Raw genomic sequence first — 57671 nt, forward strand, 5'->3', positions numbered from 1 at the left:
TCAGGAGATCGAAAATCGCCAGGCTTTCTTCATCCAGTCCCTCCCGCATGGCTCGTTTTTCCTCCGTATCAAGGTCCTGAACGAATTTGAGAAGGGACTCAAAGGTCTTTTCGATGGTCGGACGGTCCTTTTCGAGGTTGTATTCAGCCACAATATCTTCGTAGTGCTTTTGAAAGTCGGTGCGCAGCGGGTTCTGAGCAAGCAACCGCTGCAGCCTTTGCTCAATAATTTGCTTTAAGTTCTGAACCGTGGTTTTCTTGGCCGGGCTCCGTGCAAACTCTTTGTGAAGAAGTTCAAAATCGATGCCGGCAATATTATAAGGACCAGTTTTGTCTACAATGCGGTCCGCTGTTGTCAATATGGCTTGATCCACCACTCCATGGAGACGCATAATAATATCGCTGACATCCACCTCCTCCCGATCCTTCTGCAGGCTTCGATAGACGATGTTGACCGCATCATATGCTTTCCTGTGCGCGTTAACCCCTTTAATGTTGAGGCAGGCCTTGAATTTCTTGAAAACCTCGCGGCACATCACCTCAAAGCGCTTGCGTGTCTCATCATTTTCGTTAGCCGCCTCCTTTGCGGCGAGGATCGCGGCATTGCGGCCAAAGCCGGTTCTGGTGATAATGTCGTCCAGTGAAGCGTTCCGGCCTTTTAAAAATGCACGTACAAACGAGATAGCCTCAGCCAGATCGTCAAGTAATTCATGCGCGGGTTTGGCCGGAGTAGTTTTTCCCCCGCCACCAATGCGCCCGCCGTCCCCCTGGCCAGCGAAGGTCGCCAGGGCCTTACGAAGGTTCTTCAGGATACCGCAGTAATCGACAATCAGACCGTTGTTCTTGCCTTCATTAACCCGGTTGGCACGGGCAATGGCCTGCATCAGGGTGTGCGCCTTCAGCGGTTTGTCCAGGTAGAGCGTGGAGAGGCTGGGCACGTCAAAGCCGGTGAGCCACATGGCGCACACAATAGCAATACGGAAGGGATGCTCCTCCTTCTTGAATGCCGACTCGACATCAAGCCGCTTACCGTCGACGGTTGCGAAACCGTTTTTAATCAGCTTGCGGTGTGGGGTGATGTCCAAACCCCAATTCCGGAATTTATCAACCTCTCCCTGCTCCTCACTGACCACCACGGCCATTTGCGTCTCCTTCATCCAGGCGACCTGCCGACGGCGATATACTTCCTCCTGCTCATCGCCTGCTTCAGTTATTTTTGACTCCAGTTTAGCGATGCGAGCTTGCCAGTATTTTTCGATCAGGTTAAACATACGTACACAAGTTATCTTGTCGATACACACCAGCATCGCTTTGCCTGTCTCCCAGGCAGTTGAGTAATGTTCCACCAGATCACGGGCTACTTGATCCAGCCTTTTCCCTGCCGTGATAATGTGATAATCCCGCTTTAGCTCCTTTTCCAAACGTTGCTGGACGTCAATGCCACCAGTCTCCAATTCCTCCAGTTTCTCGGCAATACGTTCGTTGATTTCTTTGGTGGCAATGCCCAGTTTGTCCCCCCGGGCATCATAATAGAGCGGTACGGTGGCCTTGTCCTCCACGGCTCGCTGAAAATCATAGGTTGAAATATAGCCGCCGAATATCCGTCGGGTGATCTCGTCGTCCTTGAACAGCGGCGTACCGGTAAAACCGATATAGCTTGCGTTGGGCAGGGCGTTACGCATGTTGAGCGCCAGGCGTCCGTACTGCGTGCGGTGCGCCTCATCTGTGATTACAATAATATCGTCCCGCTGCGAGTAGCCCTCCTCCGGGTCCACATCTTGGTTAAATTTCTGAATCAGTGAAAAAACGTAGGCCTTGTGCTGGCCGAGCAGTTCTTTCAAATTCCCGCCGCCGGAAGCCCGGCAGGGATCACGGTCGTTGTCCGCCAGCCCGCACCCGGCAAAAGTCTTGTATATCTGCGTATCGAGGTCATCACGATCAGTGAGGATCAGGAAGGTGAAGTTACCGCCCAGCTTGCGGTGCGCCTTGCGGGTGAAAAAGACCATGGAATAACTCTTACCGGCCCCCTGGGTATGCCAGAACACCCCCAGCTTGCCCTGTCGCGCCTCCCTGTCCGCCACCGCTTCCATAGCTCGGTTAACACCGAGAAACTGGTGGTTCTGCGCCAGGATCTTGACCGGCGCCCCCGTGGATTCATCAAACACGATGAAGTTCTCAAACAGGTCCATAAAATTGCGCTTGTCGCAGACACCTTTCAACACAGTTTCCATATCCACCACGCCGACCTGCTCTTCCTCCAGTCGTTTCCATTCGTGAAAGTGCTCATAACGGCTGGAGAACGACCCGATTTTCGCCTCCACCCCGTTGGCCAGTATGATCAGGGCATTGTGGTGGAACAGGTGCGGAACAGTGTCCTTATAGTCGGCCAGGTTCTTCTCGTAAGCGGCGCGGATGTCTTTGTTTACGTTTTTCAGCTCCATGAACAACAGCGGAATGCCGTTGACGAAACCGACGATGTCCGCCCGGCGGCGGTAGAGATCGCCCCGCACCCACAGCTCGCGCACGCAGAGGAAGTGGTTCTTCTCGGGTTCATCAAAGTTAAAGACCCGCAGCCGTTCTTTTTTCAACTCGCCCTTTTTATTGCGGTAGGCAACCTGCACACCGTCTTTAAGCAGGGCATATTTCTCCCGGTTGGTGGCCAGCGTGGTCTGGATGGCGCTGTATTCCACTATCTGCCGTACCGCGTCACGATAGGCGTCCTCCGGTAAGCCGGGGTTTAACTCCTCCAGGGCTGCCCGCAGGTAGCGCGTCAGCGCCACCTCTCGGTCCGACGCCCGGCCCAGCAAGCCATCAGGCCCGTAGGTCTCGGTGTTGTAGGCATAGACCGACTCCCAGCCAAGCTCGTCGTGCAGATAATCGGCGGTTGTCTGCTGGACCAGAGTGTCCTCGTTTAAGTAACTCATACGGCAATCTCTCCGTTCATTAGACGTGGGAGCAGGAGGTCGCGAGACTTCTTCAAATTTTGGTTTACTAAATTCAAGTTACAAATGATATTGAATGTGGCTTCAACATAGGATTCAAATAAATCCAAAATTCTACTTTGTGGCAAAATAAAATCTAGCTCGCCGACTTTTACTGGGCTAAGATTCTGCTGTGCAACACCATAGGCTAGGTTTTCTAAATTTCTCTGCATGCCCTCATTGTTAAATGTCCAATAAACATAACACTTGGGAATATTTTTCCTGGGGCTTATTTTCGCTACTCGTTGGTTAAGTAGGAAGTTCTCACCGAAAATAATACACACTCTACCTATGTTGCCAGTAAGGGACAGTAGAATATCACCCGTACAGAGATGACAATGTTCTTTCATACTCTCAGGTATTTCATCTATGTACGCGCTACAATCTGGGATAAATTGGGCATTGTGAACATTTTTAATCGTTACTATTCCGTATTTGCCACTTTCCTGGTAAATCTGACTTTTGAATGCAAAACCACCGAGTAAATCAAAATAATCTTTTATCTTAGCCTTCTCCCACCCATCAGGAACACCATTATTAATCTTGACATGCTCATGGCCAGGGAAGCGAAAGTGGACAAACCACTCCTTATAAAGCAGCCGTACTGCATGTTCCAGAAGATCAATACGTCGCCGGTTTTTCTCGATCAGTTCATCGTAGGCAGAGAGAACATCTGCTATCTCTATTTGGCGTCTAATATTAATATCCGGTATCTGGATACCCCCAATGATTGAGGTATTCAGATTAAGCATGGTAGTACCAATGGCATTACGCTCCAACCATTCAACCACGTGGCGCAGTCCCAAATAGTAAAAAAAGAACCGTGGTGATAGCACTTCCCTGGGTAACTCAATTTTTATACAGCCCGTACCACACAAAAAACCTTCCTGGTCTGCTTCAATGTAAGCGCATTTGCTGATTTCTCCCCTTCGAGGAAAAACAATGGATCCCTGCTTCAAACAGTGTCTAGATAGCTCTTGTGCTTTACGCTCCGGAATCCTAGCCACTGTATTTTCATCAATCCGGCCATTTTTGATGTCCTTAGGCATTACAACCGGAATACCTTCTTGCGAATAATCATATTGATGAAGTTGGGAGCCAAACGGACCAGTTTGAATTAGCCCACCATATTTATTTATAATTGAGCCTAAACTGTATGTTTTCATCTATAACCCCAACTCTCATGAAAGTATTTTTCCGGCTGACGTTGCTGGAGGAAGAATATTTATGGCCAACCTCTTTAAGTTGCATATCAATGTTCATTCTTTACCAGGTTTCCTTTTCCCTGACTCAAGCTTTTTCATCTCTTCTATAGCCTTTTTGAAGTGGCTCTCAACTGGCGAAGGCTTATTCGCCTGTAGTGCTCGATAATTTTCATATTCTGCACGGGCCTTGGCCACGGCTGCTTTGTGACTGATTTGCCCAGCATGAGTCAGGATATCTCGTTCGCTAATACGTAAAAAGTCGTCCAGCTTGGCGATCCAGTCCCTCATATGCATGGGTTTGCGGTTAAGTGCCTGGAACTCGGCAAAGTCAAGGTATATTGTGACAATACGGTTCAAGGCATCAATCTCATCGTGATTAAGGTAGTTTTTAGCAAACTCAATATCGGCAGCCGATGGTTTGGAACCGGTCCATGTAGTCAACCCCATATTGGGTTTGGTTGCATCTGCACGAGAGGCAACTATCTCAGCAGCCGTATGCCCATGTGCCGCCCAGTGCATCTTGTTTTGCACCACGGCGAAGAATTCCCGTGATAGGTCGGTGTTAGGATCGTAATCGATACTTGTAGCATAGATGTCGAGCACCTTCCGCCAGAAAACCTTCTCTGATGAACGGATGTCCCGGATACGTGATAACAGTTCATCAAAATAATTGCCGCCACCGGCCTGTTTTAGCCGCTGATCGTCCATCGTAAAACCTTTTATGATGTATTCCCGCAGGAGGTTCGTGGCCCACATGCGAAACTGGGTGCCCCGGTGAGACCTGACGCGATAGCCAACAGAAATAATTACGTCAAGATTGTAATAATCCACCTGGTAGGTTTTTCTGTCAGCCGCAGTTGTTGCATATTTTGCAACAACTGCTCCGGGCTCCAATTCCCCTTCTTCGAAAACATTGCGTATATGTCTGGAAATGACCGACTTGTCCCGTTGAAACAGCTCCGCCATCTGTTTAAGAGAGAGCCAAACACTTTCATTCGATAGACGCACCTCGACACGTGTTTGCCCGTCTTCAGTCTGGTAAAAAAGTATTTCCGAATTAAATTGCGCCGGGTATTCACTCATATCCCCAACTCCTTAAAATTCCTGGCTATCTTCGAGGCCAGTTCCACCGCCTCGGTGTTGAGTCCTTCCAACTCCATGTGGATTTCACGGAGGGCTTCCTCGAAGTCGAAGCCCTCATCCTCTTCCTCGGGAGAGACCCCGACATAGCGGCCAGGTGTCAGGCTCCAGTCATTAGCTTCCAAATCAGCCTTGTCCACCAGCTTTACCAGACCTTCGACATCCCTCAATACGCCATCGGGGAAGCGTACGGTGAGCCAGACAGCCTGTTTGTGAAAATAACGTACAGCTTTTAGCTGATCTATCGCGGTCTGCCGGGCAGTGTCAGCCGCCTTGCGGGCTTTGGTAATATCACGGCTCACCCAGAGGTCACTATCCTTTGCAGCAAGCTCGTTCTCGCATACGTCAACCAGGCGGACAGCAAGCTTGTAGAGCAGGTCAGCCTGCCTGACCAGGTCACGGCTGGCTTCCGAAAGCGGGGCGAGGAGCCCGGTAGCTTCATTTAATGCCTCGTTGGAGTGCTGCTGTTTCTCCCATTTTGCCGCTTCCTCATCCGCCTTCTGGCAAAAGGCCTCCACATCCAAGGTGAAGGTTTGGCTTGCAGCCTCCAACTGCCCCAGCGTTTCCGCGTGAGCCTCATCACCGGTCAAAGTATCAAGGAAAGGCTGCATGGCCTTTTTCAGCAAGCCAAGCGCGGTTATATAGCCAGCCAGCAGGTTTACCTCCTGGTCAGCTTCACCCTTTTGTCTGAAACAGGCGCGTGCTTCCGCAAGTGCCTGTCCCAGGTAGCGTGCTATCAGTTCAATGAAACGTTCTCCTTGGCCGCGATAGAGCCAGACGATTGCAAGAATGTTCTGGAGCTGTTCGGGGCTGAAGTCATAAATTTTTCGCGTCACCTTGCGATAGATATTGCGCGCGTCGAGCATGAGCACCTTGTCGCGATAATCCTCCGGCTTGGCCCGGTTGAGGAACCACAGTTCACAGGGAACGGTACGGGTGTAAAAAAAATTAGAGCGAATGGCGATCATGAGGTCCACCGCCCCGGTCTCGATCAGCTTGCGGCGCACCTTGGCCTCGTCCCGGCCAGCGCTGGAAGCCTGAGAGGACATAACGAAACCGGCACGGCCTGACTTATTCAGGTAACTGTAGAAATAGCTGATCCAAAGGTAATTGCCGTTGGAAACCTTACCGCCCTTGTTGACACCAGGCAAGCCTAAGGGCAAGCGCGGGTCGCGTTTTATTTTATCGGCGTCCACCTCGTCCACGTTGAAGGGCGGATTGGCCATGACAAAGTCTGCCTTGCCTACCAGTTCATGCGGGTCTTCATAGTAAGTGATGGCTTTTTGAATGTCACCCTCCAGTCCGTGCACAGACAGGTTCATCTTGGCCAAGCGGATTGTGGTGGGATTTTTCTCCATGCCATAGAAAGTGAGGCGTTCTGTGGGATTGGCCTGAAGGCGCTCCACAAAATGGGCGCTCTGTACGAACATACCGCCGGAACCGCAGGCAGGGTCAAGGATGACACCCCGTTCCGGCTCCAGCACATTGGCAATAAGCGAGACCAGTGACACCGGCGTGAAGAACTCTCCGCCGTCGTGAGCCTTCAGGTCGGCAAACTGGGTGAGGAAATATTCGTAGATGCGTCCGAAGATGTCGCCGGAGGCTTGCTTTAATTCTTCCGGGTTCAGAGTACGCAGGAGCTGCCCGAGCACAGCATTGTCCAGTTCCTGGTATTCCGTCTTGGGAAGGGCACCACGCAATGTTTCATAATCAGCCTCAATCGACTCCATCGCGTCAATAATAGCCTTGGCCCGGTCATCGCTGTCCTTAAGCGCCACCAGGTAGTCAAACTGTGCTTTTTCCCGCAGGAAAATCGCGCTCTTCTGCGAGAAATCCTCTTTAGTCAGTTCACGTGTCTTACCGCCGCGCTGCGGTAAGGAAGCGACGATATCATCCCGGACGTTAAGGTAACGGCTGTACGCGTGCCGTAAAAAGATCAAACCCATGACGGGCATGAAATACTCGTTGCTGGCATAGTTGGAGTTTGCCCGCAGCGTATCCGCCGCGTTCCAGAGTCGCTTTTCAATTGCTTCGATGTTTTCCAGTTGTGACATTAAGAGTCTCCTCTAAGATATGTAAGTATTTAATTCTATTTCGTTGCAGCATTATACTATTAACTTAAAATATTGAATTAGGCAGAGTGTTCCCAATAACTATCCAAAAGCGGTTAAATTCCTTCAACTTTCAGCTGGTCATCCTCATCTTGCACATATAGTAATTATATATGAATTATTAACAATTTACCATTATTCTGTTCAGACTATAGCAAAAGACAAAAAATCAAAGGAGTTATCGTTTAAATGATGATAACTCCTTTGTCTTCACAGCAGCTTAAGGGGGTTCTACTAAACTCGCATACTGTATTTCTTTGGGGCCATGTGGCGAATGAATTCACACCCACATTTTTTTGGGTTCTGGAAGCTTATTTTTAATTAGACTTGCGTTTTTAAGGGAACCTTTCAGCTCAAGTTATCAGCTAGAAGCATCTCTATCGAGATTCTAGCAGCTTATAGCTCTAGTAAGAACGGCTGCCAAACCTGCTTTTCCCTCTCGGCGAGGAATGCCCGCTATTTCGGGCAGGACCTTTTTTACCGCTTGCATTTCTGGAGTACCCTCTCTTCCCGGGGGACAGGTATTTATCCTGCCTCATCCTGAGCGGCCGCTCCTCGGTCAGGGTGACAGGGGTGCGGTCGGTTTCTTTGGTCAGCACCTTTAATGCCGCTGAAAGAAGGGTGACCGCGTCATTATCCTCCAGCAGACCCTCGGCCAGAGTCTTGTAGTTGCCCGCATCCCCATTTTCCACAGCCTGCAGCAGCTGATCCACCGCCAGGCGCTGTTGTCCTTCAATGACCTCTTTAATCGTGGGAACAGGCATGCGCGCTATTTTCTTTCTGGTCATGTTCTCAATGACTCTTAGTTGATAAATCTCCCTGGGCGTGACAAAAGTAATGGCCACACCTGGTTTACCGGCGCGGCCGGTGCGTCCGATGCGGTGGACATAACTTTCCGGATCCTGCGGGACGTCAAAGTTATAGATGTGAGTCACATCGCTGATATCCAGACCTCTAGCAGCAACATCAGTGGCCACCAGCACCTCAATAGTACCTTCCTTAAACCGCCTCATCACCAGGTCCCGCTTGGACTGGGCCAGATCGCCGTGGAGCGCTTCGGCTGAATAACCGCGTTTGGTTAGAGCATCAAAAAGCTCATCCACCCGGCGCTTGGTGCGGCCGAAGACAATGGACCGGTCGGGAGACTGGATGTCCAGCAGGCGACAGAAAACATCAAACTTTTGTCTTTCTTCGACTTCAATATAGCTTTGCTCGGTGTTTGCAACGGTAACCTGCTTGCCTTCTATCCTGATCACTTCCGGGTTCCTCATGAACCGCCGGGCCAGCGCCTGGATCGGACCGGGCATAGTCGCAGAAAAGAGCAATGTCTGGCGCTCCTCAGGCACTTCTGTGAGGATGGTCTCAATATCCTCGACAAAGCCCATATTGAGCATCTCGTCCGCCTCGTCCAAAACTACTATCCTGACCTGGTTCAAACGGACTGTCTTTCTCCTCATGTGGTCCATCAGACGGCCAGGGGTGGCCACGATAATGTGGGGCCTGTTCTTGAGCGCCCTGATCTGGCGGGTGATATCCTGACCGCCGTAGATCGGCAGCGCACGGATACCCTTGAACTGCCCGATCTTATTTAATTCCTCGGCCACCTGGATGGCCAGCTCACGGGTGGGGGTTAAAACAACACCCTGGATTTGCTCATGGTCGACATCGAAGAACTCAACCATAGGTATACCAAAGGCTGCCGTTTTACCGGTCCCGGTGTGAGCCTGACCAATCAGGTCCTGCCCGCTTAGAGCCACGGGGATAGCCCTCTCCTGGATGGGGGTCGCTTCTTCGAAACCCATATTATTAATGGACCGGATCACCGGTCCGGTCAAACCAAACTCATTAAATGCAGCCAATCTTTTTTCTTCCCCTTTTGTCTGTAATTGAATTTTAATTATGCTCATTTATAATTGCACAACAACTTACTGCTGGCCCGGTGTTAGCCAGTAGTATCCGCCAATTAGCTTCGCTGATTAGAACCGGCTTTTTAAGATATTTTTAAGATATACTTATAGCATACCCATTTTCATTTTCATTTTTTCCTTTCCTGTATAACCTTAATTAATAACCATGCTAAAAAGCAAAGGGGTTATCGCTGTTCAAAGCCGATAACCCCTTAAATGTCATAGCTTTTGGCGGAGAAACGATTAGAACCGATCAAGACGAAACATATTGTACATCATTTTCATTTTTAGTGCAATATCAAAACAATAAATTCGCGCACCCGGTAAACTGTGGTCTTGCATCAGCGGATCATGTTCGGTTCTTATAATCATATGAGCATATTCGTTTTACCTCATCTCAGAAAATAGTTATTCCCTTCTCAGCGCCTCGATGGGGTTCAACTTAGCCGCCTTGTTGGCGGGCAAAATTCCGAACACCACACCGATAGCAGCAGAGAACGCAAAAGCCAATAGCGCCGTCCACCAGGATACCAGGGGCGGCCACTTGGCCAACTTGGCAATCAGGTAAGCTCCACCGGTACCCAAAGCCATGCCGGTAATGCCGCCCAAAAGGCAAAGAACCACCGCTTCGATCAGGAACTGGACCAGAATATCCCTGCGCCTGGCACCCAGGGCCATGCGCAGGCCAATCTCCCTGGTCCGCTCGGTCACCGACACCAGCATAATATTCATCACACCAATCCCGCCCACAAAGAGGGATATCCCAGCGATAGCTCCGATAATCAGGGTGAGGACACCGGTTATCTTGTTGGCCGCCTGCATCTGTTGTTCCATGCTCTCACTGGCATACTTGCCGGGCATCCGGTGCCGCCGCTCCAGTACCTGCACGGCCTGGCCCATGGCCTCGTCCACCTTTTCCTTTGAGCCTGCGCTGCCCTCCAGCATCTGTACCCGGGTGTTGAACATGCCCTGCCAGACCCCAATGGGTATATATATACTGGGAGTTTCACTAAACCCCAGAGCGGATTCCCCCTTTGCCACCACCCCCACCACCAGGAAAGGGGTGCTGCCAACAGTAACCTTGCTGCCCAGCGCCTGCACCCTGCCGAAAATCTGTCCGGCTAGTTCTTCATCGATTACAGCCACCCGTCGCTTGCCTGCGTCATCTGCCTCCGTGAAAAAATGGCCTTCCTTCATATCAAACTTCCGGATATAGGGATAATCAGAAGAAACGCCTGTGATCTGGGCATATTTTATATCCTTGGGGCCCCTTGCGTCAGCCATGCTTTGATTCCGGGGGGAAAGGTGGGTAACATCAGGCACCTTATCCTTAATCACCTCTATATCACTTAAATCGAACTCCCGCCCAGTGACCTGCTTGCTGCTCCGCCAGTCCACGTAGATGGCGAATATATTGGTGCCTATCTTCTCCATCTCCGACATCAATACCGCCCTGCCGCCCTGGCCGATGGCAACCACCGCAATTACGGCAGCAATGCCGATCACGATGCCAAGGGTGGTCAAAAATGAGCGCAGCTTACTGACCATGATCCCCTCCAGAGCCAATCTGATGCTCTCCAAAAGGTTCATTCCACATCAGCCTCCCCGCTTTGGGCACAACCGCCGGACTGCCCCGCTTTTATTGCTATATCGACATATTCCCTGGCATCCAACGGGTCGGCAACAGGTTCGTCGCCCACCAGGTGCCCGTCCCTGAAAAAGATAATCCTGGAGGTATGCAGGGCAATCTCCCGCTCATGCGTGACCAGAACGATGGTAGCCCCGCTGCGGTTCAGTTCCTGGAAAATGGCCATTACCTCCTCACCCGCACGGGTGTCCAGATTTCCCGTTGGTTCGTCCGCCAGAATTACAGCGGGGCTGTTGACCAGGGCACGGGCAAGCGCCACCCTCTGGATCTGGCCGCCGGAAAGTTCACTGGGACGGTGGTTCATCCTCTCCGCAAGGCCCACTCTGGCAAGCGCCTGCGCGGCCCGCCTGACTCTTTCGCGGGGCGCAACCCCGGCGTAAATCATCGGTAGCTCGACATTGCGTATGGCGCTCATCCGGGGTAACAGGTTGAAGGCCTGGAAAACAAAGCCGATCTTGGTGTTGCGGACACGTGACAGTCCGGTATCACTTATACCACTGACCTCTATTCCGTCCAGACGGTAGGAACCTGACGTGGGAATATCCAGGCAGCCCAGCAGGTTCATCAAGGTGGATTTGCCGGACCCGGATGGTCCCATTATGGCTACGAACTCACCCGGCTTCACTTCCAGGTTAACATCAGACAGGGCAACTACCGGATGCTCACCCGCCCGGTACACTTTACTGAGGTTTGCTACCCTGATCATAATGTTGTTGCTCCCTCATTGGACGGGGGCTGATTTGCTATTTCATTTACCCGCATCCCGTCCATCAGTGTCCCTATAGGGCTGACAACAACTGTATCGCCTTCTGACAGGCCTGATAATATTTCTGTAAATAATGCGGTGTCGACCCCGGTGGCAACATCCTTTAACCTTGCCACCTGGTTTTCAATCACAAAAACTTGCTTTAATCCCTCTTTCTCCATAACGGCTTCGTACGGCACCACCAGGGCATTCTCCTTGTCTACCACATTAATACTCAGATCAACCGTGTAACCGGGGCGTAATCCTTCTATGTCACATTCCATTTTTACAATCACCGGCACTTCAATCTGGCTGCCATTTTCCGCAGTTTTCGCCGCTACCGCGGCGGGTGAAACACTCTGGACAATTCCGGTGTATTCCCGGTTGGGCTGAGCAGCGGCAGTGATCGCCACCTTCTGCCCGGGCATTAGCCTGCCACTGTCGGCCTCGCTCACCCCGGCAGTAACTTCAAGCTGCCCGGCATCGCCGATGGTCATTAACAGGGTCCCCATTTGAACGAAGTCGCCCGCCATCACCTCAACAGCTGTTACCACACCGTCCATTTCCGCCCGCAGTACCGTCCTGTTAAGGTTCTTTTCAGCCTGCTCCACCTGCAGCCGGGCTTGTTCCACCTGGGCCTGCAGGGATTCGCGTTCGTGACCGGTGGGGCCGGTTTCCTTCATGGTCAGCCCTTCTCCAGCCCTCTTATACTCTGCTTCTTTGACGGTCTTCTCCAACTCGGCATCTTCAAGATCTTTGGCGCTGACTGCTCCCTGCTCGAACAAAACCTTTGTACGCTCATATTCTTTCTGGGCATTGCGGTAATCGGCCTCCGCCCTCTGGTAACTGGCTCTTTCCTGGGCCACTTCTTCATCCCGTGGATAGATTGCTTTGTTTAAGTTGGACTCCTGGACATTAAAATTCACTCTGGCCTCATTTAGCTTATCCTCCAGGTCGACAGGGTCAAGCAGGCCCAGGACCTGCCCTTTTTGCACCTGATCACCTGGAGATACGAAGAGCTCTCTGACGGTGGTAGAGGTATAATTGTATAACTCTTGTTTTTGGGTTAACCTCACCCTTCCGGAAGCAAAAACATTATCCTGGATGGGCTTGATCTCTGTTTTGGCGACTTTGACCGGGATGCCGGCCTGTTTTTTGCTCCTTGCCAGGTTTAGCGCAGCCATTGACACAATAACGCCGAGGATCAGCACCCCGGCAAGCATCTTTTTCCCTGAAACTTTCCGTAGCCGCTGTAAATTGAGATGCAAAAAACACTTCCCCCTTCATTGAAAATTACCAAATCTAATAGTTTAGACGAATAAAACGCAGTTTTATTTCAACGGCCGGACAATTTTTTTTGCCCTTTAATCTGGAGCCCGTAAATAAAGCCCTAATAAATAAACTTATCAAGGAGCTGTTTTGTGACAAAAAACAATTAATTTTTTTATTAAAGCCCATTCATTTATTTATAGTAGTCAGCAGACCCACCACCAGCACGTATATTAGCCAGAGGCCACATATTTGGCTTATTCTTGCAAGTGGTTTTCATGGCTAACGAACTGTCGATACCAACATCACCAGGCCACGGGTGCCAAACGGGGATATAAAGGACGTGATACACCTGGATGAATTTTGTTTTGAATATCATCCAGCATACTGCCCGTTTACCATTTGTTTTATGGATGAACCTCATTTTGTGCTCCTTTCAAATATATTTCGTTATATAATTAAGTATATAGAACGTATCCAACATAAGAAACAATTAAGATTCCAAGGCAGGTTTTTTTAATGAAAATTGGCTCTATCCTGGAAATCCGGCATCTCACTAAAAAATTCGGCAAGAAAACAGCTGTGGACGATTTAAATTTTAACCTCATTAAAGGAGAAACTGTAGGGCTTCTCGGCCCCAATGGCGCAGGAAAAAGCACCTTGATCAAATGCATTGTCGGCTTGCTCAGGCCTACCGGCGGGGATATTTTAATAGCAGGGAAACCGCGGGGCTCCCGGCAAGCCCGCAAGATTTCAGCGTATGTACCCGAAGTACCCCAGCTTTACAATATGCTGACGGTATGGGAACACTTGCGTTTTATCACCGACGCTTATGAAGTAGCGCGCTGGGAAGCAAAAGCGGAACAATTGCTGCGGCTATTTGAAATCTGGGAACAACGCGATGAATTTGTCAAAGCGCTTTCCAAGGGAATGCGCCAAAAGCTTTCCCTTTGCTGCGGGATTATTTCCGATGCCCGGATTTTATTTTTGGACGAGCCCATGGTCGGGCTTGACCCGAAAGCCATTAAGAACCTCAAAGATTTGATTCGAGAGCTAAAAGACGAGGGGCGGACCCTTTTTGTCAGCACGCACCTTCTAGACCCCATTGAAAACATTTGCAGCCGCATCATTGTTTTGAAAAAGGGGAAGACCATTGCCGACGGAAGTCTTGCGGAACTCAGATCGCGTCTGGGAGAAGAGAAAGCCTCTCTGGAGGAAGTGTTCCTGGAGGTAACCGCTGATGCATGATTTTGCCATTCTTCTGCGCTATGACCTGCTTAAACTCAAAAACTATCTGCTGGAAATTCGCCGCAGTCCCAAAAAGCTCGTGAGCTACTTTCTGTTTGCCGCCTGGATTTTTCTGATCATGTTCCCGGCAATCAAGAACAGCGGGCAACGCGCCTTTGCTGTGACAGGCGATACCGCGCATATTGTTCTTGCCGCCTATGCGCTGTTTACCGGATTTATTATGTTTTCATCTTTTTTTTCTGCTTTAAGAAAATTGTCATATTCTTTTCAAATGGGAGATGTCAATCTCCTCTTTCCGTCCCCGCTTGCGCCCAACCATATCCTTTTATGGAGCCTGATCAAGAAAATTCCTTCAGACATGGCCAAGACCTGCATTCCAGCCCTCATTCTTACTCCAACCATGTTTAATATGGGCTTAAACATTGAGGGAATTCTCCTGGTATACCTATCGATAGTATCTTTGGGATTACTTATCACCCCGGTTTCTTTTTTGATATTTCTTGTTTCGGTCCGCTATGGAAAAGAGCGCTGGGTCCGGGGTATTTTGCTCATTTCCATCGTCTGGTTGCTCTTCAGCTGGTTGAAATACACACAAGGAAATCTATTCAGTCTCAATATTCTTCTTGGTTATCAAGCGCCGGGAATTCTCAACTTTCCCTTGTCCGGCTGGATTCTGCAGCTTGCCCGGGCGGCTTTTTTCGGCGCGGCTCCGGCTGTTTATACGGCTATTTTCCTAGTGGCGTTAACCGTCCTGGCTGCTAATTGTTTGGTCTATGCCCTGGCCAGGGATTACTATGAGGATGTACTCGAACTTGCCGAGAGGCTGGAGACGATTCATGCCGCCAAGCGCAGCGGCAAGACGCAGGGTATATTCCAATCCTCCAGCGCCATATCCGGTTTATGGCAACGTTTCCTGAACAGGAAACATGTCACAGTAGAGCGACGCTTTCCGGGAAGCCGGGCGTTCATGTTTAATCAAGTGGTCAAGTACCGCCGCACCGGCATTAACGAATATGTGGGCTACCTGGCTCCGTTATCCGTGATTACAGGTCTGGTTACCGGTTTCATTGCACTGCGTAACGGTCAAGCGTTAGATCATGGTCTTCTCCACGCGCAAAACGGAATTCTTGCCTACTTTTTATTTTTTCGCAGCTTTTCCGGCCCTTTAAGCGAAGAACTTGCTCTCCCGTACTTATATACTTTGCCGGGGACTTTTTTTCGGAAGGCGTTGGCCGTTAATACCTTGCCAAACTTACGTTTCGGCTTGAACATGTTTCTGCTGAACTTAAGTTATGCCATGATCGTATTTTTGCATACCAAGGATACCGGGATATTCATGCCCGCGGTTTTAATGTCCTTCCTGGTTACATCCTTATTCTTCGAACAATCCAATATTATTGCTTTAACTCATGTCCTGCTGCCTTCCTCTTTAGACCGGAAGCTTTTTTATCCTTTAATGTTGTTTGTGGAAATCTTAATTGTAGGCATTCCGGCTCTAATTGCCGGCGGCCTGGCATTTTGGTTCACCCATAGTGTGTGGTTTGCAGAAATAGCCGTTCTTGCCGCCAATACGGCTGTGGGGATTGTGTTGTTGCTTCTTTCAGACAAAATATTCCCTTACTTGGAAATGCGTGAGTTTGCCGAATAGCATATCCTTACAACGTCCACTGATACCGTCCATTCCTCAACCACAGCATTTCCACATACCCTTCCGTTCCGTTCACCCGGATCCTCTGCCCGTCTCTAAGTAGCTTCGTGGCGTTTTCCACGCCTACGACTGCCGGAAGACCGTATTCTCTTTGTCCCATCCTCGTAGTTTACAATATTCTCCATAATTTGGATTTATTTTCCCATTCCAGGCCAGGGGAAATTTATCTTTGATATAAGTATAAGTATTCAACAGGTTCAAGGGAAAAAATAGTCCGGGGAGTTGTGCTCCCTGGACTATATGATTCACTATCCTTCCTTCTTTTAGGAGAATAGAGAAAAGCGCATAACCGACAATTTCTCTGCCGGAAGATCCCAGGCCAATTCTATCATCCCAAACAAAGCCCAAAAGACCCCTCCTGTCAAATCATTTTATTGAAATATGCTTCGTCCACCTGCAACTGCTTCTTTAAGATGTCCTTCCACAACCACTTAGGGATTTCACCTGTGCCCTTGGACACCTTGGTACGTTTTAAACTCCCATCAGCCATAATTTTTCTATAGAAATAATGATCTGTGTCTTTAAACAGCTCCCATCCGTCCCGTTCACAAAAACGTTTTAGTTCTCTCCAACTAGGCATCAATCAAACTCCTAATTGCTTCCTTGTCTTTCTGGATAATCACTCGCATAACATAGGGGAAATGCGGTTTTCTATTGGGAGCGTTATAATACTTATCGAATTCATTCATGTATTCATGAGCATATTCAACTAATTCTTGAACGATCTCTGTTTTTAATGCCTCCAAACTGTCTGCATTGGCCAATAAGTCCAGCTCTTTTAACGAACCACTGAAGCTGCCATCAGCCTCTTTTTCATACTCTAAAGTAAACCGATAGGGTGTTAGAACAAGATCGAAATGCTCCAGAGATATAGCAGCCAGATAATCTCTGTTTCTTTTTATCACAGATGGCTTAAAGCGAACTACATTATCAATAAAACTGCCCCATTCCTTCCTTGCATCTGTGGCATTAATCACTTCACGCATAATTACACCTTCCTTTGGTAAGGTCATGCCTTTCACCTCCAATTGTATATTATGTACATAGTGTACACAATATACCTTTTGAAAAAGAAGGGCATAGCCTGGGGACAAGGGGACAGGTTCCTTGTCCCCTTGTCCTTATGAACCTGAATTTCACGTAAATCCGTCTTCCGGAACCCGGATAACAACAAAGGTAAGTGACACTTGCATGGGATCAAGCTGCCAGGGGCTGCTTCCTCTGTCCACCTTTGCTGGTCGGCTTTAGTGGAACATAGGAGTGATCCAGTTCATGAAATTAATTAAAGGAGCATTCATAAGTTAAGGACATTCCTACCCGGTATAGGAATACCCAATATAGGGTGTGGTGCAGCACCTATCATCAATAACAACGATTAAATCATGCTAAGTGTTGCATAAAAATTTTAACTAGAACGCTCTTCTTTGACCCTTGTTCTATCCGGCCATACTTCTCAAAGCCTCAACCTGCTTAATTTTTATGGAGTCCCGGTGAAAATCTATAACCCCTTCATCCCTCATCCTGCTCATCTCGCGTGATAAAGACGGGCGGGAAACGTTCAGGAAATCCGCAAGCTCATTGCGTTTAAGAGGCATCATGAACGTGTCCTTGCCTGTTCTTCTATACTGCTCCAGTAGAAAAGTGCTGATCTTTCCCCTCAAGCTTCTTATTGCCAGGTATTCTACCTTTCTGTTCAGCATCAGCGCCTTATCGGAAACAATGCCGAGCATGTTTGTAATCAGCAGTTTATGGCTTCCACACGACCTTTCACAGCTGCCCACTATCTTTCCCGCCGGCAGTAACATAACCGTGCATGCTCCCCGCGCCACCACCGAGGCAGGCCATACACCATCTTCTGAAAACGCGGCTATTTCGCCAAACATCTCCCCGGGGCCGTTTACGGCCATAATAACCCGGTTGCCCGCAGCATTTTCTTTGGCAACTACCACCTCACCGGCAAGGACTATACCCAAACCGGAAAGTCTTTCTCCGGTAACAGTCAGCGTTTCATTCTTATCATAGTCGCTCACTTTCGGGTTAAGGCATGAAAGCACTATATTCAATTCCTCCGGGCTTATTCCCTCGAATAAGGCACATTTTGCTAAAACTTTCATCCATTTCTTAAACAAATTTTTTCACTCACCTTTGATTTTGGTAACCATGGTTACCGTTTTTATGCTTTAACTATATTAAAATAAATTCATAAAAGCCGCAAGAAAAAGTTAAGCGTTTATTAATGGCCTATTAATCTTGTTGCAATATTTTTAAACCATATGGACTTTCGGGTTTCCGGGAGACTACAAAGTTTAACAAGGAGGTGCCACAGGTGAAAAGAAAAATAATCACGATTGACGAGGCCAAATGCAACGGCTGCGGGCTCTGTGTCGACGCCTGTCATGAGGGCGCCCTGCAACTGGTAAACGGGAAGGCCAGGCTGGTATCTGAAAGCTATTGCGACGGTCTGGGAGCCTGTCTGCCGGAGTGCCCGGCTGGAGCCATAACCATTGAAGAGCGCGAAGCCGCTGCCTTTGATGAAGAGGCTGTAAAAAAACACATGGACGCAAGGCTTAATCCCATGCCCGAAAAGCTCGCCTGCGGCTGCCCCGGCGCCCATGCCAGGGCTATTGAGAGGAAAGAGGCGGACGCGCCGGCGCCTGCCATAGCCGGACATGCCGTGCCTGTGTCACAGCTTCGCCAATGGCCCTGTCAGATCAAGCTGGTACCGGTGAACGCTCCATACTTCGACCATGCCCACCTGCTGGTTGCAGCTGATTGCACAGCTTTTGCCTATGCCAATTTCCATAATGATTTCATGCGCAACAAAATCACCATCATCGGCTGCCCAAAGCTGGATGATATCGATTATGCCGAAAAATTGACCGAGATATTGAAAGCGCACGAAATCAAAAGCGTCACCGTGCTCCGCATGGAGGTGCCCTGCTGCGGCGGCATCGTAAACGCGGTAAAACAGGCGCTGGTAAACAGCGGCAAAATGATACCCTGGCATATTGTCACTGTCGCAACCGACGGAAGAATTGTGGAGGAATAAGAACAACACATTCGAAACATAGGTGGAAACATGCGGAGAGATGGAGGTGAAAAGATGCTTGAAAAACAGTTTAACTTCGCCAAATCCGCCAAAAAACTGGTAGAGAAAATCCTTGAAGACGATCATACCGGGATCAATCACATGATTTTGCCGAAAGGAGATGCTCTTCCCGAACACTACACCAATTCCAATGTTTATATGATAATAATCAACGGAACCATGACGTTGCAGCTGGCCGGGCAGGAAGAACACAACTATCCTGAAGGCAGTATCATCACAATCCCGTTTAATATCAAGATGAATGTATCAAACCGGCATGATGAGTTGCTGGAATTCTTCGTCGTAAAAGCACCCAGCCCTAAAACAATGAGAATTTCATAATTACTCAAATAAACGAGGAGGAATGAATGATGTTTTGTTTCCAGTGTGAGCAGACTGCGGGAGGCAAAGGCTGCGCCAAGTCAGGCGTGTGCGGCAAGCAGCCGGAAGTCGCTAACAAGCATGATGAACTGACCTGCGCCCTGGTTGGCCTGGCCCGCGCCGCCCAGGACAAGGACCCGGGTAAGAAAGGCGAAGAACTGATGATGCAGGCGCTTTTTGCAACAGTCACCAATGTAAACTTCGACGGCCCCCGCATCGACGAGCTAAAGAGCCTTGTGCAAGCTGAAAAAGAAAAACTGGGAGGCGCAAAAGACCTGGCCGTAGACGTACTATGGAAGGGCGATACCGATCTGGTATCCCTGCGTTCCACACTGCTTCTCGGTTTGCGGGGCATGGCGGCCTATGCCTGGCATGCTTACGTACTGGGTAAAGAAGACGATGAAGTGACAGCATGGTTCTTCAAGGGCATGCGGGCCATCGGCGAGGAGCACACTGTTGAGGAATGGCTGGGTCTGATCATGGAGTTCGGTCAGGTCAACCTCAAATGCATGGCCCTGCTGGATGAAGCCAACACTTCCGCTTACGGGCATCCCGTACCGGTAAAAGTCCCCACTACTATCGAAAAAGGACCGTTTATCGTGATTACCGGCCACGACCTGCTTGACTTACAACAGCTCCTTGAGCAGACCGAGGGCAAGGGCGTCAACATCTATACCCACAGCGAAATGCTGCCCGCCCACGGCTATCCGGAACTGAAAAAATACCCGCATTTGAAAGGCAACTTCGGTACCGCCTGGCAGAACCAGCAAAAGGAATTTGACAACATCCCGGCCCCTGTCATCTATACAACTAACTGTCTGATGCCACCCAGGGCTTCTTATGCCGACAGGCTCTTTACCACCTCGGTCGTCGGCTACCCCGGCCTCAAGCACATACCGGAAAATAACGGCGTAAAGGATTTCACGCCGGTAATCAACAAGGCGCTCGAACTCGGCGGATGGGCGGAAGACAAAAAGCTGACCGGCATCAACGGGGGTTCTGAACTCATGACCGGCTTCGCCCGCAACACCGTGCTTGGCGTTGCCGACACGGTCATTGAAGCAGTCAAAGCCGGCGCCATCAAGCACTTCTTTCTCGTAGGAGGCTGTGACGGCGCCAGGGCCGGCCGCAACTACTACACCGAGTTTGTGAAAAAGACTCCCAAAGACACCGTCGTCTTGACCCTGGCCTGCGGCAAGTACCGCTTCAACGACCTCAACCTCGGTGAAATCGGCGGCCTGCCGCGCATTATGGACATGGGCCAGTGCAACGACGCTTATTCCGCCATCCAGGTGGCCGTGGCCCTGGCCGGCGCCTTCAACTGTGAAGTAAACGACCTCCCGCTGACGCTGGTCCTCTCGTGGTACGAACAGAAAGCCGTGTGCATCCTGCTGACGCTTCTGTCGTTAGGCCTTAAGAACATCTACCTTGGGCCCACGTTGCCCGCGTTTATCTCTCCGAACGTGCTGGACGTCCTGGTCGAAAAATTCAACATCAAGCCCATCAGCACACCGGAAGCGGATCTGCAAGTGATACTTGGATAATGACGGAATACCATAAAGAGGAGCCGGAGAATATTTACTCCGGCTCCGTTGCGTTATTCGGGTCTATTTGTACCTGCGTACCATAAAGCCCACGGTACCGGGGAGCCATATCTGACTATCCATGTAGATCTACATGTCGCTATTTATGCTGTTCTGAATTATTTTTAATTTCGCGGTTTGGCCAAACCTGCCTGATACCACATTATATGAGTTCGGTTTTAGACTAAATATCCAATAAAGGGAGTCTCTTTACAATACGTCCTGCATTAGTCCCTATTCGTCTAGCTTTATCTAAATTAACTTCATTGGGTTCTAAATAAAAATAGGGCTGTTTGGGTGGTAGCTTCTTATGATGTAATACAATTTCTTTATCTCTTCCAATAAATATTCCAACAGCGAGTGAAGATCTTAAGGCCATATTATAAGCAGACTCCACAGTATCACAAATTAAGTCGTTATCATCTTGTTTTTCAACAATAAATGGAATTTCTTCTTCCTCTAACCCGAAAATGATTTCAGATAAAAAATGATTTGTGTCAGTATTAAGAACGCAACCAATGATAACTGTCGGACCGGAATCAGACTTCCTGTTTTTTAACATTCCCATCTGTCCTCCTTGAGAAATATGATAGGACTAATCCGGTTGCAACAGCATTTCGTGGGCCTTCCTTCCCCCTAACATTGGCACTACCACAGACAATTCCAAAACGTCTCAATAATGTTTCTGAAATCATTAATGGTGTTTCAAAATCAAGTGATGACCCTCCAACTAAAACTGCCGACCTTACTGTATGAAGATTTTGACCTGGCGCAACAATTGTGAGACCTCTAATTACATTTGCTATAAATACTCTTTTTTTGGCAGTTTGCCGGACTAATTTAACTTTTTCCAAAGAACTTACACTTTCTATTGGTTCCATATGTTTCTGATCGAAAATTACAACCTTCCCAAAAATACTTGGTGGAAGCGGCTCACTGAAAAATTTTATTGTTCCATCTTCAAGTCTTACATGATACATACTCTCTACCTTTGCAGCGGGAAATTTTTTAACTTTTTCTGCTAAATCCAAATCATTTAGTTGAAGCTCTGAATTTATCATCATGGTTACCATATCTCCAGCTCCAGCTAAATGAACATATTTTTTACATTCACCAAGTGAATCAACCCAAGCTACATCGGTAGAACCAGCGCCTATGTCAATCAACGCCATTGGCAATTGGACTCCAGGGGTTGTTCTAGCTCCCATTTGGGCCATTACAACTTCAATGCCTTCGATGAAAACCTTTTTCCCGGTTTCTTCGGTAAGCTTTTGGGCTACTTCCGTTATCAAAGATTTGTTAGTCCACACCATAGCTCCAAGGGCAACAGCCTTATTTAAAGTATATTCGCCAGCCAAACCACCTTTAATCTTCTCTGGAATAGAGGTATCCACGGCCAATATATCTTTGATTTTTATTAACTTAAAGGGCTGACCACTTACTTCCTGCATTGTTTGTTTTACCCGCCACAACATGCCACCGACATTGGTACCAGGTTCCCCGACAACATCTGCAATTTCCTCAAAATGTCCCAACATCTGCATGATTGAATCGGCGCCTTCATTAACATCAATTTCAACAGAGGAAGTATCCCCAAAAATTTTTATTTTCCCGGCCGGTATCCTTCTTTCCTTGATTGATCCTTCAGGAGTTTTTATTACAACAGCAGATCTATTACCAATAAGTGAAACGGCCATTGGAGCAACCATAGCTGTTTTTTCAGCATTTAATTTAAAAATAGTAGCTAAACCATATGGATTACACAGAGTTCGAATTACCTGGCCTTCCCCGGCTACTTCTACAGCAGCTAACATGTCTAATGGAACCATCTCAACATGTTGGACTTCATCGACAATCGGAATTTTCCTTATCAACCTATTGTTAACCAGTACTGCCTCATCTCGCTGTATGATAGCGCCTTCAATTTGTATTCCCATTTCAAAAGCCTGATTGATAATTTTTGCAGTCGATTCAAAATCTACACTTTTAGGAACAACAGGAATGTACTTTTTACCTATTTCTCCCTTAGTTATAATATTAGTTATTTCAATGGTCGTTCCGATACCCAGCCCAAAACCTCCCGGAGTTAAAGGATTGTGGCCAATCATTGCCGATTCAGTAATAATTGTTTCTGTTACCGTAGACATAGCAAGATCCGCAATAACCGGGGTAGCTTCATTGATGCATATTACATCTATATTTTCTATATTTAAGTTGCATTCTTTTAAAGCCAGCTCAAGAGCTTTTTTAATTCCGTTAACATTTTGGCAAGTACCTTTAATTCCTGTTGTTTCGGTACAAGAACTAGATAAGAATTCTATCGCATTCGCATCCAATCTACCAATACAAGCTTCAGTACTATCATTCCCAATGTCAACTCCAACTACAACCATAACTGACCTCCTGTATTTACCTGCTTAGTCAATCCTTAAACTGGTGTAAATATAGATTACCCTCCAGCAGTTTTAGATAATAACACAATCGTCATATCATTTTTTAGATGAGTTTTCTCATACTCTAAATCATATATCGACCTTCCGTCGATTAAAATGTTAATATTTTTACTGATCGTCCCATCTTTTTCGTACAGCACATCTCCCATCTCAGATCCAAACTCTTTGTATAAATATCTCAGTAACAGTTTGATATTGGAAATGTCCTTTGCATCTATTTCAATGAACGGAACTCTAGCAACCTGTCTAATATTAGCATAGAACTTTACTCGCAAATGTGCCACACCTCCCCATAGTTTTTTCTTTAATCAATAATATTGGCCGGGCCATTATAAATAATGGCCCGGCTTCCTTTTAATCTACTTTAGGGCATCTACCCCTGCATCAGCACACTCTTTATCCTGATCAGCTGTTCCCCCGCTTATGCCTAGCGCTCCAATTAATTTATTTCTTACATATATAGGTTCTCCCCCGCCAAAAGTGATTAGGCGCTGGTTATTGCTAAAGTGAATACTATAAAGAGAACCGTTGGGCCGGCATTCATCAGCAATAGTGGCAGTTGATATACCCCAAGCAGATGCTGTGTATGCCTTGTTAATCGCCACGTCAATACTACCCCATGGGGCTCCATCCATTCTTTTCACTTCTACAATATGTCCGTTTGATTCAACCACTGCCGCTACTATTTTGATGCCAAGTTCCTGTGCCTTGACATGAGCAGCCTTGATTACTTCTTCCGCTTGATTCAAAGTTATATCCATTTTTTTCTCTCTTTCTTTAAACTATCCTATCCAAATCTTTAAACGGAACATCCCATACAACATTATGGGGAGGCAAAGGTTCATTTACTATAAACTCTGGTGGCCGGTTAATTACTATACCAGCCCGGCGGTTAAATTCCCGTTCAGAGGCAATCATATTATCACCCAGTTGGAAAATCGTTTCTGCAGTAAAGTCCGATCCATACACTGCATTAACCATTTTCACAACCCCCTCTAAACAGCTGGGGTCGGGAAACGTGGCATAAGTAGCCATAACGCAAATCCCCAGGCAGTCAAAAGTTCCAGCATAATTTTGGTATGCTAAAGATACATCAACTTTTCCATCGGTTGTTAAAGGATCTAAATCCAATCCCAATTTCAAAACTTCTGCTGATACAACGTAACCAGCATTATGATCGGCACCTTGAGGAGTAGTAACATAAGTTACTCCTTGTCCTTTAGAAGCTCTGGGATCATAGCCACCCCATGTTTGACCTTTTACAACAGGAATCCTTTTAATACCTAGAACCCTTCCGGTACTTAAAGCTCCTGCCCCAATTAACTTACCCAACACTGTCCCTGTTGCAATTTCGTCAATTATTTCTAAAACGCGGTCACTGTCACCCCAATTCAAAACCCCTGCTTCCATTGCAACACCCAATGCCCCAGCAATTTCCATTGTGTCAACACCAACATCATTACATTTTCTATTTATTTCTGCAATTGCATCTAAATTATTAATCAGCAAGTTGGGACCAAGCAGTGCTACAGTTTCATAATCGATTTTGCATACGTTTTCTCCGTTTTTCCCGGGGTACTTATTGGAACACCTTATAATACATCCCCTTTGGCAGGGATGCCCCATTTTTCCACTGCCTCGCTCATTGATCAAGTCCACCATGGTCTGAGCGTTAACGTGGTCACACTCGTCCCATTCACCTTGACTCATGTTTTTAACCGTCATATCGCCAGCCGCATTAATAGGATCAACAAGTACAAGTGTACTCCATTGGGGTAACCCTTGTCCGGTGGTCTCGTTTTTCAGCAGACCATTTGTGTACTTTTTTCTGCCTTCCATAAAGGCCTTTTCATCCTGGATTCTAACTTTATCTTTTGTTTTTTCAATTACTATCGCTTTTAGCCCCTTAGAACCCATAACCGCCCCCAATCCTCCACGGGCAGCAAACCTTTCCGGTTCATCCTCACTGTTGGTGTTTGCAATCCCCGCAGTTGCCATTAACTGCTCACCTGCAGGTCCTATGCAAGCAATTCCAACATTTTCAAACCTTTGCTTTAATATTTCTCCTGTCTCATAGACTCGTTTGCCTTTTAACTCATTTGCCAAAATTAACTCTTTCCTGTTTGCACCTAAATACAGAATAAACAGGTCTTTTGTATTGGGGATATCTTCAATAATTACACTTTTGATACCCAATCTTGCCAAATAAGCAGCATTGTTTCCTCCAGCATTTGCTTCCTTTATAGTACCTGTCAACGGGCTTTTTCCTCCGTATGACAAACGGCTTGAGGACGATGCCGATGTTCCTGCCATCAATCCAGGTGAGATAATCAATTTATTTCTCGAACCTAAAGGTTCACAATCAGCATCCACTTCATCTAAAAGAATGCGAGCATTTAGACCACGTGCTCCAAGAAGCCGGTAAGCTTCTGGAACAGGTTCTTCGGTTATTTTTTGGGTCAGCATATTGACCCTAATTATACAGTTCACAATTATACCTCCTCGCTTTTCAGGACCCCTCTTTCTTCGTAATGATGTACTGCTTCCCTTACAAGCTCAGCATTAAGAGTAGCATTATATTTTGTTTCCAAGTCATCAGCTATATCAAGCAACTCTTTTTTCGTGACACGATAAGGACGAAGTTTATCATAGATTTCCAGAATTATTCCGTCTGGAACAACACAGAGTTCTTTAGCACGTCTGAGGTTTGCGGCAAACTGGGTTCTCCCTTGCTCTTCAGCTACTTTAGCCTGAAGCTCCAACGTCTCCGGAGAAATACGAATATCCATATTGTCTATTTCCCCGCTGATAATTTTTTTCAAGTCAATTTCGTCAAGTTTCTTTCCGGAAATCCCCTTAATCAAACCAGGGGACTTTTCTGCAAAAGGATACTGTTTAATATAGCTCATTACATAATCCTCCTTAATTTATTATTACTAAAACTTAACGTCTAATTCCATTGGGATACTGTTCTTAGAACATCTTCTTTCTTCAATTTGATGGATTAAAGCTGCTAGTGGAAGAGTTCTAGCCTTAACAGTGTGCGCATCAAGTTTACTCCATGGTGCAACAATCAGTTCCGGTTCCAAGCCAATAGCGTATCTTGCGGCATTTCTTCCAATCGCTCTATAATGCTCAAGTCCAATAAAGGGAGCCATTGAAAAGAGTTCTAAATTAGACAACGGATATAAATCTTTTTGATGGATGACGGTTGTTCCCTTACTTTGGATCCCTACAGATATTCCCGAACCGCTCAATTTCGCGCCATCATGACCGATAAAGGCCAAGTCAGCAGTTCGTGAAAACCTTACAATTCTCGTATCAACACCCTGTTCTTCAGCGCCTGCGATGATCTCAAAAAGAACATCTCCCAAACTCAATCCACTGAGGGTCTGGAAAATATCTATACCAAAGGCGGCACTTACTGCAATAACTATTTCCTCGTTTTTTATTCCCGGTTTGGCAGGCCCTATATTCTCTAAAACTAAACCTCTTGCCATCTTTTAAGCACTCCTTTTTGTTAAATTATTTCAAAGCCAACCCAGTTTGTTTTTTCACAAAATCTTCGGGTGCCATAGCCTGGCGAAGGTTCTTAATCTCTTCCCATCTTTCCCCTTCAACACGGTAACCGGTCCCTGGACCAGCATAATCATTAGGTGTATTCACGCCACTGTAACATTTAAATTCATCATCAAATATCGCCGAGGTATGCAGGTAATCTCCAGACAATCTGCATTTTAATAACTGGGTAAGAGACGATGCCAGTTTAGAATAGCCTTTATTGTGTAATGCCTTAATTATGTCAACCAGAGTTATGCCACTCTCTTTAATCATTTTATTAAGCTGGATATTATCTTTTTGGTCGCGGTCAATATCATCGCTATCATTACAGTAAATTATTTTTTCAATTTGCTCATCGCTGTACCTCGGCCAGCCCATTTCATCACACAGATCTTGGGCAATTTTGGCAGCCTTGGCCCTAATCGCAATAAATTCCTCTTCAGTGAGTGATTTTAGCCCTGCATCAGCCTTAAAATCTCTTTGAAGCGCCATTTCATCTTCCAAATCTTCTTGGTTGTAACAGGCCCCGGAAAACATGTTATCCCAGATTGAGGTAAACCCAAAACCTGAATGAATAAAATCTGTCCCTGCACACAACCAGGGAATAACATGTGACCAACGCCGCGCTTCAGAACCTGCCCATGGAGCATCGTTTCCTGAAGCGACCTCCAAGCCCCACATCATGCAGATAAGGTTTTCAGCCATAACGCAGAGTTGCCCTCCAGGAAGAGAGGCTGCAAGAGGCGAGCAACTAATCCCCCCGTTTTGAACCCCCTGGACACCTGACCCTAGGGTAAGCGCAATGCATCTTGCTTCAAGGTATAAAAGCGATTTTCCCTCTGCCTCGCCCATAGTTATTTCCGAACCAGTGCCTGATGTAAAACGCAATTTCAAGCCTCTTGAGGCATATGCACTGGCAAGGAATGTCTTCGACCATGGCAAATCGTCCCCATCAACAAATACTTTTTCTGTTCCATACACTGAAACTGTTTCCGCATAACTAGTGAAACCCTTCATGCCAAGCGCAAGCTCGGTGGCTTCTTCAACCGCACATTGTGTCAGTACACCTGGCCTACCAATTTGAGAACCTAACAAGATACCCAGGGCTACGTTATGAGCATTACGCACCCAGCCAACAGTAGCCTCAATTTCCGCAAATCCCATCGCTGCGGCACATGCTGCATCAGCCATGAGAAGGGCCATATCGTCCTTGTGGTTACAAACGTGTGTCTGGTTTGCCGGCCGCCTGCGAGCTCTAAGTTTATGTGCAGCCATCATCATTTCAACTGCATCCAGATTTTTTACAACATCCACTACTTTAGCAGGTGTCATGCCACGGGCTAAACGAACAATTTCTTTCCTGGGCACATTGAAATCCACCATCATACGTGCAAATTTAGCAGAGTCAACTGCCATAGCCTCCTCGGCAACAGTAAGATCAACTGCGTACTTTGCAATAAACCGATCAAGCAAATCATAATCCTTTTCACATTTTCCATCCAACTCAACAACCCGATTATTTTCAATCTTAATACTTGGTTTTGGGTCATTCGGACTATCCCAACAGATTAGTCCGACTTCGGGCATTTCTTTTAAAAATGTGTCCTTTACAACTTCACGAGTATCAAAAACATTTTCAAAACGTTTTGATCGTTTCACAATATTACCCCCTAACATAGTTGTTTATTTTGTTCTTGAAAACAAAGTCAACGGTTAATATAGTATTGATTCCAGTGCAAAAACCCCTCTAAAACCCGAGAAAATTGGGTAACCAAGAAGGAATTAACATCCCTGAAGTCGAATTACAAAGATAACAAGAGTAAACAAAAGCTACAGAGAGATAATTTGACTTCAGGGGGATTCAAGGTGTTTCGGGAGAATAAATCACATCAACAACCTGAATTATTCAATAGCTTTAACGATTTACACCCTAAAATCAAGTCCATCCTGGAAAAAAGCTGGGCGCCCATATACTACGAGCATGTCTTTTGTAAAATAGACGAAAGTAAATTTGCTGAAATATACTGTCCCGATAACGGCAGGCCAAATTTTCCGGTACACATTCTTCTCTCTCTTGAGTTCATTAAACATATGTGGCAAACCTAGCCGAAACCTGTTCAGATGACAACCCGGTGCAGTTGATTACCGATTATACATTGGAACAAAACACTAAAAGCGATGTTGAAATGCTTAAAGAGCGTCTGCCGGTAATCAGTGAAAAGACTGATCTTGCTGAACTTTACACAGATGGCGGTATTACAGCGAAGATGTACAGCAGATAGCCAAAGACAACGAAGTGAAAGTGCACTTTACCGATATGACCGGTCGCAAAGCTGACCCTTATAAGCTGCCACTGAGTGATTTTACTACCGAAGAACACAAGAAGATAACTGCCTGCCCTGAGGGGCAAGCTCCTGTCCAGAGCTACTACAACGAAGAAAAAAAGGCGCTAACAGCATATTTCGAGCTGGATAGATGTAGCCATTGTTCCTTAAAAGATAACTGCCCGGTTAAGATTCAAAAGAAGAAGGCCGTTTTAAAGGTAAGTCAGAAGTCTGTAATAGCTGTTTTACCAGAAAAGAACTTGCTGACAAGGAACAGCACCGGGCAAATATTAGTAAGCGGGCCGCTATAGAGGGTACCAACTCCGCTCTAAAAAGGGGCCAAGGCGCCAACAAACTTTATGTCCGTGGGCAAGTAAAATGCAGCCTGGTATTGGGTATGAAAATAATTGGCCATAACTTCCAGCAGCTCAAGAAATTCTTCAAGTCGCTTACCAATGTACCGGCGACGCCAGGGATTAGTGCCCCCATTCAAGCAAGGTAAGAAAAAATGTTTGGTATCTGGTCGTTGAGTAAGGCCTCGGGTGTGTGTTTATGACCGACATATGGTATCAGATACAATCCGAGAATACCAAAGATTGTCAAATTTATGTTTGATAGGTAGGGTCAAAGAAAAAAATCATGGGTTTCTGCAGTAGAATCAGTATTACATAATTAATCCTTCTACCCCCATTCATCTCAGTACTTGATTTACTTTTTAATAGCCAATCCGGTCACTAGTCCTAATACTGACATTGCAGCAAAAATATACAAAGCAATATAATTTGAACCGGTCATATCAACAAAGGAGCCAACAATTGGGTTTGCAATAACGCCACCCAGTAAACCAAGAAACAGCAACATCCCAGAAGCTCTTCCAGCAAAAGCGGGGCGTACAAGTTCGGCAGGAAGGCACCAAAAAGGTCCGTTTACAAAAGGTATGGAGCCATAAGCTACAAACAAAACAAAAGGTAGAAGCCCAAGTGAAGCATAAGGTACCCATAAACAGAATACGAGGCATAATGCGAAACCTATTACAATCACCGGATAACGCTTACTGTGAAATACTTTGTCAGATAGCAGTCCTCCAAGTGGGGATGCAATTAGTGTCGAGAAAAATGTAACCGCCAAAACACTTGCAACTGTTTCCGGACCTAATTTCATATCATTAGCCAGCAACAACGGTAGATAACTCCCTAATGTAAAAACAATAAAACAGTTTGCAAAAATATTTACAGCAGCTAACCAGAATTTTGTTGACCTAATTGTAGCCTCCCAAGTTTCTGGCTGTACGTACTCATTTGTGGATGATTCTGCAGCTGTATTTTCGCCCGTTGTTTTGGGTAAGATATCATCAATTGTTTCGACACCCGGATAAAGTTGTGCAAGGTCTTTAAACAACAAGAAATAAAGAATCCCAATAATAACTCCCGGAATCCCTATTAACATCGCAGAACCGTTTTGCCAGTTATAACCGGCGTTTAATAAAATAGGCGCTAATGCAGAGTCAACTACAAAACCAATTCCCATAAAACCCAATAATATTCCCTGAGTAAAACCTCGCTCTCTTGCTGGAAACCACACAGCTGCACTACCTAAAACGGACCCCATAAAAATACCACCGGAAATTCCTTGGATAAAACGTACTCCTAACATAACTGTGTAATTATGGACAAAGGGCCAAATCACAGTACTGACAATCGCTATAACAATTCCGATTGTCACAATGTTACGTGTTCCAATTTTTGCTCCCCAGCTGCCACCAAAATAGTTAAATAAAGCATAACTTAGAAAAGTCATGGTAACCAGCATTCCAAATTGTGCAGTGTTTAATTTCCAGTCTGTCATTATCACGGTGCCAAAAGTTGCAACTAATTGGACAGCCATAAAAAAGAAAGTCATCACTAAACAGTTTAATGCTAATGCTAGCCAACGAAAAGACGGTGCTACCTCAAGTTTTATTGAAGCAGTTTTAGCATTTTCCATCACACTTACCCTCCTTAAAGAATGTAAACTTTTGGCCTAAAAATAACATCCACTAGATCCAAAAATTTCTTTACCTCCTTTATAATTTTTTGTCGCGACAATTTTTAGTAAAAGCAAATTCAATGCCAAATCTGGATGTGCTGTTTTATTTTTTTAGACTTGTTTGTAACCAGCCTTTTAGGCTATTTTTTATTGATAAATGATATTGGTTTAATTAAGACTTTTTTATATAATTTAGACATGATGTACTACTATGACACATATTGTTCCATGGGACACTTGTCTTAAATTGGCACATAATTGTAAACAACAGTTTTTGAAAATTCTTTGAGGCAAAGGAGGCTCCACAATGGCCCTAAATGAAAAACAACGTGAAGAAATGCTCTCTCTCTGGGAACAGGTACATTTCCAAAACAAAACTGAGGATATTTCTATCTCAGAAGATATACGGGATTCATGGGAAAGAAGCAAACAACATGGGGTTGATCCCTTCATCCCCAAAAATTACTATATTATTACTAAAAAAGAATTAGGAGAAAAAACACATCAAAATAAGGAGTTGTTGAATGCAGCATTACCGGCAATGGAAGAAATGTATTCACTTCTTAAGGAATTTAACTTTTGCACAGTTATTGCAGATAATAAGGGATTTATCCTAAAAAGGATTGGAGAAGAGTATGACCTCGTTTTCACTGGCGGACACAATTTTGTAGAGGGCTCAAATTGGTCAGAAGAAGTGATGGGTACAAATGCTGTTGGGTTAGCCCTAGCTATTGATAAGCCATGTACAGTATACGGCTATGAACATTATTGTAGGTGCGCCTCTACATCAGCTTGTTTTTCAGTTCCAATTCATGACACAAAAAACAATATATTAGGAGTACTTAACTTAACTTGCCCCTACATTTACGCTTCCAATAGTGTACATACTTTAGGTATGGTCGTTTCTGCTGCCAAAGCGATCGAAAGGGAAATTGCCTTACAAATAGCCTATCAAACGGCAATAAATGCTAATATACACTTAAGGGCAATAATGGAATCGATTATTGAGGGTCTAATTGCTATGGACCAGAAATTTACTATAACTCACATAAATAATCGTGCATGTGACATGCTGGAAATCAATCTTGATAATTGTATGGGTAAAAATATTAAAGATGTCTTGGGCTATGATAACAATGCCCTTCTTAATATCTTATCGTCTGGGAAAAAAGTATACGGTGAAACAATTTTTCTGGGAACAATGCATGGAAAAAAGAAGTTTCTGGTTAATTGCACACCATTAGACAAGACAAAAGAAATAAATTTTGATTTGGATAGCCCTAACTTACCGAGTAAAACTGGGGCAGTACTAATCCTTCATGAAATTCAGGAGTTTAATAGAATGGTTAACAGAATTGTTGGGGCAAGACCTAAAACCAACTTTAAAGACCTTATTGGCAAATGTAATAGTTTTCAATTTGCTGTTGATCAGGCAAAAATGGCTGCTGAAACCAGCTCGAACGTAATATTGCTTGGGGAAAGTGGAGTAGGAAAAGATTTATTTGCCCAGGCCATTCATAACGCAAGTCAAAGAGCCCGCGAACCTTTTTTTGCAATAAATTGTGCAGCAATACCAAGGGAATTGATTTCCAGCGAACTGTTTGGATATGAAGAAGGGGCATTCACCGGTGCTAAAAAAGGAGGAAACCCGGGGAAATTTGAATTAGCCAATATGGGAAGTATATTCTTAGACGAGATTGGAGAAATGCCGTTAGATCTCCAAGCATCTTTATTAAGAGTGCTTGAGGAACAGACTGTTATGCGTTTAGGGGGCCGGGAAGTAATTCCCATTAACGTGAGACTTATTAGTGCAACTAACAAAGAATTGCAGGAGGAAATTGTTAAGGGACATTTTCGTCCTGATCTGTTCTATAGGTTGGCGGTAATATCTATTAGAATTCCCCCTTTACGAGAAAGGAAAGAAGACATTCCTGATCTAGTGGAATTTTTCATTAGATTTATTTCTTCAAAACTTGACAGGAACATAAAAAAGGTTGACCCAAAGGTTATGGATCTTCTACTAAATTACAATTGGCCTGGAAACATACGGCAATTAAGAAACGTTATTGAACGGATAATTAACCTATCCAAATATGATACCCTCACTGTAGATTTACTTCCACCTGAATTGCATAAAAATGTTCTTAAGATTTCTGCAAATCCTTTTTCGCAGGAGGTTCCATCAAAAGAAAATGTTGAAGAGCAATTAATAAGGGATTATTTGGATAAATATCATTATAATAAAAGCGACACTGCAAAAGCATTAAAAATCTCCAGAAGCAGCCTGTATAGAAAGATGGAAAAATACGGCATTAAATAGAGCGCCCTCTTAACGGATGAGGCTGGGCTTTTCTTGTTGATATCTCCTCCTTGAATTGAAATCTTCGGGCTTGGCATAGAAAATGCAATTTAAAAACGGAGATGATAGTTTATACTTTACCATGCCCGATTCAAGTATCTAACTAACATCATAAAACAACACAAGGGGGTAATTGATTGAACAAGGAGTTGCTAAAAAAAGGATACGTACAGGTTTACACGGGAAATTGCAAGGGTAAGACTACTTCAGCCCTGGGCCTGGCTTTCCGGGCCATGGGGCGAGGGTTAAAGACCTATATCGGGCAATTCATGAAAGGCCAGTATTACTCAGAGCTTAAATCGGCAGAAATGGTTAGTCCCTATATTACCATAGAACAGTATGGGAAAGATAACTTTATCCATGTTGTAAATCCTCCGCATGAGGAGGATATTCAGATGGCTCATAGCGGCTTAGAAAAAGCAAAGACGGCCATGTTTTCCGGTAAATACGATATCATTGTCTTTGATGAGATTAACACGGCCAATTATTTTAACCTGATCACCACTGAAGAAATGTTGGAGGTAATAAAGACCAAGCCGGACGGCGTTGAAATAATATTTACAGGACGTTATGCTCCTTCCGAGGTAATCGAAGCTGCTGATCTGGTAACTGAAATGGTGGAAGTTAAACATTACTATGAGCAGGGAGTGCCGGCCCGGGACGGAATTGAGCGTTAAAAAAAGTTATGATATTTACCTTGGCCCTAACTGCCCGCATTTTGCATATTCCATCGGAATCGACCACTGATTCCGGTCTCAGTCGACCACCTATTCCGTTTTAAATCGACCAGCGATTCCGGGGAACACGACCACCTGTAAAATTTCCAGTTGAGTCCTCGGAGCAAAGCGACAAAAAAGAAGGATAAGGTATTTAACTGAACCAATATTATTCATCAATCGCACCGTGTTCAAGAAAACCGCCCGGATCATCGCTCAATGGGCTTTTTGTCTGTTTCATCATCATTGACCCGAGAGGAATACCCAGAACGACTTTCCATAGTCGTAGGGCCTGTGGAGCTTGTGTGGCTTGTGGAAAAGCTCTTTTAAGAAATGCTCAAAATGGCTTTTCCACAAATGCACAAATCCACAGGCCATTCTGGTCAGTCCGGTCCATACCAAGGAGTCAAAACAAGTCGCCCTTTAACCGGAGGAATGGCTCAAAAAATCCGGAACACTGACGCTAGCGTTCCGGAACATTGTCTCATTTTGGTCTGGATTATTAAAAAAAGATAGGTGTTATTTGGCAGCGATGCTCTGCTTGTTAGCAGCCACCTTTCTCATGGACTCACCTTTTAATGATATCCGGTATGAGTTGTGGATGATGCGGTCCATGATGGCATCATCCAAGGTGGGATCCGGCAGAGTTTCATGCCAGTTTTCAAGTGGCAACTGACTGGCGATAATCATAGAGCCTCTACCGTTGCGCTCTTCGATTACATCCAAAAGATCGTGCCCTTCAAAATCCTTGAAGGGAGCAAGACCCCAGTCATCCATGACCAGTAGATAATAATTGGATAACTGGTGAATCAAACGGCCGTAAGAACCATCACCCTTGGCGGCAGTCAACTCTGCAAGCAGAGTAGAGACGTGGTAGTATCGTGCACTAAGATTATGCCGGCAGGCGGCATTGGCTAGGGCACATGACAAGTATGTTTTTCCCGTTCCGGTGGCTCCGGTGATCAGACAATTGAGGTGTGAACCTATCCACTCGCAGGTTGACAGGCTGCGCAAAAGAGCACGGTCCAGGCCGCGGTGCTGCTGGTAATCAATATCTTCTACGCTGGCTGGTAGCCGGAGCTTGGCCTGTTTCAAAAGACGGGCAAGACGCCGGTTCCGACGTGAGATGTACTCATGGTCGACCAGCAAGCCCAGGCGTTCCTCGAAGGTATATGACTGGTTCTCGGAGCTGTTGTTTTGCTCAAGCAGAGCCTCAGCCATACCCTTGAGGCGCATTTCACGGAGTCTCTCTACAGTGTGCTGGTTTAGCATGGCTACTCCTCCTTGTCGCTGTAGTACTCGGCCCTCTGACGTTGGCGTGTTTGGAATAGGCCGGTGCCTTAACGGTACCTCCAAACGGCACCTGGTCCAGTCCCTTTTCTAAAATGGAGTTGACGCTCTTGTAGGAGCATGCTCCGGACTCAAGTGCCCTATTGCACGCAGCCTCAAACCTTTCCTGCGGGTAGCGTTTGGCCAGACGCTTGAGGCCGAGGCAGGAGCGGTAGCCCTGCTCGGGATGGACTCTCGTTTCCAAGATGCGCCGCACCAAATCGGCGGTATGGGTACCGACATTTTCGGCCCAGTCGATGAGCCCTCCGGAGTCCATTCCAGGTAGCTGCGGTGGGCCGGGGAGAAGTGCCTGGAGTCAGTGGCATACCGACCCCTGCCGTGACACAAGGGGTGGGAACAGACCCGCTCTCCCTTGAAAAACACCTCCAGTATGGTGGCTGTGATGCGGACATCCACCTGTTTTCGCACCAATTTGTAGGGCACGCTGTAGAAATTGTTCTCCATTTGAATGTGGCAATCAATATTCACTTTGGCCTTCTTCCAGTAGGCGAACTCATAATGCATAGGGGGCAGCGGCTTGAGAGCCGGCTTGTCCAGAGCCTCAAAAAGTGTTTTCCTTGAGCCTTCAAGTTTCTGAAACGGGCGTTCATTCAAGTTATCCAGGCTGAGACGCAGAGTCTGGTTAAGCTCGAACAGGCTAAAAAAAGTGCGGTTTCTCAGGGTGGCCAGCAGCCAATTTTCCAAGAACTGCACACCCTTTTCCGCCTTCGGCTTGTCCTTAGGTTTTCTAGCTCGGGCCGGCAGGATCATGGTGCCGTAATGCTCAGCCATCTCTTGATAAATAGCGTTGACGTCAGGTTCATAGTAATCCGGTTTGACTACCGCGGTCTTGGTATTATCGGGTATTATTAAGAGGGGAACCCCGCCAATGAAGGCCAAGGCTCTGCAGTGGGCAGCGATCCAGGAAGGCAGATCCTGGGTCAGACTAGCTTCAGCATAGGTATAGTTACTTGCTCCGAGAACGGCAACGAAGAGGTAGGCCGGGCGGGTTTCCCCAGTTTCTCTGTCAACTATGGGTACTGTTTGACCTGCCCAATCTACAAACATCTTCTCGCCTGCCTTTTGCACCTGGCGCATAGAAACATCTATCTGACCGCGCCATTTTTGATATAGATCGTAGAACCAACTGTATTGATAGCCATCAGGTATTCCCGTTTGTACTCCGTCCATAGAAGCTCCAGCGTTACGCCCTTTTTTCGAAGCTCCTTATGGATGTAGGCGAAATCCGGCTGATGACTCGTGATGCGACTCTGCCTGCTGGGGAAGAGCAGTTCTTCCAGGGCATCGTCATTCATGTCCTCGGGTAATGGCCAAGAAAGTTTGGCTAGTTCAGCCCTGGCTAGGTGGTCCTTGACCGTGCTGTGGGAAATGTTAAGGCTCCTGGCAATCTGCCGCATGGCCAGACCTCCATTTGGTGCGGCTCATTTAAATCATCTTTCGACCTTCCCTCAAGAGTTAATATGATTTTTTCCACTTCCTTGTTCTTGTTGATGAAAACATTGCATCCGCCTGTCAAAGCCTCCATGCCGGAAAATTCTTTGCATACGCAGTCCTGGCCGTATTCATGCAACATTTGCTTGTGAAGCATTTTTTCATGGATCATTTTTTTCATTTCCCCGGAAATCTCGTCAAAAGACAGGGAAAGCACCGTGCTTTGATCTTCTTTTTCCTCCACTTTCAGGCTGTTTAAAACATCCAGGAAAAATGTCAGCCTGGCAAGTTTCGCCTTAATCCCGAACCGCCTGATGTCGCCGCAGTCACCAATGTGGCCGTGGCCATGGCGCAAAAACATATGCTTCATAAATCCATGCCTCCCGGCGCCGTGGCAACCCAGCCCGTCAAACTCAGTGCTGCTTTCATGCTTCACTTTCTTGCCCGCGTAATCCATTTCCATGCTGACCTTGGCCTTCGTTCCGCCGTCCGCCATCTTTTTTTCAAATTCATTGTCCAGGCTGAATATGTTGACCTGATCCTTTTTGCCCGCCACTTTGAGATCCCGCTGCAAGAATCCTTGTCTTTCATGGTCATGATTACATCATACAGAAGCTTGATCTTGTTCATGAAAAATGACCTCCTTGTTATTTATGAGGTCATTGTAGAGGAAGTCTTTAAACCGGTTTTAAAGGATTTATAAAAAGTTTATAAAAGTGTATAAATGATATGTTAACCAAAACACGCTTTCCCGCCCCGAAAAGAACTGCCTTAAAAAATGTGGGTGCCAATTCATTGGTACAAAAGTTACTTGAGATACCCAAGTTCGGCGCTGACGCGCCGTGTGCTATTGAAATCGCACCTACATCGGTATTTTTATGATACGTGACGCCACCGGCGGCATAGACAACTACCCTGCTTATTCTTTAACAACCCTTAAAGGAAGGCTTTCTTTTGGCGAGAAAAGCTTCCAGTCCTTCTTGATAATCACCGGTTAAAGAAGCGTTGAGAACGCCTTGGCGCTCCACCTCCAGCTGCCGTTCCAGGAGTGTTAAAAATGCGTGATTTAAACCGGCCTTGGCAATGGCAAAAGACTGCGTCGCACCTCTTGCCAGTTGTTCCGCCATCAGGCCGGAGGCGGTCATGAGCTCTTCCTGCTCCACCACGCGATGGACCAGACCCATTCCCTGCGCTTGTTCAGCATCGTAAACCGGATCGAGAAAAACCATCTCGCTGGCCTTACCAAACCCCGCCAGCAAACCCACCCACAGGCTCCACCCCACATCAGGCGCCAAACCAAGGCTGGTATACGCCTGTTTAAACTTAGCCTGCCTGGAGGCAATGCGCAAATCACAGGAAAGAGCCAGCGACATACCGGCGCCGCCAACCGCGCCGTTTATGGCTGCCAGCACCGGTTTGGGCATTTGTCGTATATCCATAACGACTCTGTGCAAAGGCTCCAACAAGCGGCGTACCGGCTCATCAGGATTGGACCCGGCAAACTGCTCAAAATATTTGATATCGCCCCCGGAGCAAAAAGCTTTTCCGCTGCCGGTCAGCACAACAGCCCTGATCTCCCGTTCATTTCGACACATTTCCAGCGCGGCCAACATTTCGCTGGAGATGTTCGGAGCAAGAGCATTATAATTATCAGGCCGGTTTAAAGTAATTGTCGCGACGGGACCTTCCTGAGCAAAAAGAATGTCCTTAAAAGGCATTTCGCCACCCCCCTTATTTAATAATCTAATACAATATTAATTCGGGACCGAGGCAAAAACAAGAAAATTCTTACAAATAACTATCCGGGGGGGGGTGTCGCTTAGGATCTTTTTCTGTTACGTATGTACTCGATATAAAAGAGCAATTATCTTTTAGAAACTATATTTGAGGGGATTTTATTGATTTCTCTCAACATGGACAAGATATTCCTTGTCTTTTGCAGCCGTAAAATCTTTTCCTCGCTCAAATCCCGACCCCATTCTGGATTTAGGTTTCGGGCCAGCTCCCAAGCTGCATTATACCACTTCAGCAAGGAAGCTGAATCCTTTTCAAAACAAGTATTCTGATACGATTCTTCCCAGATGTTGAATGTTTCCCATTGTTTAATCCTGCTTAATAACTGTTCCTTAAGGAACATGTTGCAATCTCTCCCAGATTTCAGCTAAAATCTCCATTCTATCTAGAAAAAGCAAACCTCCAAGATTCCCAAGCATGATTTTGTCTTCAAGGGGCAGCTAAGAATTAACATTCGTCAGGGTAGATATTCTAGAGACACAGACAATATCAATATCGAATCCAGGCTTAGCGATATTCTTATGCACTTTATGAAGAATTTGAAGTGGTTCGCAGTTTTGTTATTACTGCTTTGTTTAGAAACCACATAAGGAGACCATCCAAATAAGGCTAAAGGATACGTAGTTTCTACTTATATACCCAGCAGGCAGCTGTCAGCCCTTGCGCAGCTTTTCCTCAAAAGCATCACCAGCATTAAAGGGCAAACACACGGTAAACGTAGTACCACTGCCGGGTGTGCTGCTAACCTCAACATTGCCGCCGTGGGCTTCAGCGATAGCCGCGACGATGGCCAGGCCCAGCCCGCTGCCTTTGCTGCAGCTTCTGGAGGTATCGGCGCGCCAAAAACGTTCAAATACATGGTGAAGATGCTCAGCTGCGATACTCTCGCCGGTATTGTGCACCCACAGGCACACGCTCTCATTGCGTACACCTGCGCCCAGCGTAATATCCTCTCCGGACGCTGTATGCCGCAAGGCGTTATCAACCAGGTTGTTTAATACCTGCCGCATCTTGTCCGGATCCGCCCGCAGGGGGGGCAGGGTTGGACACTGAACCGTTACACGCCGCTGCGGGGCAAACAACTTAGCCCGTTGGGCCGCATCGGACAGCATGCCGGGTACATCCAGCGCCTGGCGGTGCAGAGGCGCGCCGGCGCCCAAACGGGCCAGGGTCAATAAATCATCGACCAGGCGGCTTAAGCGATCCAGCTCCGTTCTTGCCGCCGTCAGCACACGGGACTGCTCCCGGGGCTCCGCTGCCGCTCCCCGCTTCAGCACATCCAAATAACCTGTCACAACTGTAAGATGAGAGCGCAATTCATGGGAAGCGTCTGCCGCAAACTGACGGACCTGATCGGTGGCTCTCCGCTGGGCGGCAAAAGCGCTCTCCAACTGGTCAAGCATGGAGTTAAAGGCCACAAATAATTCTGTTACCTCATCCCCGCCGGGGGGCACCGCAACGCGGCCGGTCAACCTGTTTCCGGTGACGCCCCTCGCTGTGGCGGCCAGATTGGTCAACGGACGCAGGGCATAGCGGATGACCAGATATATCAGTCCGACCGCTGCCAACAATACCGCCAGGCCGCCGGCAAAAAGCAGCAGGCGCGTCCGCGCCAGTGAGACGTCAACACTAGACATTGAAGCACGGACCTCCAAAGCGCCCTGAACCAGCCCGCTGCTGTTAATAACCGGCGACAGGTAGACCAGCTCTCTCCCTGCCGTACCGGTCCGGATTTGGCTCAGGCTTTTGCCTTTCATTACCGCCGACAGAAGTGAGGGCTGCAGAGGTATCGCGTCTTCCAATGACTGGCTGTTGTTTGCCGACGGTTGGCCGTTTTGATTATATAACCGCACTTCAAGCCCCTGGGCTTCCAGTTCCTGCATCAAATCGGCGGCAGACGAGTACAGGTCTTCACGCAGCGGGGAGCGCAGACCGGCGCAATACTCCAATAACGGTTCCGCCTGAACACGCAGCTTGGCTTCGGCTATCTCCATTAAATCGGCTTTCAACTCGGCATAGGCCAGCAGGCCGTAGACCAGCAAAAGCAAGGTTAAAACCAAAAGCAGCCCCAGTGCCAGGCGGGCACGCAGGCTGTGCAGATATTGGGGAACATTCACGTCTTCACTTCCTCCAGGACATAGCCCGCGCCCCGTACCGTACTGATCAGCTGTGGTTCACCAAGCTTGCGGCGCAGGTACCCGATATACACCTCAACGACGCTGGCGTCCCCTCCAAAGTCATAGCCCCAAACATTTTGCAAGATGGTCTCTTTTGGCAGGACCTGATGCGGATGCTGCATGAACAGGTGGAGGAGAGCAAATTCCGTAGGGGTCAAAGCCAGGCGCAGCTGTCCGCGGCGGGCCTCACGGCGGGAAGGCCACAGGCGTACATCGGAGAATTCAAGCACATCTTTGTTATAAGCTTGTCCCCGCCGGCGCAAGAGAGCCTCCAAGCGGGCCAGCAATTCTTCAAAGTGGAACGGCTTGACGAGATAATCATCTGCCCCGGACCTCAGGCCGGCAACCCGGTCAGCCACCTCGTCTTTGGCGGTAAGCATCAGGATGGCCGGGTCTGCCAGTGTGCGAAGCCTCTGGCAGATTTCCGGGCCGGAAGTATCGGGCAGCATCCAATCCAGTATTACCACATCGGGCGGCGCCACCCGGGCACGTTCAAACGCCAGGCCGCCACTGACGGCGCTATCCACGGCATACCCTTCATAGCGTAGTCCCAGGGAAAGAAAATCAATTATCCCGGGGTCATCGTCAACTATTAAGACCCTAAATTTGGGCGCTTCAATAGACACGCTGCTCCCCCCTATGCATTTCATCCAACTATCAAGTACTAACATCTATGTATTCTTCTACAGACTGTAAATTACCTGGTTAATCGTTCAGCCAAAAACAGTTTCTACAGCTGCAGCGCTATGGCATAATGCGGCCGGGTACTTACAATATTGATTCCAAACATGCCAAGGCCTCTCTGGCTGAACTGAAGCCATCTTTTTGACTTAAAAGCTTTTGCAGAAACACAATAAACTGTCCGGAGAGAGGAAGTACTTCCTGCCAGGACAGCTCAAACTGGGACTCATCCTCCACCCAGGTGGTAAAAAGATCGACAGCGGCGACGCCAACTCCAAAAAGGTCGCTGCGCGGCGAAATTTCCCTGCGCAACAGTTTATATGTCTCAGGGCCAGGTATCTTCTTTAAGGAGGGAAGTTCTTTGACTTTTTCAGGCGCCCTCTTTTCGGATCCGACGGCGGCGCTAAATTTATATTGCAACGGGTCAGGACAAAAAACAAACTGAGCCGGATCTAGAAATCTGGCATAGCCAAAATCAATCAGAAATACCTGTTTATCTTTAAGCAACAGGTTGGAGAGACGCACATCCCGGTGGATGACGGCGTTTTCCTTCTGCGCCGGACGGTGCAGCCCATTGAGGATGGAAAGAAGCTGCAAGACGATACCCTTGACCTCTGCCTCGTGAAAACGGCGGCCTATATCAAGGATGGAACTCAAAGGCAGTCCATCGATATGCTCCTGGACAATATAATGGACATCTCCTGCCGTAAAAGCCTCCACAAAACCCGGTACGCGCGGGTGAGCAATCCGTCTGAGAATTTCCGACTCCAGCTGAAAAGGTAAAATACCGGAATTTCGCTCATCCTTGATCAAAGCTTTAATGGCATAGCAGCGCCCTTTGCGCCTGGCTCTGATTACAACCCCATAGCTTCCTTTACCAAGAAAATCTTCTATCTCATAATCTCTGATCCAGGGATGTTCCCTTCAGGAAGAAAAGAGATTACCCAGAAAACCCCTGCGGTGACGACGTTTGTGTGAACTGCTGCCATAGTGATGGCCGTGTGAATATTGAGGCTGGTTGGTATTTTGCGGATAATGCTGCGGAGGCTGTGCCGGAATATTTTGGTTTGGCCTGCCTTTTAATGAAGCGCCGCAACCGGGACAGAAAACCCAGGTGGGATCAGCCTGTTTTCCGCATGAGGGACAGTGCGGATTTTTTGTTGTTGCCGTGCCACAGTGAGGACAGAATTTAGCATCTTCCTGCAGGGATTTCTGACAATTAGGGCAATTCATATAAAAACCTCCTTATTTTTGAATTCCTTAGAATAAATACTCCGCCGGCAAGGGCGCCACTTGACAGGGTTGTCCAGCCTTTTTTCCATTTTAAGTATACCCCGGCCGACTGAAAATTAGCTGAGAATAAGCTAAGAGAATGCTAAGAGATCCTCTCCCCTGATTATTACTGTAGTTTTTAACCACAAAGAAGCCCCGCGTTCAACGCGAAACCTCAAATATGATCAAGAAAGACTAATGCTAAATACCTCGATGACAATCTCTAAGCCGGTCACCTGCTCATGAGTTATATTTTTTACTTACTTTTAGCGATGTTCTCAACCTTCTCGTTAAGGTAAACCCATCTTTCCATCTTCTCATTAAAGTCGTTTTTCCAGATCTTCCTTGTCAATTAATAATTGCTGCAGCAGAACATAGTCGGAAAAGGATTCATTAATTTTAGTCATTAAATTTTTAAGCTTGTCTTCATGCTCAGCAACATCTATTTCCGCATATTCTTTTTACTCATAAAAGGCATACCACCAATTAGGCCGGGCCCTTCAAAAAGGCCCGGCCTAATTACCAAATTATTTTAATTATTTTCCAGTCCACTCTTTTACTTTGTCCTGGTTTGCTTCGACCCACTTGGCAGCAGCCTCTTCAGGCTTCATACCGTTTTCAATGTCCAGCATCACGGCTCCCATGTCGGATGCCTCCCAATGAAATTTGTCCAGCACTGCATACACTTCAGGTTTATCCTTTTGCAAGCCCTTGCGCACAATAGTGTTGATATATTCTTCCCCACCGTAAATATTCTTGGGATCCTCCAAATATTTCAGATCCCACTTGGCAAACTTCCAATGGGGCGTCCAGCCGGTAACTACAATCCAATCCTTATTATCCTCAGCCTTTTTCAGTGCGGCTACCATGCCGGCACTGCTGCTGCTTTGTAATTCATAGTTCAGGTCATAATCCTTAATCGCCGTTTCCGTAGCTATCATAATACCGGCACCCGGCTCAATACCGGTTATTTTACCTGCAAATTTGTCCTTTACACTATTTAATTCCTCAATAGAATTAATCGTCACATATGCCGGTACCACCAGCCCAATCTTGGCCCCCTCTAAATTGGGCCCCAGGTCTTCGATCTTGTCTTTTACGTTTGCATAATAATCCTTGTGAGTAGACGGCAACCATGCTGCAACGATGCCGTCAAAATTGCCTTCCCCCACGCCAAGCCACATGGCAGCAGCATCAACTGCAGTAATTTTTACTTCATAGCCCAAATCTTCCAATACTTTTTTCACGACATTGGTGCTTGCGATCTCAGAATCCCACTGAACGTAGCCAAGTTCTACCTGACCCTTTGCGCCTTGGTCTTGCTGTGACGCCTTCTGCCCGCAACCGGTTACTATCCCGGCCAACAACACTGCTACAGCCAGCAAAACAATCAACTTCAATGCCCTCTTCATTTTTAAAATCCTCCCCTTCGTTTAAATTTATTTATATAAGCACCTAAACACCACAGCCTGCAAAAAAAACATTAATGGCTGGGGTGCTGGGAACTACGATTTTATCTTCCTCTTTTCGCCATAACTTTGGGTAATCCGGTCAAGGATCATGGCCATGATCACAATGGCCAACCCCCCTTCAAAGCCTTTAGCGATATCAAGCCGTGAGATACCGGCCAGCACTTCAGAGCCCAGGCCGCCGGCTCCAATCATAGCGGCAATAACCACCATGGAAAGGGAAAGCATGATGCATTGGTTGATACCTGCCATAATAGTGGGTAATGCCAGAGGTATCTGTACCTTGATAAGCTTTTGCCATTCCGTGGAACCAAAGGCTGTTGCAGCCTCAACCAATTCCAACGGCACTTGCCTGATACCCAGTCCGGTAAGCCGAATACAAGGCGGCATGGCGAACACCACCGTAGCAATCAGACCGGGCACCTGGCCCAAACCGAAGAAAAGTACCGCCGGGATTAGATACACAAAAGACGGCATAGTCTGCATTAAATCCAGTATAGGCATCGTTATTCTGTGCGCCAAATTGCTGCGGGTGGTCAGGATGCCTAATGGTACACCCATTATCAGGGCCAGAACGGTAGCTACAAGGACCAGAGCCAGTGTTTCTACTGAAGGTCTCCATAATTCCATATTATAGATCAAGTAAAGGCCAACCGCAGTACCCAAAGCTGTCTTCCAGTTGGATATAAACCAAACCAGTGCAAAAACCAGGATCACAACCAATATCGGGTGTACGCTTAATATGGCATGTTCAATAACGGTAACAATTTTTTCGATCACCAGCGTTACTAAATCAAAAACCACACCCAAATTATCCTGCGCCCATTGTACGAGTATCTCTACCCACAAACCGATCGGGATTTTAGGTAACACTACCATTCATCCCTCCTTTCCTGACCATTCCTGCCAGCACCGAGCCCTTAACCAAAATCCCCATTAGTTTATTGTCTTCACGGGTTACTGCCACGGGGAACCTGGAATCGGCGATGATCGGAATAATCTCAATAATCGGCGTATCCATATTCACTTTCGGGATATCTTTATAAATAATGTCCATGAAATTTTCTTTTTGTTCTTTTACTAACTGTACCAAGTCTTCGACAAGAACAATCCCGATAAGCTTTCGGTCTCTGGACACTACAAAAATACTGGATATGCCATGCTCTTTCATAAGTCGTAAAGCAACACGTGGACCGTCCTTCAAAGATACGACAGGAACCGGGGCTTTCATGACACCCTCAGCCGTCAGCACCTTGGATCGATCCACGTCTGCGACAAACTTTTCTACATAATCATTGGCCGGATTGGTAAGAATTTCTTCAGCTGTCCCAGTTTGTACTATCGCTCCGTCATTCATTAGAGCAATGCGGTCACCGATTCTCAGTGCTTCATCAAGGTCGTGGGTAACAAAGATAATCGTCTTGTTCAGGGAGTTTTGCAATGATAGCAGCTCTTCTTGCATCTCTTTGCGGATGAGCGGGTCCAGGGCGCTGAAGGCCTCGTCCATGAGGAGAATATCCGGGTCGTTGACAAGCGCCCTGGCCAGTCCTACCCGCTGCTGCATACCTCCACTGAGCTGCGTAGGCATACTGTCTTCCCAGCCTTTCAAGCCCACCACCTCCAGCATTTGCGCTGCCTTTTCCCGGCGCTTTTCCAGGGAAACTCCCTGGATTTCAAGACCGTAAGCCACGTTATTCAATACTGTGCGATGGGGAAATAAGCCGAAACGCTGGAATACCATGCTTATTTTCTTCCTGCGTATTTCTCGCAGCACTTCCGGTTTAGCTTTGGTTAAGTCCTGACCGTCTATGTCAATGGTCCCACTGGTAGGTTCAATGAGGCGATTTAGACACCTCAACAAAGTTGATTTCCCACTGCCCGACAGTCCCATGAGGACGAAGACCTCACCTTTATTCACATGGAAGTTTATATCGAAAACTCCGACTGTCTGACGGGTCTTTCCCATAATCTCACTTTTACTGCAACCCTCCTGGAGCATTTTAAGTGCCTCTTCTGGATGGTCGCCAAATATTTTCACCAGGTCTTTGACTATGATTTGACTCATTCTAGACCTTCTTTCATTATTATTCTTTTGCTGTCCTCCTCCAGCAACTTACTTGTTCATCTTAAGTTGGCAGCTAGTTATATTATATATATATATTTCTTGGCTTGTCCAGGATAAGAAGTTGAGTAATTAAAAAAACCCTGTCAAGGGATTAGTCACCAAGCAGAGTTCATTTTTGGTTATATGCTGGTTCATTTTTTAAGAAAGCCGCAAAGATCGCTCAGTCTGCCAACCACTCCGGCTCCCGCCGGCAGCGCTTCCCGTACGACCTGTTCCCAAGGCGTCCCCTGTACCGGCTCCAGAACGGCGATCACACCCCGGTCATCCGATTTCCGGATCAGCCTGCCGCAACCCTGCTTCAATCTCAGGCCCATTTCCGGATAGTCCACCGCAGTCAGCGGATTGAGCCCTTTTTCTATCGCCTCGTGACGCCTTGCTTCGATCAACGGGTCCCTTGGCGGAAAAGGCAGTCGCCAGACCACAAGGAGAGACAGTGCGGCGCCAGGCACGTCAATTCCCTCCCAGAACCCTGAGCCGACGAGCACCGATGAGACTTCCTCGCGAAACCTGCGGACCAGATATCCCCGTTCGGCGCGATCCTCCCATAGCAACTCAAAGGGTAGCTGGTACTCCTTGAGGCCCTTGCGAAGCTTTCGCACATCGGATGGAGCGCTGGTAAGCACCAATGCCCGCCCTCCAGAAAGCTTGAGCAGTGAAACCAGCCGTTTCAAGGCCAGGGGAAACCAGGTTGCTTCGTCACCTGGAGGCAAGCGCCGGGGCAGATAAATCAAAACTTGCTTCTCAAAATCGAAGGAACTATCTACAGACGAGCCCGACGGCTCCTCTAAACCAAGAGTGCGCGCGAAGTAACTGAAATCGCCTCCGGCGCTTAAGGTTGCGGAGGAAAACACTACAGGAATTTTTTTTGCAAAGAGGCGTGTCCTTAACAGCCTGCTTAAGTCCCTGGGCACAACCCAGAAGCTCCTGTCCACCCGGTCAACCCAGACGATGGCCTCTTGACCCCTATTACGGTAAAATCTGGCAAGCGCCGCCGTCGTCCGCTCAATTCTGGCTTCAAACGCCTGCAGCTGAGCGGTGGATAGTGACTCGAGGTGCAGCTCCTGTTCGTACTGCAACTCTACGTATAAGACATCCAGAGCCCGCCGCAAGGCGCCGGCCGCTTCAAGCAACTCATCGCCTACCTGGACGGCAAGCCTGTCCGTTCCCTCATCCTGGCTCGCCGCCTCGTAAAGCGTCTTGAAGAACTTGGCGGTGGCGCTTCTCATGGCAAAAGTAATGGAAACCAGGGAGGTCCTGGCTCCCTGGATTTGCTCGAGCAGGGAAAGCATGCTGTCGATGTCCTCCTTGACCACCTGCTGGCCGGCCCTCATCGCTGCCGGAAGCATCACTTTGTGCCCTTCGTCAAGAATTACCGCTGCATAGTCTGGCAGGAGAGGCAGCTTACCGTCAGCGATTCGTTCGTCACGCGTCCACAGATCTTCAAAAAATATGCCGTGGTCACAGACGATCAGATCCCGGGCCGGCCGGTAATGCTCTCTTGCCTTGACAAGCTTGCAAAAGCCCCGTGAAGAACATACCTCGCAAGACTCGGTCTCGTCCCAGGCGATTTGCGCCCACACCCGGTCGGATACTTGCGGCATCTCGGAGCGTTCACCCCGCTTGGTCACCTCGGCCCAGCGCACAACTTCTTCAAGCGCTCTGCCTGGTTGTCCCAGGGGCTGGTTTACAAGCCGGTTAACTCTTTCATCACAGATATACTGGCGCGGATCCTTTGCCATGCGGACATCAAGGTCCAAGTTGAGCAGGCGCGACAGCGTTTCGATATCTCCTCCGGACCCGACAAGCTGTTCCTGGAGCGCCGTTGAAGCGCATGCAATCACCACAGGCTTGCCGGTAAAGCGGGCGTAGGATATGGCCGTCAGCAAGTAGGCAAAAGTCTTGCCGGTACCGAGTCCGGCCTCCGCGAAGTGTACCTTCCGCCTGCACACAGCGTCGGCAAGCTGAAAAGCCGTGAAGATTTGTTCCTCACGGATTTCATAGCCATGGTCCGGCAGGACATCGTAGAACACATGTCCGATCCACCCGGCAAGCCTGGCCGGAAATTCATCTTTGCTGTGGTACTCAAAAGGCGCTTTGGGTCTGAAAATAGCGCACAAAGAAAAGCCCGCCTTCCAACGTTTTAAGGCTATGATGCCGAACGATATTACTTCGCTGCAACGGTCAATTATCCCTCTACTGTGAAATCAAATATAAGTTCCCGTACAGTGTGTCATACGCTGATCAGCAGTTGCTGTCTTTCCCACTGCTTGCTTTCTACTACCATTTTTTCCTTTTTTGGCTTCATTCAACCGGTTCCAGTTGATACAAATAATCAGGCCAAGATACAAAAATGATTAAAGGAGCTATCGCTGCTAAAGCGATAACCCCTCCTTCATCTCACATCTCTATGTTGTTTGCTGTTGCGTTACAGGTATATTTTTCTTTGTTATAGCAATATCGTATAAAACTTTAACAAGGTAACCGAACAACAGCATATTCAGAAGTGAAGTGATTACCAGCGCGGGACTATAAGGCGCTGCATGGACTCCTTTACTCGTCCAATAGAGAATATAATGGGTATTCATATAAACGGTAGCGCTGAACCCGGCAGATAACAGGAGCAGCCTCTTATCCTTTTCAAGAAATTTCACCACTTGCTTTCCGGTTTTCTGAAAATACCCAAAGCCGGTTTCCTATATAATTGACAACCAGGCCGCCCCCTGTTGCTATAAACTTGCTAAGCCAAAGACTCAACTGATTTTCATCATGCAAAACGGCCAGCAGGCCGAGTGACACCAGCAAGGACAGCCCGTTCACGATGATAAAACTCCCGGCCTCCAAGGCGTTAGCTTTCCTTACAACCCGGAAGGTCCACCTTCGATTGAGAAAATAACTATTCACAATACCGGCCACATAAGCCAGCGCCTGGGCCAGTAGATATGGAATCCCGCCTAAAGTCAGAAGAAAAAAGGCGGTAAAATCTATAGCCGTATTTCCTAACCCTACCGTGCAAAAACGCAAGAACCGGGCAGCTCTATGCTTGTTTGCGAACACGCCAGGTCACTCCCTTAAGCTTTGAACTATCAGCTTTTTCCTGATTCCGAAGAATATACAGCGGGCGGTTTTTGGTTTCATCATAGATTCTGCCGACATACTCCCCGAGGATCCCCAAAATGATCAGGATTACACCGTTGAGCAACAGCAGGCAGGCTATTAACGATGACCATCCGGCGACCGTGTTGTTCGTAAATAATCTTTGGCCCAAAGAGATCATCAGGTAGATAAAACTTGCCAGCGAAATTATAAAACCTAGATATGTGGCCAACTTCAACGGTTTATAAGAAAAAGAAGTGATCCCGTCCATCGAGAAGCGAAGCATTTTCTTCAGCGGGTATTTGGTCTCTCCGGCAAATCGTTCTTCCCGGACATACTCAACGGCTGCAGAACGAAAACCCACCCAACTGACCAGCCCGCGCACAAATCGATTTTTCTCCCGAATGCTGCGCATGGCGTCGCACACTTTCCGGTCAATCAGGCGAAAGTCGCCGGTATCAAGCGGAATATCCACTTCTGTCAGCACGCGCAGAGTACGATAGAACAAAGCCGCGGTCCATTTTTTGAACAGTGTCTCCCCTTTACGTTTTGAACGTTGCGCGTAGACGATATCATAGCCTTCCCGCCATTTGTCAATCATTTGCGGGATTAGCTCGGGCGGATCCTGCAAATCGGCGTCGATAATCACAATGGCGTCCCCGCAGGCATAATCCATGCCAGCGGTGATCGCTATTTGATGCCCGAAATTACGAGAGAAATCTAAGAGCTTAACACAATTGTCCGATTCAGCCAGGCCTTCTATAATTTCTGCCGTCCGGTCCCGGCTGCCGTCGTTGACAAACAGCAATTCATACGGCTCGCCGATTACCTGCATGACTCGTGTCAGCCTGCGGTAGGTTTCATGTACAACGGCCTCTTCGTTAAAGACCGGTATGATTATGGAATAGCAAACGTTTCTTGTCATCAATCTCATCCTCGTTAAATATTTTGCCAAGGCGAGTCAGGGGACGGTTCTCTGTCTCATTCATCCCCTTTAGGTTTTTAAAGAGTTACCTCATATAATACGTTTTCGTTCCCCCTGCCCATAGGACCACTACTCTGGGAAGAGCCTGTTTGCCAATCTTCCCCTGGCACCTCCGTACTGTTGGCCCGGATCCACTCCATCACTTCGTTCGAGCCGCCTCTGCCGCCGGAACCGGAGCCCGACGGAATCAAGAAGTATTTCACTTCCTTGTTGGCCACCATTTGCTGCAGCTTCTCGACCGTGAGAATGGGGTCCGAACCACTATATCCCCCCATAGCTATGACCGCTTTGCCGGTTTCAATGATATAAGACTCGGCCGTGGAGGCCTCGGTGGTGGCAAACAGGATAGTTTCCCCCGTATTATTCCTGGTCACATATTCAAGTAATTTATCGTTAACACTTAAACCCTGCCTCCCACCGTTGCCCTGTCTTTGGCCGAAGCCCTGTTGGCTGGGGCCGGCTTGAGGCAGATGGCTGTTGTCGCCATAGAGAAGCGGCGTAGCCGACCAGTAAAGTGGCGCCACCAGCAGTACCAGCATCCCGGCCATGGCCGTCAGCTTTTGTTTTTTGGATACCAGGACTAAGACCAGTGCCAGTCCAAGGCCTGCGGCTCCGATGCCGATGGACCAGCCTGCACCGATTTGCTTTTGGTAGGGCTGCAGTATATACAGTTCAAAAGCTGTTGTCACCAGAATACCCGCCGGTAAAAGCCACTTTTTCCAGCCTGCCCGGTCACGATAGTGGTTCCAAAGCTCAACCCAGCCTCCTCCGGCGAGCGCCGCAATAGGTGGGGCAAGCATGATCATGTAATAGTGATGGAAAAAGCCCGCTACGCTGAAAAACACCATTCCCGGGATTAACCAGGCCAGCCAGAACAATGTCTCTTTTTCTTTGTCCGTAAGCTCTCTTCTCCGGCGCAAGCCTGCCAGCAAGCCTGTGCAGGCGAACGCTACAAAGGGCAGCAGCCAGCTGATTTGTCCGGAAAGCGCGGATTGGAACAGGCGCAATGGACCGGCCTGGCCGGTACCAAACATACCGCCGCCCCCTTCGGGCATTTGACCCGGTCTTCCATTACCCTTACCCTCTGGGTCATAGCCTTGCGGACCGTTGTTACCAGCTTGACGCGGCTGCCCATTGGGCATGTTGCTCCCGTCCTGTGGTGGCTGCTGGTTGGACATGTTGTTTCCCTTCTGTGGCATTTGCTGCCCGCCAGGCGCGCTGTTTCCATCCTGCGGAGCCTGCTGCACTTGCTGCTGGCTGGACGTATTGTTTTCGTCCTGCTGCATTTGCTGCCGGTCCGGTTTTGTGCCCCCGTCCTGCTGCCTTTGCCCTTGCTCCGGAGCAGCGCCACCTGGGCCCATGCCACCCCTGCTCATTCCCTTCAGGCGCTGGATCCCGTTATAGCCGAAGGCCAGCTCCAATACGGAATTCGTTTTGCTGCCTCCGATATATGGGCGGTTTTCTTGAGGGACAAGCTCTACGGCAACAGCATAGGACACGGACACTCCGACCAGGACAACTGTTGCCGCCGCAAGGATAGCCAGTTTCTTTTTCCAGGCGCCCTTGAATGCAAACAGGTACAATAAGTAAAAAGCCGGTACGACCATGTAAGCTTGCAGCATTTTCATATTAAAGCCGACACCAATCATGGCAAAGGCTCCAAGCAACCAGGGCAGTTTCTGATTGCGAATCCCCCGGAACAACATCCAGGCAGCGACAAGGAGCGTAAATACCAATAAACTGTCTATATTATTAGTACGGCTCACCGCGACGGCAATCGGGGTACAGGCTATAATCAAGCTCGCGAGCCGGGCAGCCGTTTGACCGAAGGTCGGTTTGACCAAAATATACATCAGCAAAACGGAGCCGACACCGGCCAAAGCCTGCGGGAGAATTACGCTCCAACCATGCACCCCAAAGACATAGGCGAATACTGTCTGGACCCAAAACGTGACCGGTGGTTTATCCACCGTAACGTACCCGGCCGGATCAAGAGAAGCGTAGAAAAAATTGTGCCAGTTTTGCAGCATACTGGTTACGGCCGCAGTGTAATAGGCATTGGCGTACTGCTCCTGCCAGATGTTGAAAATATTTAAGAAAGCGGCTAGCAAGGCAATGCCTATCAGGAGCCAGTCTAAGCTTCGGCCTTGTTCCAGTCTCATGGTCATGTCCCCCCACTTAATTCCTCATGTCCATTTATACGATGAATAACCCATCGTAATATACGTGCCTTATATCACAATAATAACCAATTTAGCTGAATTGACACTTAACAGCAACTGAATATTAATTGAGAGCCAGCTGAATATACGCTGAAAACAAAGCCCTGTTTTTTGATGATGCAGGAGGTTTCCTGCCGCAAACAGCAAAACGGCATTCACGCACTGGTAAACCGTGCATAAGTGCCGTCACTAAAGTTGTCGATATAGACAAAAAATATATTTTTAAAATAACTAACTGTTGGCTTTCCTTTTAGCAAAGGAAAGGATCCCACCCAAAGCAATACCCAAGGCAGCCGCCGCCAAAACCCTGTACACAGGTGGAAGCATAAATACAATGGTATGCGCGGGTACCCAGAAGAAAGGTAATGTTTTGGCATAAACAAATTTAATAAGATTATCAAGGTTCATGTTTTTAATAACTTCATCTACAGTCGGTTTGGCGCCACCGGCAAAAGACAAATCTATATACGTATCTGTGAACCTGTGAACACCCATCAACGTTACTCCGAAGGTAATGTTCATAATTAAACTTGTAAAAAATGCTGATACGATTTGATAGCCGTTGCCAGGCAAAAGCCCATTTGCTAATGCTGCAGTAACACCAGCATTAAAAATTGTAAATGAAAGCGTAATTCCCATACCAAAAATACCCCAAAGGATCGATTTATAGATGGCGCCTTTCGGTTTAACCCATTCACCGGTTACAATTCGCGCGCCCAACCAGTCACCCATTGAGGCTAAGATAAAAAACTTAATAAAGCCCATGGAATAAGGATGTGCTGTCGTTAGTGTTACAAAAACAGCATGAGTTGACGGATAGATTAATAATGCTGCAATGACCGCCAGTATCGCTAACCAAATAATATCCCCTATATTCAATCCCTTTTTCATTGTTACCACTCCCAAACAAATACTGCCAAGATTCTTTCTCGCAATAAATTCATAACTCATCTCACAAATGAACTATTGTAATAGGGCTCATTAGTATTATAGTTTATCTTTAATACTATTAGGAGCCCGTTATTTGATAAATAAAATTGCAGGTCCACCTCCCCATCCTGCTAGCAAATTTATCCTGACGTTAATAAATAAGCAAGTTATATGCCAGCAAAGGCTTTTGGCTGCCACATAAACCATACATCCTGAAATCCTGAGTATCTATCAATAACGGGGGCCTTGCCAATCACTCCATGCCGGAACTAATAAAACCAACAAAAATTTATGTGTATAATTTTTTAACACCTTCAGTGCCTGGTCATTATTTGTACAATTAATTGTACTGAGCTTATGGACTCACAATACACAAGGGAATTTTATACGGCCGGCTTCCTGTGACGCCGGCGCACACTGCTATCAATCGGGCGCTTTGTCCTTCTTTACTCCAGGCATCTTAAGGAGTGACCCTACCTGTTTACTCCCCTATACAAAGGGTCCCCCGTAATACTTGTCAAGTTATAAGCGCAAAACGGGATGATGCGCCTATCCGGACTCACCACATGTATATAGCACTCCTGCAACCTGGTCAAATCAAGATTCCAGGCATCCTGAAATGCCATACCGGATACAGCCAAGGTATACAGGGCTCTGCGTTCCAAAAACTCATCAAAAGATCCGGGCGCCGCATACCTGGAAATCACCCACTTGGGTTCCGGCGCGCTGCTCCATTGACGGGCCACATACTCTCTGGCTTTTTTCGAATCCCCGGCCGGCTTTTGCTCCGTGGAACTACTGCAGCAGCAGTTTTGTGTCTTTGGCAATACCTTGAGCGTGCCGTCGGGTTGCAAAAGGAAGCTGGCATTGAAGGAACAATAGGAGTTTTCAGCCGTACCCGGTCTAAAGTCTTCCACCTTCATCTGTCCACCGGTCTGTTCTTCGATCGCGCGCAACACATCTGGTATCGTTATGCGCTCGTTTTTCTTTTCTCCATACCTGCCAAAATAACTGACCGGCTGGAAATGAACTCCCCGTATATGTGGCATGTTTTCTATAGCAAAGCGGATGATCGGACCGATTTCATTTTCGTTCAAGCCGGGCACGAGGGTGGGGACCAAAACCACCCCCAGGCCCGCGTCAATGCAGTTTTCGATGGCCTGAAGCTTGGTTTCGAGCAACTTGCGGCCTCGTAAAGCGAAATAAGGCTCATCGCTCATTGCATCAAATTGCAAAAACACACAATTAAGTCCCGCCTTTTGCAGCGTTTCTACATAGGCAGGCTCTTCGGCAAGGCGCAATCCATTGGTATTGAGCTGAAAGAAAGAAAAACCTTTTTCCTTGCCCAAACGGATGATGTCTGCGATGTCATCACGCAATGAAGGCTCGCCGCCGGATAATTGGATGTTAAAAGGTCCGCCGCAGCGCATCAAGGTATCATACCACGCGCCAATCTCCTCCAATGACGGGTCCGGGGCGGCGTTTTCCTGCGAGGAAGCAAAACAGACCGGGCACAAAAGATTGCATCTGTTGGTAATCTCAAGCAATACGCAACAGGTATTCTGACGATGGCCGGGACAAATGCCGCAATCATAAGGGCAGCCCTTGTCCACTTTTGTGATGCAGCTGACAGAGGGAGAAGGCTGTCTGATAAGCTCCCATGATTTATAGTCAGGAGGACCGTTCCAGATGATAGTTTTATAATCACCATGTTGCGGGCAGGTTTTTTCCAAATAAACTTTAGCGCCATATTTGACCTTTTGCGCCGGAATACGCGAAAGGCAAACCGGGCAAAGGCTTTCTGTTTCCCCCAACACGATCTTTTCGGGAAAATACGGGCATTGAGACTGGATGCACTTTTGATTATTCATAAACTGGCTGCAGATGTAGCGGCTACGACCATTATTATCAAACTCTTTGATGTTTCGTTTGGCCGTTTCAATTGAAATCATCGCATCCCGTTTACAACACCTTGGTCCACCAAATCGACTGATTTCTAATAGCGCCAAAGCTGTCAGGCGGTTGGCAGCACCTCTTTCCTCCTTGGAATAAGGAGTTACCTGATGGATGATAGAATAAGCGACTCCCACGCCGACCCCGGCCCCACAGGCGCCATGAGTCCCGCATACCCCGCCTTTAATGTCTTTACCCCGCTTTATGGCTTCTTTTATTGCCTGCGCTTGTTTGTCTTTTACTGAATTGCCGTATGCAGTCACCAACACTGCAGCAACGATACTGTGATATTCCGGGCCATGCATGTGCAAACCAGGCAGTTTAAAAATCTGTAAGGCAATTTCTACAGGATCTGTTAAATTTGTAGCAACACATACCCGCTCCACAACATCAAGAATTTTTTCTCTATGACACTCATCACAAATATAATGACCATTTACACATATAGTATTGGACTGTTCTTCCTTACCGCAAATCACGCATTTAACATCTATAGCAGAATCAGCATTATAAAATAATTCTCCCCCGCATACCAAACAACCGGATGCATGATCAGTATTACAGCTACAAATAATCTCCTTTTGCATTTTTACATCTTTCACCACTCTCTAAACACCCTTTGTTGAAACAGATAAAAAATAGCCCGGTTTGGCAAACTTGGCATGGCGCCATTGCTTGCAATCAAATAGATTCTCCAGGCTCCCATATTCCCAAATCGCCCTAATGGCAAATTCCGTGAAGGCTTTGGAGCAATCAATAAATTGAATACCCGAAAACCCGCATTGCTTTAACAATTCCACCCATTGGTCTTGCATCATCAAACTGACGTCCAGCGTATCCAGTCTCGTGGTTTGCGGTTTCCGGCGCACATATAAATCGGATATTAAGACCTTGCCGCCGGAAATCAAAAGCCGGTTACACTCTTCTAAAACATGTTGAGCCGGCATCACGGAAAGACTGCATTCACAAATCACGGCATCAAAAGAGCCCGCATCAAATGGCAGTTCAGTTCCATCAGCGACCTGCAAATACGCATCAGGGTATTTGATACGGCCTTTTTCGATCAGTTTTTGAGAACTATCCACGCCTATTGCCTGAAAACCAAGCTTGTTCAATTCAGACACCGTACTTCCCAAACCACAGCCAATATCAAGTATTCTCGCCCTGTTTTCCAGTGCCGCCAATTCCAGCAATTGTCCGGTAAGCTGCAATCCGCCCGGCCTCATGGCGCCTTGCGGCATTTGCATCCAGGTATTGCTTTCATATTTATTCATGGGCTGCCCCCCAAAAAATTTGTGTAGATGAGGCTGTTTTATGGATGGATACTTCAAATAAAGTCATGCTCCTGCAAAATTTCCAGGCATTTTTCTGTGGTTTGCAAAAGAGCATCATTGCATATCCAGGCAGGCTGGCCTCCCGGACCCAGTAGATCGACACAGTTGACTCCGCCGAAATGAGCATCAAACCAATCCACCAGTTCCGCACATACTTTCCGCAAGGTTTCCTGATCGAAATCATATAGGGCCAGCGCGCAAACTCCTCCTGATAAAACACCGCAAGTATGCTGCGCATACATGCCATAACACAACCCGCGTATTGACTGCACCAAATCAGCGTTTTCCTTTCCCTGCGGCTCCAACCCCACAAGGACAAGTATCATCTGCGCACAACAAAAGCCTTGCATTTTCAGTTCCACGATGCGCTGTTGTACCGAATCCATTACAGACTTTCCTCCCTG

48 protein-coding genes and 3 pseudogenes (1 of these 51 running past the window's edge) are annotated in these 57671 nt (G+C 47.3%); 10 read left to right on the forward strand and 41 right to left on the reverse strand.

Going from position 1 to position 57671, the window contains the following annotated elements; genetic code table 11:
• From Psch_RS10210 to Psch_RS10245, 8 genes are all read right to left on the reverse strand, one after another.
• A protein-coding gene (locus Psch_RS10210; protein ID WP_190240090.1) for a type I restriction endonuclease subunit R crosses the window boundary here: on the reverse strand, nt 1-2923 show its 5' portion. Its footprint begins 290 nt before the window's first position; only the first 2923 of its 3213 coding nucleotides appear in the window; the start codon lies at nt 2921-2923; the stop codon falls past the left edge of the window.
• Nucleotides 2920-4146, reverse strand: a complete 1227-nt coding sequence (locus Psch_RS10215) for a restriction endonuclease subunit S (protein WP_190240091.1) — start codon at nt 4144-4146, stop codon at nt 2920-2922. Before Psch_RS10215 ends, Psch_RS10210 begins: the two co-directional genes overlap by 4 nt.
• 93 nt (nt 4147-4239) lie before the next feature.
• A complete protein-coding gene (locus Psch_RS10220) occupies nt 4240-5268 on the reverse strand; it encodes a virulence RhuM family protein (RefSeq protein ID WP_190240092.1) in 1029 nt (342 codons plus the stop codon).
• Nucleotides 5265-7379 (reverse strand): type I restriction-modification system subunit M, encoded by a 2115-nt coding sequence (locus Psch_RS10225; protein WP_190240093.1) that lies wholly within the window; start codon nt 7377-7379, stop codon nt 5265-5267. Before Psch_RS10225 ends, Psch_RS10220 begins: the two co-directional genes overlap by 4 nt.
• Before the next feature lie 461 nt (nt 7380-7840).
• Nucleotides 7841-9295, reverse strand: a complete 1455-nt coding sequence (gene cshA, locus Psch_RS10230; protein WP_190240094.1) for a degradosome RNA helicase CshA — start codon at nt 9293-9295, stop codon at nt 7841-7843.
• A gap of 456 nt (nt 9296-9751) precedes the next feature.
• The gene (locus Psch_RS10235) at nt 9752-10933 is read right to left on the reverse strand and encodes an ABC transporter permease (RefSeq protein WP_190240095.1); all 1182 of its coding nucleotides are present in this window, start codon (nt 10931-10933) and stop codon (nt 9752-9754) included.
• On the reverse strand, nt 10930-11697 hold the full coding sequence (locus tag Psch_RS10240; RefSeq protein ID WP_190240096.1) for an ABC transporter ATP-binding protein: 768 nt from the start codon (nt 11695-11697) through the stop codon (nt 10930-10932). Before Psch_RS10240 ends, Psch_RS10235 begins: the two co-directional genes overlap by 4 nt.
• The gene (locus Psch_RS10245; protein ID WP_190240097.1) at nt 11694-13004 is read right to left on the reverse strand and encodes an efflux RND transporter periplasmic adaptor subunit; all 1311 of its coding nucleotides are present in this window, start codon (nt 13002-13004) and stop codon (nt 11694-11696) included. The genes Psch_RS10240 and Psch_RS10245 overlap by 4 nt, the downstream gene beginning before the upstream one ends.
• A gap of 520 nt (nt 13005-13524) precedes the next feature.
• On the opposite strand from Psch_RS10245, the gene Psch_RS10250 reads away from it, so the two are divergent.
• Nucleotides 13525-14253 (forward strand): ABC transporter ATP-binding protein, encoded by a 729-nt coding sequence (locus Psch_RS10250; RefSeq protein WP_206663745.1) that lies wholly within the window; start codon nt 13525-13527, stop codon nt 14251-14253.
• Nucleotides 14246-15901: a putative ABC exporter domain-containing protein gene (locus Psch_RS10255; protein ID WP_190240098.1), complete on the forward strand. Its 1656-nt coding sequence runs from the start codon at nt 14246-14248 to the stop codon at nt 15899-15901. Before Psch_RS10250 ends, Psch_RS10255 begins: the two co-directional genes overlap by 8 nt.
• A 7-nt stretch (nt 15902-15908) precedes the next feature.
• Here the strand turns inward: Psch_RS10255 and Psch_RS10260 are convergent.
• The 4 genes and pseudogenes from Psch_RS10260 to Psch_RS10275 form a co-directional block, all read right to left on the reverse strand.
• Nucleotides 15909-16052 (reverse strand): annotated as a pseudogene (locus Psch_RS10260) (PEP-utilizing enzyme); the annotation flags it as partial.
• A 270-nt stretch (nt 16053-16322) separates the two neighbouring features.
• Entirely contained in the window at nt 16323-16541 is a 219-nt protein-coding gene (locus Psch_RS10265; protein WP_190240100.1) for a type II toxin-antitoxin system HicA family toxin, read from the reverse strand.
• Nucleotides 16534-16974, reverse strand: a complete 441-nt coding sequence (locus tag Psch_RS10270; protein ID WP_243124007.1) for a hypothetical protein — start codon at nt 16972-16974, stop codon at nt 16534-16536. Before Psch_RS10270 ends, Psch_RS10265 begins: the two co-directional genes overlap by 8 nt.
• A gap of 423 nt (nt 16975-17397) precedes the next feature.
• A complete protein-coding gene (locus tag Psch_RS10275; RefSeq protein WP_345789066.1) occupies nt 17398-18015 on the reverse strand; it encodes a Crp/Fnr family transcriptional regulator in 618 nt (205 codons plus the stop codon).
• Between the two features lie 272 nt (nt 18016-18287).
• Here Psch_RS10275 and Psch_RS10280 point away from each other — a divergent pair, with 272 nt between their 5' ends.
• Genes Psch_RS10280 through hcp form a run of 3 tightly spaced genes read left to right on the forward strand, consistent with a single transcriptional unit; the run spans nt 18288 to nt 20974 of the window.
• A complete protein-coding gene (locus tag Psch_RS10280; protein ID WP_190240101.1) occupies nt 18288-19010 on the forward strand; it encodes an ATP-binding protein in 723 nt (240 codons plus the stop codon).
• A gap of 54 nt (nt 19011-19064) precedes the next feature.
• Entirely contained in the window at nt 19065-19391 is a 327-nt protein-coding gene (locus Psch_RS10285; RefSeq protein WP_190240102.1) for a cupin domain-containing protein, read from the forward strand.
• 26 nt (nt 19392-19417) lie between these two features.
• The gene (hcp, locus tag Psch_RS10290) at nt 19418-20974 is read left to right on the forward strand and encodes a hydroxylamine reductase (RefSeq protein WP_190240103.1); all 1557 of its coding nucleotides are present in this window, start codon (nt 19418-19420) and stop codon (nt 20972-20974) included.
• A gap of 223 nt (nt 20975-21197) precedes the next feature.
• On the opposite strand, the gene Psch_RS10295 is transcribed toward hcp, so the two are convergent.
• The 8 genes from Psch_RS10295 to Psch_RS10330 all read right to left on the reverse strand — a co-directional run bounded on the left by Psch_RS10295 (nt 21198) and on the right by Psch_RS10330 (nt 28686).
• A complete protein-coding gene (locus tag Psch_RS10295) occupies nt 21198-21575 on the reverse strand; it encodes a glycerol dehydratase reactivase beta/small subunit family protein (RefSeq protein ID WP_190240104.1) in 378 nt (125 codons plus the stop codon).
• Nucleotides 21553-23406 (reverse strand): diol dehydratase reactivase subunit alpha, encoded by a 1854-nt coding sequence (locus Psch_RS10300; protein WP_190240105.1) that lies wholly within the window; start codon nt 23404-23406, stop codon nt 21553-21555. Before Psch_RS10300 ends, Psch_RS10295 begins: the two co-directional genes overlap by 23 nt.
• A gap of 56 nt (nt 23407-23462) precedes the next feature.
• Nucleotides 23463-23741 (reverse strand): ubiquitin family protein, encoded by a 279-nt coding sequence (locus tag Psch_RS10305; protein WP_190240106.1) that lies wholly within the window; start codon nt 23739-23741, stop codon nt 23463-23465.
• Nucleotides 23742-23825: 84 nt separating this feature from the next.
• A complete protein-coding gene (locus tag Psch_RS10310; RefSeq protein ID WP_190240107.1) occupies nt 23826-24227 on the reverse strand; it encodes a GlcG/HbpS family heme-binding protein in 402 nt (133 codons plus the stop codon).
• Nucleotides 24228-24243: 16 nt separating this feature from the next.
• Nucleotides 24244-25956, reverse strand: coding sequence for an aldehyde ferredoxin oxidoreductase C-terminal domain-containing protein (locus Psch_RS10315; protein WP_190240108.1), 1713 nt, complete (start codon nt 25954-25956; stop codon nt 24244-24246).
• Between the two features lie 2 nt (nt 25957-25958).
• On the reverse strand, nt 25959-26375 hold the full coding sequence (locus Psch_RS10320) for a diol dehydratase small subunit (RefSeq protein WP_190240109.1): 417 nt from the start codon (nt 26373-26375) through the stop codon (nt 25959-25961).
• Nucleotides 26376-26402: 27 nt separating this feature from the next.
• Complete coding sequence (locus tag Psch_RS10325; RefSeq protein WP_190240110.1) at nt 26403-26966, reverse strand: glycerol dehydratase reactivase beta/small subunit family protein; 564 nt, start codon at nt 26964-26966, stop codon at nt 26403-26405.
• Between the two features lie 25 nt (nt 26967-26991).
• A complete protein-coding gene (locus Psch_RS10330) occupies nt 26992-28686 on the reverse strand; it encodes a propanediol/glycerol family dehydratase large subunit (protein ID WP_243124008.1) in 1695 nt (564 codons plus the stop codon).
• Between the two features lie 434 nt (nt 28687-29120).
• Here Psch_RS10330 and Psch_RS10335 point away from each other — a divergent pair, with 434 nt between their 5' ends.
• The 3 genes from Psch_RS10335 to Psch_RS21665 are packed head-to-tail and all read left to right on the forward strand — an operon-like array spanning nt 29121 to nt 29853.
• Nucleotides 29121-29309: a hypothetical protein gene (locus Psch_RS10335; protein ID WP_190240112.1), complete on the forward strand. Its 189-nt coding sequence runs from the start codon at nt 29121-29123 to the stop codon at nt 29307-29309.
• A 35-nt stretch (nt 29310-29344) separates the two neighbouring features.
• A complete protein-coding gene (locus tag Psch_RS10340; RefSeq protein ID WP_190240113.1) occupies nt 29345-29662 on the forward strand; it encodes a transposase in 318 nt (105 codons plus the stop codon).
• On the forward strand, nt 29659-29853 hold the full coding sequence (locus tag Psch_RS21665) for a hypothetical protein (protein WP_427910095.1): 195 nt from the start codon (nt 29659-29661) through the stop codon (nt 29851-29853). Before Psch_RS10340 ends, Psch_RS21665 begins: the two co-directional genes overlap by 4 nt.
• A 206-nt stretch (nt 29854-30059) precedes the next feature.
• On the opposite strand, the gene Psch_RS10350 is transcribed toward Psch_RS21665, so the two are convergent.
• On the reverse strand, nt 30060-31334 hold the full coding sequence (locus Psch_RS10350; RefSeq protein WP_190240114.1) for an MFS transporter: 1275 nt from the start codon (nt 31332-31334) through the stop codon (nt 30060-30062).
• 349 nt (nt 31335-31683) lie between these two features.
• Between Psch_RS10350 and Psch_RS10355 the strand changes: the two genes are divergently transcribed.
• Together Psch_RS10355 and Psch_RS10360 are read left to right on the forward strand one after the other, a co-directional pair.
• Nucleotides 31684-33696: a sigma-54-dependent Fis family transcriptional regulator gene (locus tag Psch_RS10355; protein WP_190240115.1), complete on the forward strand. Its 2013-nt coding sequence runs from the start codon at nt 31684-31686 to the stop codon at nt 33694-33696.
• Between the two features lie 176 nt (nt 33697-33872).
• Nucleotides 33873-34412, forward strand: coding sequence for a cob(I)yrinic acid a,c-diamide adenosyltransferase (locus tag Psch_RS10360; RefSeq protein ID WP_190240116.1), 540 nt, complete (start codon nt 33873-33875; stop codon nt 34410-34412).
• A gap of 558 nt (nt 34413-34970) precedes the next feature.
• Here the strand turns inward: Psch_RS10360 and istB are convergent.
• From istB to Psch_RS10460, 20 genes and pseudogenes are all read right to left on the reverse strand, one after another.
• A complete protein-coding gene (gene istB, locus Psch_RS10365; RefSeq protein WP_190240117.1) occupies nt 34971-35723 on the reverse strand; it encodes an IS21-like element helper ATPase IstB in 753 nt (250 codons plus the stop codon).
• Nucleotides 35689-37198: pseudogene (istA, locus tag Psch_RS10370) on the reverse strand (IS21 family transposase). The gene istB and the pseudogene istA overlap by 35 nt, the downstream one beginning before the upstream one ends.
• Nucleotides 37141-37788, reverse strand: a complete 648-nt coding sequence (locus Psch_RS10380) for a hypothetical protein (RefSeq protein WP_190240120.1) — start codon at nt 37786-37788, stop codon at nt 37141-37143. The pseudogene istA and the gene Psch_RS10380 overlap by 58 nt, the downstream one beginning before the upstream one ends.
• 370 nt (nt 37789-38158) lie before the next feature.
• Nucleotides 38159-38950, reverse strand: coding sequence for an enoyl-CoA hydratase/isomerase family protein (locus Psch_RS10385; RefSeq protein WP_190240121.1), 792 nt, complete (start codon nt 38948-38950; stop codon nt 38159-38161).
• Nucleotides 38951-39679: 729 nt separating this feature from the next.
• Nucleotides 39680-41143, reverse strand: a complete 1464-nt coding sequence (locus Psch_RS10390; protein WP_190240122.1) for a sensor histidine kinase — start codon at nt 41141-41143, stop codon at nt 39680-39682.
• Nucleotides 41140-41829, reverse strand: coding sequence for a response regulator transcription factor (locus Psch_RS10395; RefSeq protein WP_243124009.1), 690 nt, complete (start codon nt 41827-41829; stop codon nt 41140-41142). The genes Psch_RS10390 and Psch_RS10395 overlap by 4 nt, the downstream gene beginning before the upstream one ends.
• A gap of 142 nt (nt 41830-41971) precedes the next feature.
• Entirely contained in the window at nt 41972-42793 is an 822-nt protein-coding gene (locus tag Psch_RS10400) for a protein kinase domain-containing protein (RefSeq protein WP_134217227.1), read from the reverse strand.
• Nucleotides 42794-42808: 15 nt separating this feature from the next.
• On the reverse strand, nt 42809-43117 hold the full coding sequence (locus Psch_RS10405) for a zinc ribbon domain-containing protein (protein ID WP_134217228.1): 309 nt from the start codon (nt 43115-43117) through the stop codon (nt 42809-42811).
• Between the two features lie 575 nt (nt 43118-43692).
• Entirely contained in the window at nt 43693-44568 is an 876-nt protein-coding gene (locus Psch_RS10410) for a glycine betaine ABC transporter substrate-binding protein (protein WP_134217229.1), read from the reverse strand.
• 93 nt (nt 44569-44661) lie between these two features.
• Nucleotides 44662-45504 (reverse strand): ABC transporter permease, encoded by an 843-nt coding sequence (locus Psch_RS10415; RefSeq protein ID WP_134217230.1) that lies wholly within the window; start codon nt 45502-45504, stop codon nt 44662-44664.
• Nucleotides 45488-46690 (reverse strand): quaternary amine ABC transporter ATP-binding protein, encoded by a 1203-nt coding sequence (locus Psch_RS10420; protein WP_134217231.1) that lies wholly within the window; start codon nt 46688-46690, stop codon nt 45488-45490. The genes Psch_RS10415 and Psch_RS10420 overlap by 17 nt, the downstream gene beginning before the upstream one ends.
• 191 nt (nt 46691-46881) lie before the next feature.
• Nucleotides 46882-48867 carry an ATP-dependent DNA helicase gene (locus Psch_RS10425; RefSeq protein WP_190240123.1) on the reverse strand — a complete coding sequence of 662 codons (1986 nt, stop codon included), beginning with the start codon at nt 48865-48867 and terminating at the stop codon, nt 46882-46884.
• 520 nt (nt 48868-49387) lie between these two features.
• The gene (locus Psch_RS10430) at nt 49388-49804 is read right to left on the reverse strand and encodes a GtrA family protein (protein WP_134217234.1); all 417 of its coding nucleotides are present in this window, start codon (nt 49802-49804) and stop codon (nt 49388-49390) included.
• Complete coding sequence (locus Psch_RS10435) at nt 49785-50768, reverse strand: glycosyltransferase family 2 protein (protein ID WP_134217235.1); 984 nt, start codon at nt 50766-50768, stop codon at nt 49785-49787. The genes Psch_RS10430 and Psch_RS10435 overlap by 20 nt, the downstream gene beginning before the upstream one ends.
• Nucleotides 50769-50845: 77 nt before the next feature.
• Complete coding sequence (locus tag Psch_RS10440; protein WP_190240124.1) at nt 50846-52990, reverse strand: glycosyltransferase family 39 protein; 2145 nt, start codon at nt 52988-52990, stop codon at nt 50846-50848.
• 291 nt (nt 52991-53281) lie between these two features.
• Complete coding sequence (locus tag Psch_RS10445; protein WP_134217237.1) at nt 53282-53941, reverse strand: hypothetical protein; 660 nt, start codon at nt 53939-53941, stop codon at nt 53282-53284.
• A 512-nt stretch (nt 53942-54453) separates the two neighbouring features.
• On the reverse strand, nt 54454-55797 hold the full coding sequence (gene trsS / locus Psch_RS10450) for a radical SAM (seleno)protein TrsS (RefSeq protein ID WP_282432457.1): 1344 nt from the start codon (nt 55795-55797) through the stop codon (nt 54454-54456).
• A 24-nt stretch (nt 55798-55821) separates the two neighbouring features.
• Nucleotides 55822-56520, reverse strand: a pseudogene (locus Psch_RS21135) (DUF5714 domain-containing protein); the annotation flags it as partial.
• Nucleotides 56521-56541: 21 nt separating this feature from the next.
• Complete coding sequence (gene trsM / locus Psch_RS10455) at nt 56542-57207, reverse strand: DVU_1556 family methyltransferase (RefSeq protein WP_134217238.1); 666 nt, start codon at nt 57205-57207, stop codon at nt 56542-56544.
• A gap of 53 nt (nt 57208-57260) precedes the next feature.
• Nucleotides 57261-57653 carry a C-GCAxxG-C-C family protein gene (locus Psch_RS10460; RefSeq protein WP_134217239.1) on the reverse strand — a complete coding sequence of 131 codons (393 nt, stop codon included), beginning with the start codon at nt 57651-57653 and terminating at the stop codon, nt 57261-57263.
• Nucleotides 57654-57671: the final 18 nt, after the last annotated feature.

Source organism: Pelotomaculum schinkii (assembly GCF_004369205.1).
Taxonomy (GTDB): Bacteria; Bacillota; Desulfotomaculia; order Desulfotomaculales; family Pelotomaculaceae; genus Pelotomaculum_C; species Pelotomaculum_C schinkii.

Bases quoted from the DNA above. Each gene is read 5' to 3' on its own strand.
- Psch_RS10340 (WP_190240113.1), top strand. From the start codon at position 29,345: ATGACCGGTCGCAAAGCTGACCCTTATAAGCTGCCACTGAGTGATTTT.
- trsM (WP_134217238.1), bottom strand. From the start codon at position 57,207: ATGAATAAATATGAAAGCAATACCTGGATGCAAATGCCGCAAGGCGCC.
- Psch_RS10215 (WP_190240091.1), bottom strand. From the start codon at position 4,146: ATGAAAACATACAGTTTAGGCTCAATTATAAATAAATATGGTGGGCTA.
- Psch_RS10415 (WP_134217230.1), bottom strand. From the start codon at position 45,504: ATGGTAGTGTTACCTAAAATCCCGATCGGTTTGTGGGTAGAGATACTC.
- Psch_RS10405 (WP_134217228.1), bottom strand. From the start codon at position 43,117: ATGAATTGCCCTAATTGTCAGAAATCCCTGCAGGAAGATGCTAAATTC.
- Psch_RS10220 (WP_190240092.1), bottom strand. From the start codon at position 5,268: ATGAGTGAATACCCGGCGCAATTTAATTCGGAAATACTTTTTTACCAG.
- Psch_RS10265 (WP_190240100.1), bottom strand. From the start codon at position 16,541: ATGCCTAGTTGGAGAGAACTAAAACGTTTTTGTGAACGGGACGGATGG.
- Psch_RS10355 (WP_190240115.1), top strand. From the start codon at position 31,684: ATGGCCCTAAATGAAAAACAACGTGAAGAAATGCTCTCTCTCTGGGAA.
- Psch_RS10255 (WP_190240098.1), top strand. From the start codon at position 14,246: ATGCATGATTTTGCCATTCTTCTGCGCTATGACCTGCTTAAACTCAAA.
- Psch_RS10440 (WP_190240124.1), bottom strand. From the start codon at position 52,990: ATGAGACTGGAACAAGGCCGAAGCTTAGACTGGCTCCTGATAGGCATT.
- Psch_RS10300 (WP_190240105.1), bottom strand. From the start codon at position 23,406: ATGGTTGTAGTTGGAGTTGACATTGGGAATGATAGTACTGAAGCTTGT.
- Psch_RS10445 (WP_134217237.1), bottom strand. From the start codon at position 53,941: ATGAAAAAGGGATTGAATATAGGGGATATTATTTGGTTAGCGATACTG.
- istB (WP_190240117.1), bottom strand. From the start codon at position 35,723: ATGCTAAACCAGCACACTGTAGAGAGACTCCGTGAAATGCGCCTCAAG.
- Psch_RS10225 (WP_190240093.1), bottom strand. From the start codon at position 7,379: ATGTCACAACTGGAAAACATCGAAGCAATTGAAAAGCGACTCTGGAAC.
- Psch_RS10250 (WP_206663745.1), top strand. From the start codon at position 13,525: ATGAAAATTGGCTCTATCCTGGAAATCCGGCATCTCACTAAAAAATTC.
- Psch_RS10385 (WP_190240121.1), bottom strand. From the start codon at position 38,950: ATGCCTTTTAAGGACATTCTTTTTGCTCAGGAAGGTCCCGTCGCGACA.
- Psch_RS10235 (WP_190240095.1), bottom strand. From the start codon at position 10,933: ATGAACCTTTTGGAGAGCATCAGATTGGCTCTGGAGGGGATCATGGTC.
- Psch_RS10285 (WP_190240102.1), top strand. From the start codon at position 19,065: ATGCTTGAAAAACAGTTTAACTTCGCCAAATCCGCCAAAAAACTGGTA.
- Psch_RS10295 (WP_190240104.1), bottom strand. From the start codon at position 21,575: ATGTTAAAAAACAGGAAGTCTGATTCCGGTCCGACAGTTATCATTGGT.
- Psch_RS10420 (WP_134217231.1), bottom strand. From the start codon at position 46,690: ATGAGTCAAATCATAGTCAAAGACCTGGTGAAAATATTTGGCGACCAT.
- Psch_RS10270 (WP_243124007.1), bottom strand. From the start codon at position 16,974: ATGACCTTACCAAAGGAAGGTGTAATTATGCGTGAAGTGATTAATGCC.
- Psch_RS10310 (WP_190240107.1), bottom strand. From the start codon at position 24,227: ATGGATATAACTTTGAATCAAGCGGAAGAAGTAATCAAGGCTGCTCAT.
- Psch_RS10435 (WP_134217235.1), bottom strand. From the start codon at position 50,768: ATGACAAGAAACGTTTGCTATTCCATAATCATACCGGTCTTTAACGAA.
- Psch_RS10460 (WP_134217239.1), bottom strand. From the start codon at position 57,653: ATGGATTCGGTACAACAGCGCATCGTGGAACTGAAAATGCAAGGCTTT.
- Psch_RS10325 (WP_190240110.1), bottom strand. From the start codon at position 26,966: ATGGCAAGAGGTTTAGTTTTAGAGAATATAGGGCCTGCCAAACCGGGA.
- Psch_RS10320 (WP_190240109.1), bottom strand. From the start codon at position 26,375: ATGAGCTATATTAAACAGTATCCTTTTGCAGAAAAGTCCCCTGGTTTG.
- Psch_RS10240 (WP_190240096.1), bottom strand. From the start codon at position 11,697: ATGATCAGGGTAGCAAACCTCAGTAAAGTGTACCGGGCGGGTGAGCAT.
- hcp (WP_190240103.1), top strand. From the start codon at position 19,418: ATGATGTTTTGTTTCCAGTGTGAGCAGACTGCGGGAGGCAAAGGCTGC.
- Psch_RS10350 (WP_190240114.1), bottom strand. From the start codon at position 31,334: ATGGAAAATGCTAAAACTGCTTCAATAAAACTTGAGGTAGCACCGTCT.
- Psch_RS10410 (WP_134217229.1), bottom strand. From the start codon at position 44,568: ATGAAGAGGGCATTGAAGTTGATTGTTTTGCTGGCTGTAGCAGTGTTG.